The sequence below is a fragment of the uncultured Hymenobacter sp. genome (assembly GCF_964242765.1).
Classification (GTDB): Bacteria; Bacteroidota; Bacteroidia; order Cytophagales; family Hymenobacteraceae; genus Hymenobacter.
In genome coordinates, this window is the sequence record NZ_CAXTBM010000004.1 from 1 (window position 1) to 55786 (window position 55786).

Sequence of the window (55786 nt, forward strand, 5' to 3'; positions counted from 1 at the left end):
TGCTCAACAGCAGCGAAAAAGAACAGCCGTTCCAGCTCTGGATCAAAGGCCAAGCTACCCAAGCCACCAGCCGTCCTCATTCCATCATGACTATGGTTGTAAATTAAGCCACCAAAGGAAGTAGAGGCGTTCTAATTATTTCCGTTCCCTCAGAAGCCAATCTGCGTCAACTGCGCAGGTTGGCTTGTGCGCTTATAGCCCATTTGCGCTTGTCTTACCCACACTGGTTTCCGAAATACCACCCCTGGCACTACTCCTGACGCTCTTTCTTCGAGCCCAGAATAAACAGAATCAGCAGCAGAAACGCGGCTACGCCTAGGCTATACCACGTCACGACGGGCAAGCCCCGATAGTAGGGCATCTGGCCACTTGGGTACGTACCCAGTAAGCTCAAGCCCGCAAACAAAATTGCAGCCACAGCTATTGCGGCCAGAATGGCGCGGCTTACCAGTTGATCGGCTTTGCGCAGCAACAGCATATAGCCGCTTAGCTCGACGCGCACCCGCAAGTCGCCGCGCGAAATTTTGCGCACAATCTGGCGTATATCGGAGGGCAGCGTTTGAATAAGCGCCAATAGCTGCGTGCCCGTATACTCGGCTTCGCTGAGGATGTTTTCGGCCGAATATTGCTCGGCCACGATGCGTGCACCGTAGGGCCGCACAAACTCGAACGTGTTGAAGCGCGGGTGCAACACCTTCCCGATACCTTCCAGAATTACCAAGGCCCTAAGGATCAAGAACACCGCGCCGGGCACTTGCAGCTTGTAGGTATAAATAACGCCTTGCAGTGCCTCCGCCAAGTCCGACATGCTCATGTCTTTGACATCGAGGCTGGCAAAATCCTCAATCAGTTCGCCCAACGAAGCCTCGAAGGCACGCATGTCTTGGATGTCGGAGGTGATGGCCAGCCGGCGGAAGCTCAGGGCCATGCCGCGGGGGTCCTGCCGGGCCATGCCGATAAATACGCCCGCAAAAGCGTACTTCTGCTGCTTGCTCATTTTGCCTACCATCCCGAAATCGATGAGCACCAGCGTACCATCGGGGCGGACCAGCACGTTGCCGGGGTGCGGGTCGGCGTGGAACATACCGAACTCGAATATCTGGGTCAGGTAGATGTCCATGCCGGTTTCGGCCACTTTCTCCGGACTTAGGCCCCATTCCAGCAGTTGCGCCTTGTCGGTGATTTTGCAGCCACTGACAAACTCAATCACCAGAATCCGGGACGTGCTGATGTCGCGGTATGGTTTGGGAATATAGAAGGTCTCGTAGGTTTCATAGAGCGAGCGGAACTGTTCCATGCTCCGGGCTTCGGACGTGTAATCCAACTCTTTGGTCATGCTGCGCTCGAAGGCGTCTACCACATCCTGCGGATTGCTTAAGCCCTGTTTGCGCAAGAAGTTGCCCGTGAGCCGAACCAGTTCGTGCAGCAAGGCCAGGTCGGAGCGCACTTTTTCCTGTACGCCCGGCCGCTGCACTTTCACTACCACTTCCTCGCCCGAAAGCAGCCGTGCCCGGTGCACCTGCCCGATACTGGCCGACCCCAAGGGTACGTCGTCGAACTCGGAAAATACTTCATCGAGCGGACGACCCATTTCCCGCTCAATGATGCCTTTGGCCACTGGCACATCGAAAGGTGGCACGTTGCTTTGCAGCTTTTCGAACTCGTCGATCAGCGGCTGGGGCAGCAAGTCGGCGCGGTTGCTCATGGCCTGCGCCAGCTTGATGAACGTAGGGCCCAGTTCCTCGATAATCATCCGAATCCGCTGCCAACGCGTGGTTTCAAACACGGCCTGCTCGCCCTCCTGCCACGAAACACGCCGGCTTTTGGACACCAGCCGCCGCAGGGGCGTGCTGGTCACAGCATCCTCGAAGCCGTAGCGAATCAGCACCTCCGCTACCTGCCGGATGCGGGTCAGGTTGGAAATCGTGTTTTTAAACATCAAGCATCAGATAAACGGGCTATTGAGGACGTCAACCATTCCGGCCAGATTCAATTTGCCATTCATTAATAAGCAATGGAAGCTGCTCGGTTCATGCCCTTCGCTGCAAGCTAGCAGCAACATGGCAAAACGCGCTGGCATTTTGTAAGATTCCTTTAAGGCTTAGCATTGCTTTAGAGACAACCAAATGCCTCGTTCTACAAACACTCAGAATAGGGCGCGGACGCAAACGGCCTGTATCACACTCAACTCCACATCAGGCAGCATAGCTTCGGCTTATCGTGGCAAGATCAGCAAATGCCTATTTCAATAACCGCGTAAGAATACAGAAAACCCCGTACGGGCAATCCGAACGGGGTTTCTTGGCTTCAACAGCGCTACGTTACGACAAGGTGCTGCCGGTGCTAGAGGTGTTGTCGTTAGGCGAAATAGCTTTTTTGGCGGCTTGGATGTTCGCCTTTTCCTCTTTGCTATTCGGGTTGCTCTTGCTGCCGGCGCTTTTCACTTTGCTGCCCTTGCTGCTGGTAGCGGGGTTGGTCACGGTCTTTTGAGCTGCTGCGGCAGCACCCTCGGCGCTGCTCACATTTGTGTACCCAACGGTGGAATTAACCGTGGGCTTACCAGCTTTTGGGGCGGCTTTCGGAGCGGCAGCCTTGGGGGCGGCGGGGGCGGGCTTACTGCCGCCTTTTACGGTGCGCTTCAGCTCTTCTACCTCGGAATTGGGGGCTACGCCAACCGTTTTCATTACGCGCGAAGCAATGCTCTGCACTTGCTTTTCCAACTCCTTGCGCTTGGTTTCGCCATTTTGCTTCAGCTCATCCATGATTTTAGCTCCCTCCTGCTCTGAGAGCTTGCTTTCTTGCACCAGCGTATCAATGGTTTTTTGCACCCGGTCAGTAGTGAGGGAAACGAAGCCAATGCCCGCGTTGATGAACTTCTTAAACAAATCTTCCATAAAGCTGAGTGATTAAAAAGAGAGTGAGAGAAGTAAAACCGGCCCTGCGGACTCGCTGACCGGGAAAATTAGTATGCAAGCCGACTATTCTACGTAAACCTACAAAATGGTGACTATATAGATGGCCCTGAAAACAAATTAATCATGGGCGAACAGCTTTTCGTAACGAGTTTGTTGTCTACTGGCTTTTGTCAACCTTCTTATAGCAAGGCCTTAAGCAGTTGACTACTATTTTATAAACGAGCTATTTTACTGCTTGTCTGACCCTGGAGTTGCCCAAATGCTTCGGGTGAATTCGCCTACTTGACTGATTGCCTGCCGGGCTTCAGGCACGAAACGCCAAAACAAGTGCCACCAGTGCACCAACCCATCAAACACTTGCAGCGTGATAGGCACGCCCATTAACCGAGCTTTGCGGCAGAACCGCACCACGTCGTCGTGCAGCACTTCGGCATTGGAAATCTGAACCAGCAGCGGTGGCAAACCGTGCAACTTGCCTCTGACGGGCGAAAGCAACGGATGCGTATGCGGTGTATCGGCGGCGTAGAAGCCACCCCAATTTTGCATTTCGAGGGCTTCAAGCACCCGGGCTTCCTCGTGGCAGGCTTGGCGCTGCATCCCGCTAGGCATGGCTAAGTCGATCCAGGGGGAAAGCCCTATGGCCGCGGCCGGCAGCGGCACCCCTGCGTCGCGCAGGTGCAGCAGCAGCGCCAGCCCAAGGCCTCCGCCCGCCGAATCGCCGGCTACCATAATATTCTGGGCTTGGTAGCCGTGGTGTAGTAGCCAGTCGTAGGCCAGCCGGGCGTCTTCGAGCGCGGCGGGGAATGGGTACTCTGGGGCTTTGCGGTAGTTGATGGCCAGCGTGTTTAGCTGGCAGCTTTCCGCCAGCGCGCCTACCAGGGCGCGGTGGGTGTTCAAGGAGCCTATCACGTAGCCCCCGCCGTGCAAGTACAGCAGCACCCGCTGGGGGTGCGCGCCAACGGGCCGGAGCCATTCAGCGGCCATGCCTTCTACGTCGGCGTCTTCCAGAAAAACGTTCCAGGGCACAAATTGGAAGAGCGCAGCCGCTTCTACGGCCAGCCGAATAGCGGGTAGTTGGGGTCGGCGGCGGGCCAACGGGCCCGTGGCAGCAGTCAGAAACTGCTTGAGCCGCAAATGCTGAGAAGACGGCATTGGAAAAGCAAAGGTGGGAACTTAGGCGGGGAGCAAGGCAGCAACAACGGCACAAGGCCGCGAACAAAATCCGCTGCTTGTTGAATACGCAGAGCAGCAAGGGTAAGATACTGATTTCACTGAAGTTTGCTTGAAAAACACCAGGCTGAGCCTACTCTCCGGCAATCCAGCTGCTCGGTAGTACAGCAACTCTGCTTGTGATAACAACAAGTTGGATAATAGCCTCAGCCATCTGGTATAATGAACTGAATAGTACCATTAAATTAAAATCACTTTATGAGCTTGATTAGGTGATGTCTGAAAACTTGCTGCGCAGTTTACCTTTGCCGTTCTGCTACTCCTAACTTGCTTGCTATCCAATTAGTAGTTGGGTCAAATACTCACCTTCCATATGAATAATAGATCTGTTTTTTATATCCTACTTATATTTTTCGTTGCCTTCTCTATTCTAGTAGGATTGAGCTATTATAAATCATCTTCCGTAATGAATTTATCTGATACTATAATTAGCAACGAATTCGCAGAACCCCTACTAGGTTTATTCGACCGTAAACATACGTTTGCTGATACAGCAGTAGTAGATTTTCATCACACAAAAATCAACCTATCTGAATACACTAGCAAAGAATCGATTCAGCATGTACTTACCAGTTTATCACCTGCCAAGATAAACTTAATAACCATCAATACAGTAGGCGCTAACAAAGAAAATATCTTACAAAGATTTATTAATGGTTATTTCGATAACAGAGTCGAACTTATTTGCAATTCGATACCAAAAACAAAACGACCGGTGTATCTACGCTGGAATCCAGAGATGGAAGTTCCAGTGGTTTTATATCCTTGGCAATATCAGTCTTCAACGGTTTATATCGAGGCTTTTCGTCGTTTTGCGAGGCTAAGTAAAGATTTTGCACCCCACGTTAAAATTGTTTGGGGCCCGGCAGGTTATCCGGGTACCGAGGAATACTGGCCTGGCGGTGACGTTGTTGATTTAATAAGCGTAACAATAAATAGCAAATCTGAGCTTCAGGCAACTGGCTATCCGCGCACCAAGGATATGACGACCCTGCTCAAGCGAAAAATCCATCGGACAAGATTTATGGATAAGCCGGTCTTGCTTCTAGGCTCTGAAAATAAGAATATAAATACTCTTGCTAAAGAATTTCTACCAGTTGCCACCAATAAAATTGAAAAAGAAACACAGACCATCTATACAACATTGGGCGCTGCGCCTCAAGCTTCTACACTTGTCCCGAATCGGGCTGGGACACCAATTGTTGGTGTTTTCGATCCAAAACAGCTACTCCTCGCCTCTAAGCCAGTGCGTGTAGAACATTTATTTGTCAGCTTGGGAGATATACAGGATGGCACCTTTTCCGAAAGCTTCCGTGCTGTTACGGCGCGCAATCATGATGTCATCTTAACTGTAGAGCTTTGGAAAGATAAAAAGGTTAGGAAAGATTCCAGCGTATTATCGAATACACTTAACGGAATCTATGACGAGGAATTTAGAGCTATTTATAAAGAAATAATTACTACAGACCAGACAATTTATGTGAGATTCGGCCACGAAATGGAAATTCCTATTCATCGTTATCCATGGCAAAGCCAGGACCCAGTATTATATATAAAAGCGTTTCGATATTTTATGAATTTCTATCCGAAAAGTCTTAAAAACATTAAAAGAATATGGGGACCAGCTGGCGACCGGGGCGCAGTGGAATGGTGGCCAGGCAGTGATGTTGTGGATATCGTAAGTGTAGCAATTTATGGCTTACCCGACAAGAATATAACAGACCCGGCAAAGCAAGAATCATTTGCTACCATCTATACCCGAAAACACCACCGAATGCAATTTGCAGCTAAACCTATTTTTATAACTGAAGTTGGTGTAAAAGGGCCAGCTGATTTTCAAAAGAAATGGCTAGAGAATGCTGCTAACGTCATCAACAACCATAAAGAAATAATAGGCGTTTGTTACTTCAATCTTATGGATAATCCGAAAGCTTGGGGAAACATACCTGCCCCAGATTGGAGCATAAATAAGGACACGTTTATTTCTTTCACCGATAAATTAGCTTCTTCGCAATAATTACCTCAACTTCTACACTTGCTTTAAAAACAAGGTCGTATTTATAATTACAGACATCGGTTTAGAAGCCAGTTCTTGGAATAACTTAAATGCTTGCTATAAACAGCAGCGCCCAAGCAACTAGATGACGCGGCCACTTCGGTTTACTGCAATTCCTCTTGGTCTGATTGATAATAAATAACACCTAAGCGAAGTAGAGTTGTCTTCACTTCTTTCCCCCGATGTTATGGCCCTTATAGCCTCGGATGGCAATTGGAATCCAGCCTAGAATAGGAATGAAAAATGTGATAGTGAACGGGTTGCGCCACACCATGCGCAGCCACGCGCCGGGCTTATCGAGCTTCATTTTGAAGTCGCGACGGCCTTCGTGCACGTAGAGGCGCTCGAACTCCCGAAACAAGGCTGGCCAGGCAACGGGCAAGAAAAAGGGGAAGTAGCGCCAGTTTTCTTTCATGCGCTGCCACAACTCACGCCACCGGTAGGGCTGCTGACCATATTTGGCGACGGCGCCTTCCATTTCAGCTTGCATCAGCAACCGTACCTTTTCGGAAAGGGCCGTGTAATCCTCGCGGGTAAGGTCGGCGGGGTCCTTGTCGATCATCTCGTAGGGCCGAATGCGCGAGCCCAGCACGTACGAGAGCTGGGCCGGATAGGCCATGTAGAACGACCAGGGCTGCAACAGCACCAGCAACACAATGGGCCCCAACGGAATGAACGGGATGCCGATTTTCTTGCTCAAATTGTTGAGCCACTCCCAGCTATACGCGTACGGATTGAGATATTCGCCGTTGATGGTGTAGAACGGCATGATGTCGGTGCGGTGGGCAATGCTGTGGCGCACCATGCTGCTGGCCAGTCGCTGCAACTTGTACTTTTTGTTGAACCCCTTGCCGATGCCGGGTACGCCCTCCGGGTAAAGCATCAGGTTATGGTCCTGATAGTACATCATCGTCTCGAAGTTGAGCGTAGTGGCATCTACGCAGCCGCACTTCTTCCAGAAGTCCTTGACCTGAAAGGGGTTCATGAGCGTGGACTGCGAGAGCAGTGGTGCCGACAACGGCCGGGGCAAGCCGCGCTGACCGGGCAGCGTGCGCCACATATGGGCCAGCGCCACAATGGCATCCCAGGGGAAAGCCATGCCGGAATGGTTGGAAGCGAAGATGAGGGGCCGCTCGGGGTTGTTCCGCTCCGGAAAGTTCTCGAACCCAATCAGGCGCGAGCGAAACCACACCCTATCGAGCAACTGCAAAATATTGCGGTCGAGGGTCTCGACAAAATCTGCCCGAAAATAATCGGAGTAGATGTGCTGGTTGGCCTGGATGGGAGGGGGCGACGGCAGCACGGGGGGCGTGGGCATTGGGTGGAGTTGGCAGAGTAAAGGGGAGGAAATGCGCCGTTAGGACCAGCTTCTAATGTAAGAATTTTAGTGGCCGGTTCAATAGTACCACTTTTCACAAGTGCTGCATCCTCTCCCTAGCCACACGATTAGGGCTTTATGCTTTAAATCTGACGCTTCAACCGAATAAGGGCTGAAACGAGCTGACCGTTGCGCTCCAACAGCAAGAAAAGCGTTTTGCCGTCGCCGGAATGAAAAATGCGGCTGATTTGCGTGAGGCTCATGCCCCGGACGGGAATCAGGTTGATGGACATCAGTTCGTCGTCGGGCTGCACGCCCGATGCTGCCGCCGGCGAGTTGGGCTCTAGGCGGAGCACGAAATAGCGGCGGTAATCGGGCCCGGATGCCAGCAGTTCTAGGCCGCACATATCGTGTTCGAATGGGTCCCGAAATAAGGCATTGGGGCGCAGCCAAAGCGTGTTGTGCGTGTAGTCGATTATCACTTCAAACCGTTTCAGCAATTCGAAACCGATATTGCCGTTGCGCGGCACCTCGGCGCGCAACGCCCCGTTGTCGGCATCGGGGAAGGACGTAAGCGGGGAGTTGAGCCGGTACCGGCCCAGCTGCATGCTTCGCACCCGGCCCAGATATCCGTTGATGGCCCCACTCAGGCCGCGCCCCAGCTGGGCGCGCAGCCGCTGGGCGGGCACCCGCATGCGCGAATCAGAGGAAGTTTCCAACGACAAAGCGTGCCCGGCCCCCGTATCGAGCACAAGTTTGAGGGGCAAAGAAAGCGAATCGGTGATGCTGACGGACACGTTGAGGTAGGACTTGCGGCCCTCAATGTCGAGGGGCATCTGGGTCCAGCGGCGGCCCCGCGGCGGCTCAAACGTGCCCGGCGCGTGAAACCAAAGCTGCGCGGCGGTAGGCTCTACCTGAACCACGAAGCTGTTGAAAACATCGTAGCCTAATATGCCGTGCACCGGTATGCCTACGTAGCCCGAGAGGTTGAGCACATCGGAAGAGAGCACCAAAAAAGACAAGGTGGGGGCTACTATGCCGGGCATTGTAACGTTGACACTATCGGAAAAGAAAGCTTCCAGCGGCTTTTCCTGGCCGGCCCCCATCACGTTGTAGTTGACGCCCCGCCGCAGCTTCAAGGGTTCAATCAGCGCGGGGTCGGTGATGAGGGAAATGCCCACGCCCGAATCGAGCAGGAAGTTATAAGGCCCTTGGCCGTTGAGGTGGGCCTGCACGATGATGAGGTTGCGCTGAAACTCGAAGGGCATCCGAATTTTGCGCTGTCCAGGCTTTATGAAGCGAAAAGCCAGCTGTTCTTTAGTTGCTTGAGCTTGTGATTGCGCTTGCACAACTGCCGGTAGCAGCCCCAGTACCAATACCGACAGCCGGCACCATGGCCAGCCCGGCCAGCAGCGGCAGAGCAACAGAGCAAGCGCAGAGAACCAGAGGGCGGGCATAGGAGAGCGGGGCGGGATGGGAAATATAGCCAAAAGCCGCCTGTTTCGCCATTCTTGTAAGAGCAGTATCAACCTCACGACCAAACCTCAGCTTTCACTAGGCTATTCTACGCTGCCCCCGCTTTCGTCGTTAAGTGTCGGCAGTTCCCACTCGCCGTTTGGGGTGTACTGCAACTGGCCGTCTTCAATGTGCAACGGCGCCTGCAAGTTGTTGTGGTAGAGTTGGCCGGTGCCCAAACCTTGTGGGAAATTTGGAAGGGCGTATTCGCCGGCTAATTGGCTGATGGCATTTAGGGCTATGTTTGATTCCAACGCCGACGTCAGCCACCAACTGATGCTCCAGTCCTCGGCCAGTTGCCACCACGAAGCCGCCGCGGCCAGGCCCCCGATCAGCGTGGGCTTGAGAACAAGGTAAGCGGGCTGTACTTCCTCGAGCAAAGCTACTTGCAAAGCGGGATTGGTGAGGCCAATCAACTCTTCATCGAGGGCTACCGGCACCGGCGAATGGCGGCACACTTCGGCCATAGCCGCCCACTGACCGGCCGCCAGGGGCTGCTCGATGGAGTGCAACTGAAACCGCGCCAACTGTTCCAGCTTGGCCAGGGCCTCGGTGGGGGCAAAGGCCCCATTGGCATCAACCCGCAACGTCAATTCGGCCGGGCCGGCTTCCGCCCTGATTTCGGCCAGCAGTTGCAGTTCCGTGGCAAAATCAAGGCTGCCGATTTTCAGCTTCAAGCAAGAATAGCCTTCGGTTAGTTTCTTGCGAATTTGCTCCCGCATGAAAGCGGCATCACCCATCCAAACCAGGCCGTTGATGGGCACGCCGGCCTCACCGCGGCTGAATGGGTTATTGAAGAGTTGACGTCGGCCCCCGTGGTGCAAGTCGAGCAAGGCTGTTTCGAGGCCGAAGCGTAAGGCTGGCCACTCCAACCCGATAAGAGCCAGTACTTCTTCCGGTGCCGCATCGGCGCTGAACTTCGCGTTGTTGAAATCGGTGCACAGTTGAACCAACCGGGCTTTAAAATCAGGACGGTGGTCGGGGCTAAGGCCGGCCAGGGGAGCCGCTTCGCCTAAGCCCGTAATTCCCGGCTGTTGGGTATCGGTGAGGTGCAGATACCAGGCTACGTGCTCGGTGAGGGCCCCACGGGAAGTCCGGGCCGGAAAGTTGAAGCGCAAAACGCGCTGCGAATAGCGAAGCTGAAGCATGAGGCGGTAGTACGGCAGTTCCAGGTAAACCGTTCGTAATTCTGAAAGGCGTAGACGGTGTGGCCGCCCTACAGCTCATACCATCTGCTTGCTCAACGTGGGCAAAGGCTGTAGCGCGAAGCCTCTTTGAAGTCCAGCGAAATAAAACAAAAAGACCGCTTCCGGAGTGCTTCCGGGAGCGGCCTTTTTGCAAGAGCCTGATTGGCAGCAGACTTCGGCAACTTCAGCTTATGCTTTAGCTACTGAACTTTTGCGCGTTGCTTGGCCGCCTTTACGGCCGGCAGCCCGCGCTTCTTCGGCCGTAAAACGGTGGCCACGCCCGCTCTCGTGTGAGGCCCGTCCGCCTTCACTGGCAATCCGGCGCTGCTGCTCCGGGTCCATGGCCGCAAAGCCCCGCGGACGCTTTGGCTTGGAATCGGTGGTAGCAGCTTTGGCTGCCGGACGTGCTACTGGCGTGGGTTGAAGATTGTTTTGCATAGATTAGTATGTATGGGTTGTGGAAAAGGAAAGGGCGACTGGTTTATGTAAGCAAGAAACGCAGACCCTTGATTTAGGGCTAATTAAATCCAATAAGAAATAGGCAAAGGGATATAAAATACCGCTTTTTACGGAAGAGCTTGCGCGATATACACGACCTTGCTTGCGGCAAATACGGAAGAGCTTGCGGCTTTAACTTCGGCTAGCACGCAGCGCCGACAAAACCTGAACGGGAGAAATGCAGTTATCTGCCAAGCCTCTTCTTTCTTTTCGTGCTATGTCGTCGTCCCTCTCTATTGCCTCTGCCCCGTTGGTGGCCGCCGGACTATCTTTAGCGCAACGCTTTCGGGAAGTGCGGGAGCGCACCGAATTGCTTTGTGCCCCGCTGCTACCCGAGGATACCGTGGTGCAGCCCATGCTCGACGTAAGCCCGCCGAAGTGGCACCTGGCCCACGTTACTTGGTTTTGGGAAACATTTCTGCTGAAAGAACACCTGCCCGGCTACACGGTATACCATCCCGACTACGCATTTCTGTTCAACTCTTACTATAACTCGCTGGGCTCCCGCGTGAACCGTGCCGACCGAGGCACCATTTCGCGCCCCGCTTTGGGCGATGTGTACGCCTACCGCGCCCACGTAGACCAACACATGCCGCACCTGCTGGCCCTGGCCGATACGCTGCCGCCCGCTTTCCACGAAGTATTTGAGCTTGGTTTGCAGCACGAGCAGCAACACCAGGAGTTGCTAGCCACCGACATCAAGTACATTCTCAGCACGAGTCCTTTGGCCCCGGCTTACTTCCAGAACGCTGAAGCCAGGCAGAGCACTGAGGCAACGCCGGATGATTCAGAACCACCTAAAGCTTCTTGGCTGCCCGTGCCGGGCGGTATTTCGCACATTGGCTACGAAGGCTCCGGGTTTTGCTTCGACAACGAGTTGAACGCGCATGAAGTGCTTACCGCTGATTTTGAAATCCAAAACCGCCTCGTAACCAACGGCGAATACCTGGAATTTGTGGCGGCGGGCGGCTACCACGACTTTCGGTTTTGGCTAGGCGAAGGCTGGGACTTGGTGCAAAGCATGAACTGGGAAGCGCCGCTGTATTGGGTGCAGAAAGACGGCCAGTGGCACCGCTTCACGCACCGCGGCTTGCAGCCCGTAAATCTGGCGGCCCCGGTTACCCACGTGAGTTTCTATGAGGCGCAGGCGTATGCCACTTGGGTTGGCGCGCGCTTGCTTTCCGAGCAGGAATGGGAAGTGGCGGCCCGCTACTTCCAAGCTACCCCCGCGGGCGGCACCTTCCTCGAAAGCAACCTCCTCGACCCCCAGCCCCTCCCCCCCGACGCCGACCCGAACCGCTGCCACCAATTGCTCGGCGACGCTTGGGAGTGGACCTACTCGGCCTATCACCCGTATCCTGGCTACAACCGGGCACCGGGCGCGCTGGGCGAGTATAATGGTAAGTTCATGATCAACCAATTGGTGCTGCGCGGCGGCTCCTGCGCCACTCCTGCTAGCCATATCCGCCTCACGTACCGTAATTTCTTTCACGCCGACAAACGCTGGCAGTTCACCGGCATCCGCCTGGCCCGATAAGTTTTCAGGTAGGAAGTGGCCGCTGCCCCATGCGAGCCTGCCGTTGTTGTTTTGATTTACTTATCGTTTGCGTGCTGTCTATGTCTTCTTCTGCCTCGGTGTCTGCTGCTTCCACTCTCGACTCCTTATCCCAGCCTTCTGAACTGCCATCGGAAACGCAAAACCAGGAACTAGAAAACCTGAAGCGCCACGTAGCCGAAGGGTTGCGCCGCCCGCAAAAAACGTTGTCGTCGATGTATTTCTACGACGATGAGGGGAGCCGGCTGTTTCAGCAGATTATGGCGCTGCCCGAGTACTACCCCACGCGCACCGAGTTTCAGCTTTTCACCCGGCACCAGTCTGCCCTGGCTACGGCACTGCGCCCGACCGCAACTCAGGAGCCGTTTTTTCTGCTAGAGCTAGGGGCCGGCGACGGTCTGAAAACCAAAATTCTGCTTCGCCACCTCCTCGAAACTAACGCAACTTTCACCTACGTGCCGGTGGATATTTCCGAGGCCGCTCTCGAAGGCTTGGCGGCCAGCCTAGGGGAAGAATTACCCGAGTTGCGAGTCGAGCCCATCGTGGCCGATTACTCGGAAGCGTTGCGCCTGATGGCGGCCCGGCCCGGCCGGAAAGTAGTGCTGTTTCTGGGCTCCAACATCGGCAACTTCCTGCCCCCCGACCGTCTCACGTTCCTGCGCAACCTAGCGGCTCCCCTCAGCCCCAACGACCGGCTCCTGATCGGCTTCGACTTGCAGAAAAACCCGCGCACCATCCGGGCCGCCTACGACGACGCGCAGGGCGTCACTGCCGCCTTCAACCTGAACCTGCTCGCACGCCTCAACCGGGAGCTAGGCGCCGATTTCGACCTCGCGCACTGGCAGCACTACACCGACTACGATCCGCTGGCCGGCGCCGTCCGCTCGTATTTGGTTAGCACCCGCACCCAAGCCGTTCATATCTCCGCTCTCAACCAAAGCTTCCAGTTCGCCGCCTGGGAAACCATTCACACCGAGAATTCCTACAAGTTCACTGCTCCGCAAATCAAGGCACTAGCTGCTGAAGCGGGGCTTTCCGTCACGGAGTTCTTCACTGATGAGCAAAACTATTTCGCCGATGTGGTGCTCCGCCCTGCATAACAGTTAGACTAGGTTATCAGGGACGAGTATCTTAGCCGTTCTTCCCGGCTTACTTTATGTCACCTATTAGCCTCGCCTCAGGTTACGGCAATTTTCTGCCTACATCCGAAGTCACTTCCCGCGTAGTTAACCTGCTGCATCTGGGTCGCTTACCAGTTAGTCCAGTGGAAGGGCTATTAGTGCTGCGAGAGGCATTGGCCACCACGTATCACCAGCACGAGGGCGTGCCCATAACAACAGCCAGCATTGTTGTTACGCCGGGCACCAAGGCGGCGCTGTTTGCTTTGCTACGCGCGGTGCTACGCCCCGGCGACGAAGTCGTGCTGCCCACGCCCAATTGGTTTGGCTTTTGGGAACTGGTTGAACGCGCTGGCGGTGTAGTGCGTGAACTGCCGCTTGATAGCGCCGACAACTACGAGTTGTCGGCGGAGGCTTTGCAGGCAGCCATCAGCCCCAATACGCGGCTGATAATTTTCACGAATCCCAACAACCCAACGGGCCGCATCTACCGGCGTGCCGAGGTCGACGCCCTGCTAACCGTTACGCGCCAGCACCCGCGGCTTTTTGTGCTGTCCGATGAGATTTATGACGGCATTTGCTTTGAGTTGGAGCCGGTGCCTTCCCTGCTTTCTTTCCCCGATCCGCACGGCCAGCATTTGGTGGTAAACGGCTTTTCCAAGTCGCTGACGCTGATAGGCTGGAACATCGGGTACTTGGTGGCGCCGCCCGCGGTGGCGCAGGCCTGTGCTCTACAGCAATTCGCTACCGGCGGGGCGGTGGCCGTGGCTAGCCAAATGGCGGCCCTGGCCGCTACCGAGGCCAAGTCAACCATCACGGCCGCGCTCTGCCAGCAGCTCCTCCCGAACCGCCAGCGCCTGCTCGACTTTCTGGCTACGCTACCCGGCGCCTTGCCGCACGCTCCGGGCGGCACCTACTACGCCTTCCCTGACCTCCGCGCCTTTCTGACGCCCGATATAGCGCCCGCCGAGGCTTCAACGCAATTGGTGGCGAAACTACAAGCCGCTGGCGTCATCGTAGTGGATGGCCAAACCTGCGGGGCCCCCGGCTTCGCGCGGCTATCGTATGCTGTGCCGGCAGCGGAATTGGCGGAGGCTATAAGTCGGCTCGCGGCCGTCCTTCGATAGCGCCGAACCCGAGTAAATAAGCGGCAGCCTCTCGACGAGAAAACCCAGTTGCTGGCTGCAACTGGGCTACCTTTGCGGAGTTCTTTCGTTTTGTTGTCATGCCGCTCACTGCCCTCCGCCCCCACCTCAAACCCACCCTTTTACTGGCTTATCCGGTCGTGCTCAGCCAACTAGGGCACGTACTCGTCAACGTCTGCGACTCGGTGGTGGTGGGGCAGACGGGCAAGGTGCCGCTGGCCGCCGTTGGCGTGGGGGTGAGCGTGAGCACCGTGGTCATGATTTTCGGGCTCGGGCTTTCAATGGGCATCACGCCCCTGGTAGCGGCCGCCAACGGGCAACGCGACGTGCAACAGCTCGGCCGTTTGCTGGTAGCCGGGGTGTGGTTGAGTTCCCTGGCCGGGCTGGTACTCGCCGTTGCTGGCGTGGGCGTTGCGCCTCTTTTAAAGCACTTGGGCCAAACAGCCGAAGTAGTGGCATTGGCCGCTCCTTGGGTACGCATTATGTTTCTGTCCTTTTTGCCACTCATGATATTTCAGGGCTTCAAGCAGTTCGCTGAAGGCTTGGGGCTCACGCGGCAAGCTATGTACCTCTCAGTTCTGGCCAACGTCGTCAATGCCGGACTCTGCGTTGTTTTGGTGTTCGGCAAATTTGGGGTTCCAAGTTTTGGCATGATAGGTTCGGCCTGGGCCACGCTCCTTGCCCGCATCCTCATGGCGGTGCTCATGGGCGCGTACGTGCTGCGGGCGGCCCGCCTGCGCCCTTATCGGGAGGCCATACAGTCTTGGCTGCGCCCCAACGGCGCCACCCTGAAACGCTTAGTGGGCATTGGCTCGCCTATTGGCTTGCAAATGATGTTTGAAATGGGTGCTTTTAGCTTCTCGCACATTATGATTGGCTGGTTGGGCGTCACGCCGCAAGCGGCCCACCAAATTGCCATCAACGTGGCGTCGGTCACCTACATGGCGGCCAGCGGAATTGCGGCGGCCGCCACCATTCGGGTAGGCAATTTGCGGGGGCTAGGCGATGCGTACGGCGCCCGACAAGCGGGCCTGGCAGCCTATCTGCTGGCCTTTCTGTTTATGGCTTCCATGGGCTTGCTACTGGTTGCGGCCCGCCACTCTGTGCCGCACTTCTACAACCACGACCCCGCCGTGGTGGCGCAGGCAGCTACCCTACTGCTCATAGCCGCCGCCTTCCAGGTATCCGACGGCTTGCAGGTAGTAGGGCTAGGCGCTTTGCGGGGCCTCGAAGACGTGAAAATACCATCTTTGGTAGCCCTGCTATCCTATTGGGTTGTTGCCCTGCCACTCGGCTACGGGCTGGGTTTCGGGCTGCAAATGGGCAGTATCGGCGTGTGGTTGGGCTTGCTCACGGGGCTGACCTTGGTAGCCGGCGTATTACTCTGGCGTTTCCGGCAGCATAGCGCCGTGCCTGCGCCACCATCCGCCGTACTGGCTAGCCGTTGAGGCAGGTTATAGGGCCGACCTTTATTTTCGCTGCATCGTGAGGTAGTATGTCGAGCTTCGGGAACGAGACGTTGTTGGTTTGGTGTAGCAGAAAAGCAGCCCAACTCTCTGCGCAGCTCTTCACATTTATCTTTGAAAATGACTTTTTTCTCGTTTCTCCTGCTTCTACTCGCTTGGAGTCGGCCGGCTCCAACGCACGCGCCCACGCAAGCACCGCCAACCAAAGAAACCATTGCCTGGTCAGCGCAGCGGCCTCTCGCCTGGACCGATTTTAAAAGCAAACCCATGCCCGCCGACCGACTGGCGGCCCTTACCTCTGGCAACATCGACGTACAGGTAGGCTGCACCGATTTTGTGTTCAATTCCAGCGTCAAGGCGGTATTCCTGCCCCAGGAATCGTGGGTGCGCGACGCCGCCAAAGCCACGCCGGCCCTGCTGCGCCACGAGCAGCTCCATTTCGACATCACAGAACTCCATGCTCGTATGTTGCGGCAAAAATTGAGCTTGGTAAAGTTGAATTGCCAACACCTCAACCCGGCTTTCAACAACCTCACCAAAGCTGCCTTTTCCGCTTGGCAGCGCGAAGAAGCCCGCTACGACCAGGAAACCAACCACGGCCTCAACGCGGACAAGCAAAAGTTCTGGGAAGCGCAGGTGCAAGTGCGCCTCACCCAACTGGTTGCCTTCGCCCGGTAACTGCGCCGTAAGACAACCGATGAAACCTTATGGATACCGAGCCGCACTACAACATTGTCGTTTATGTCTTCTACTATCACCTGGGCTGATTTCGAGCGAGTTGACGTACGAGTAGGCACCATTCTCGAGGCCCGTGAATTTCCGGAGGCGCGCCGCCCCGCCTATCAGTTGCTGGTTGATTTAGGCCCCGAAATAGGATACAAACGGTCTAGCGCCCAGATTACGCGCCACTACCAGCCCGCCGACTTAATCGGGCGGCAAGTGTTGTGCGTAGTTAATTTCCCGCCCAAACAGATTGGCAAGTTTATGTCGGAAGTGCTTGTAACTGGTGTGGCCGACGCACAAGGGGATATTGTGCTGACCACTTTAGTTGCCCCAGTTCCCAACGGCAGCCGACTTGTATAACACGAAAAAAGCGGATTTACTGCGCATACCACGCCGCAAACCCGCTTTCTTACGAAGTCACTGAATTACTTTGGGTTGCCTAGTTTCGCCTGACGGGCTGCCAGCGTATCGAGGACGATGCCGTAGATATCGTCGAGGTCTTTGCCGTGGCTGGCGTAGTAGCGGTAGCTTTGCTGAAACAGGGAATCGGTTACTTCCCGGCGCCAGAAGACGTCTTTCTGCTGTTGCAGATAAAGAGCCCGGGCCGAATCAGGCGAAAGGCGGGAGTTTTCCACCCGCGCTTCCAGCATATGTAAATCGGCCAGCACGCTTACGAGTTGCTCGCGCGACATCAGAGGCTGGGGCGGCGGCGCATCATCAAGGCGTTGGCAGCCGAACAGCATCCCGGCAAGCAGTAGGCTGAGCCTGAACGAGTAAGCACGAAATAGCAAGTTTTTCACGGTGCAAAAATACAATTTCCTGGGGGCTTCCTCTGGTATTCCTGCGGTTTTCCTTTCATACGAGTGCCAACCCTAACACGATTCACGTAGTTTAGCTGCTATGAACTCCCCTACTCCCACTCCTTTTCAGTTGCTCGTGCGCAAGCTGCGGCAGGTGGAAATCCGGATGCTGAAAGCAGTGGACGCGCAGTTGCAAGGCAATTTTCATTCCGTCTTCAAAGGCACGGGCCTTGAATTCGATGATGTTCGCCTCTACCAATACGGCGACGAAGTGCGGGCTATTGATTGGGCCGTGTCCAGCAAAGGCCACGGTACGTTCATCAAAACGTATAAGGAAGAGCGGGAGCAGCAAGTATTGCTGCTTTTTGACGTGAGTGGCTCCCAGCAGGTGGGGGCGGCCAACCGCCGCAAATTGGATGTGGGCCGCGAAATCTGCGGAATTTTGGCCTTGGCCGCCGCCCGGCAAGACGCGCAACTTGGTATTCTGGCTTTCTCCGACCAGAAAGAGCTGTACATGCCTCCTGGCAAGGGCGTGCGCCATGCCTACGCCCTTATCAAGCAGCTCTTCAACCTAGAGCCAAAGTCCAGGCAAACGGCCGTTGGAGCGGGCATCAAGCAAGCCCTGGGGCTGCTGAAACGGCGTAGCATCATCCTCTTGATTTCCGACTTCATTGATACCGCTTACGAGCGGGAACTCACCATGCTGGCCCGCAAGCACGATTTGGTGGTGGTACAGCTACTCGACCAGCGCGAACGAGAATTTCCGCCCCTCGGCATTGTGCCCCTCTACGACCAGGAATCGGGCCGCACGGTCTGGACCAACACGTCGTCGGCTAGTTTCCGGGCCCGCTACCGCGCTACCTACGAGCAAAACCGCTCGCAAATCGGTCAGATCTGCCGCCGGCACCGCACCGAATATCTCTCCATTGCCACCGATGCCGATTATGTACCCCAGCTTATCCGGCTGTTTCGGCGGCGCAACTTGCGGGCAGGTCGTGGGTAAGAGCATGCAAGTTGTGGTAGCAGACGCGGCGCGTTGCCGTACAGGGGCAGGCGCGTGGTTGGGGCAAAGAAAGCGCCTTGCCTCACTGCAAAACGGCGTGTTCCGCCGCGTGGTGAGTTTGTGCCTGCTTTTTCTGCCCTTTGTGGTTGCCGCGCAGGCGCCGACGGGCCCTCCGCGGGGTCGGTTTTTGCAGCCCTCCGTGCGGGTCGGCGAAATCGTTGACTACGAGCTGAGCTACAGCCACGCGCCGGGGTTGAACGTTATTTTTCCGGATTCTACGGCCACTTATGCCCCTTTCGAGTTTGTGGGCAAAACGTACCGCCCCACTCGTACCCGCCGGGGCCGCAGCCTCGACGAAACAGTGTACCACCTGCGTACCTTCGCCCTAGACTCGGTGCAACGGTTGGTTCTGCCCGTTACCATTCTGCGCGGCCGCGATACGCTGACCATCCCAACCACTACGGCGGCTGTGCAGCTGGAGCGGGTAGTTCCCCCGCTTGCAACGGGTGCGGTACCCGTGTTGCGGCAAAATACCAACTTGCTGCCCGTTGAACCTGCCTTCAACTATCCTTACTGGCTAGCTGGCTCGGCAATGCTGGTGTTGGTGCTGGGTGGCGTGGCGCTCGGCTTCGGGCGCCGTTGGCGGCGACGGTATCAACTGTACAAACTGCGCAAAAACCACGTTTATTTCTTGGCACAGTATGCCCGCCACGTCGAGCGGTTCACGCTTAGCCGCTCGCTCACCAACATGGAACGGGCCATCACGCTCTGGAAAAACTATCTCACCACTCTCGAAAACAACGTTATCAATAGCCTTACCACCCGTGAAATTGTGGCCTACTACGACAACGATACTGACGTGAGCCTGGCCCTGCGCCTCGCCGACCGAGTTATCTACGGCAATCAGTTCACGGAAGACGAAGTTGAAACTGACCTTGCTTTCGGCCTCCTGCGCGACTTCGCCCAACGACGATTCGAGCTAGAACAAACCCGCGTGAGTGCCTGAGTGAAGCAGCCTACGCCGGCTAAGGTCTGCGCCCGAGACTACTTCACCTATTCGCCCCCTTACTCATTTATTCAAGTACTCGCTCATGCAGCTTTGGCAACAGATTATTGGCCCGATGGTAGATAGCTTGCGCTACGCTACGGTGGCTAGTTATGCCTGGGAGATGCCGCGGTTGCTGTTTCTGATTGCGGGTATTCCGCTGCTATTTGTGGCGCGCTGGCTGCTGGCGTACCGGCGGCGCAGCAAGCTGGGCGTAGCTTTCGTGCAGGGCCAGGTGCGCCGCGACTGGAGTGCCGTGCTGCGCTTTATTCCCGACGTTGTGCTGGCTTTGAGTATGGCGTTTGGTGTTGTGGCGCTGGCCCGGCCCCAGCGCACCGACGAGCGGGTGGTGCAGTCGGGTGAAGGCATCGACATCGTATTGGTGCTTGATGTGTCGGGCTCCATGGAGCTAGGCGACCTGCGCCCAAACCGCCTGGAAGCCGCCAAACGCATGGCCCACGAATTTGTGGACGGCCGCTCCGGCGACCGGCTTGGGCTGGTGGTTTTCGCGGGTGAGGCTTATTCCCTAGCCCCACTCACCACCGATTATGAGTTGCTGCGCGAAAGTATCGACGGCTTGAAGCTGGGCATGATTGCCAACGACGGTACGGCCATTGGCACGGCGCTCGGCGTGGCCACCAACCGCCTGCGCGACTCGCGTAGTCGCACGCGCCTGTGCATTCTCCTCTCCGACGGAGAAAACACGGCTGGCAGCCTTGATCCGCTCACGGCCGCCCAACTGGCTCATGCCTACGGCATGAAAATTTACACCATCGGGCTGGGCCAGGATGGCGTGGTGCCCTTCGGTACCGACGGTTTGGGCCGTACCAACTACGTCAACACCCGCCTCGACGAAACTACGATGCGCCAAATTGCCCAAGCCGCCGAAGGCCAGTTTTTCCGCGCCAGCGACAACGCTGCCCTCCGCCAAGTGTTTCAGCGCATTAACCGCTACGAGAAATCAGAAATCAAGCAGACCCGCTTCCGCAACACCCGGGACTATTACCGCATCTACTTGTTTTGGTGTGTAGGCCTGTGGCTGCTCTGGCTCGGGCTAAAAAACACGTTTCTTACCAACGCTTTAGAGGATTAGCAGAACTCTTGTGTTTCCTGCTTCGGCAGCGGTACAAGGTTGACTTCACTACCTAATGTCTATATCCGACAAAATTCATTTCTTCGAAAGCCAGCTAGCAGGTACCACCTGCCGCTTGGTCACCGTCACGAAAACGCACCCGGTGGAGCGCCTGCAAGAAGCCTACAACGCGGGCGCGCGGCTTTTCGGCGAAAACAAAGTGCAGGAAATGGCCGCCAAGCAGCCCGAATTGCCAGCTGATATCGAGTGGCATCTTATTGGGCATCTGCAAACCAACAAGGTCAAGTACGTTGCCCCGTTCGTGCATACTATCCAGAGCGTGGACAGCCTGAAGCTGCTGCAAGAAATGGAAAAGCAAGCCGCCAAACACAACCGCGTCATCAATGGGTTGCTGCAGTTCCATATTGCCGCCGAAGAAACCAAAACCGGCCTTACACTTCCAGAAGCAGAAGAAATTCTGCAATCCGATGCTTACCAAGGCTTGCAACACGTCCGGCTGACTGGCGTTATGGCCATTGCCACCAACACCACTGATGAGACTCAATTGCGCCATGAATTCCGAGAGTTGCGCGGTTACTTTGAGCTACTGAAGTCTCGCTACTTCGCTGGCAGTGAGACCTTCCAGGAAATATCGATAGGCATGAGTTCCGACTACCAACTGGCTATTGCTGAAGGCAGCACGCTCATCCGCGTGGGCAGCGCTATTTTTGGCAGCAGAAACTAACTGCTTCGCGGTTGAATGGCACACTAGTTGGCCTTTCAATTTCTCGTTGGGAGCATCGTCAACCACCATTTACCGGTTCAACCTTTTACCTCATGACCGCACGAATCATTCTGCAGCTTGCTGCCGTGCTAGGCGCGTTTGGCGTTGGCATTGGCGCTTTCGGTGCGCATGGCTTACGCCCGATGCTGGAGGCTTCCGGCCGCTTCGATACGTTTGAAACCGCCGTACGCTACCAATTCTACCATGCTCTGGGGCTGCTGGCCGTGGGTATTTTGCTTCACCTACGGCCCGAGTTGCGGCTACTAAGCACCACGGCTTGGCTGTGGTTGGGTGGCGTGCTGCTGTTTAGCGGCTCGCTTTACTTATTGTGCTTCACGGGCCTCACCAAGCTAGGTGCCGTAGCGCCTATTGGGGGCCTGTTGCTCATCGCCGGCTGGATTACGCTACTGCTAGCGTCCCGGCAGGTGTAGCCGTTGTCCTTCCGAGGCAGGAGGAATCTGGGTAAACCATTCTATAAAATAACCCAGACTCCTCCTGCCTCGGAAGGACAACGACGGCATATCCTAAAAAAAAGAGCGGCCCGCATGTAGTGGGCCGCTCTTTTTGGTCATAACAGGAAGAGAAGCTTACGACTTCTTCTTTGCTTTCATTTTGCTGTCGTCAGCTTTTAGCTTGGTCTTTTCGCCAGCAGCAGCAGATTCAGTTTTTTCCGCAGACATAGCAGAAGCTTCTTTCACTTCACCTACTACCGATACCATGGCGTTGCCGGCTGCCGAGTTCGACTCCACCGTTAGCACCTTGTTCTGCATACCCATTTTGCCGGCCGTATTGAAATTAGCCGTGATAGTACCAGTTTTGCCGGGCATTACGGGGTCTTTCGTCCACTCGGGCGTGGTGCAGCCGCAGCTTACCTGAATGTTGGAAATCACGAGGGGCTGAGTGCCTGTGTTCTTGAATTTGAAGACGTGGGTTACCACTTCACCCTGCTTGGCGGAACCGAAGTCGTACTTCATTTCATCGAACTGGATCTGCGGACCAGCGGGCTTCACCTGGGCATTGGCAGGCTTTACGGCGGCCGTCTGGGCCTGGGCGCCGAAGCCAGCGCAAGCCAGCGACAGAGCAAGTACGAGTGCTTTTTTCATGAGGTGGTACTGCGTTATGAGTTGAGATAAACAAAAATACGTGTTTCAACGGGCGTGGCAAGTTGAGTGCCAGCTTTCCTTATCAAGCAGGTGCAAGTAATACAAAGATAGACATATAAGCCCGGCAGGATCGTTCCTAGTAGACACCTAAAATGGAACGGAACACGTAAATATCTACCCCGGAGTTACACGAACTGATACCACCAAACCCTAGTTCTAGCTCTTGAATTCTTTGGAATAAGGAAATTGGCGAGAAGCCTTCCGCATAATAGTCGTCACAATGGTGTTGGTGTCGCTCCCAAAGCCACGGGAAAGACTTTTATCGTACTTCCAAAGCAATTCACCCGATTTGCCATCGTGAATGTTAATCAGGAGCTTACCGGTATTGGTGGGGCCGGCTACGTCAACCATTAAGCTTAACGCTACGGCCGCCCCGTTAGACATAGGCTGCGTGCTAGAGAAATCACCCGATATAATACCATCGACACCAAGCAGTTGCGCTAATTGCTCGGGCGTTTGGAGGGCAACCTGAGTTGGTGTAAGCCCGCTTTGGGCCAGCAGGGCATTGGTGCGAACGGGGTCCTGCACATCAACCGTTAAGTCGTTGGCGGCTTTTTGCTTCAGGAAGTAAGAATGCAGTGCTTGTTGCACAGCGAGGCCTTCGCGCTGCTCCAGCTTGGCCACTCCTTCGGGGCCGCCGTTTTTCGTTACCTCTCGGGGTCGCAGCTGCAAATGTGCTGAAAACGGCATGATGGCCAAGATCTTATGATTCTGAGCCAACGTTCGAAAGTTGTTGTTTGTGTAAATCTCGCGCGTTTGTGCCAGAGTAGCGAACGGCAAAAGCGCAACTAGCAGCAGGGCGAATACTAGTTTTTTCATCATGACGCAGGTTGGAGGATGAAAAGATTCATTTAGCTTCTACAAAGAAACTAAATGCCGTCAAACTAACATCGCAACACCCGAATATTCAGCTAGTTCCCCTTCCTTCGCTTCCAAGAAAGTTGAGTCACTAGTAGGCTACGCCTCTGGCTTTTCCGCTAAAAGCTTCTGATTGAAATTCAGCAAAAACAGCTTTTCTGATGCCCGCGTGACGGCGGTATACAGCCAGCGGGCAAACTCGGAGTTCACCATATCTTCTTTCAAGAAGCCGTGGTCGACAAATACCGCTTGCCACTGCCCGCCCTGCGCCTTGTGGCAGGTGAGGGCATAGGCAAACTTCACTTGCAGTGCATTGAGGAACGGGTCTTTGCGCAGCGCTGCGCTTTTGTCGCGCTTGGTTGTGAGGTGGTCATAGTCTTGGCCTACGGCCTCGTAGAGCTCTTTGCTGCGGTCGGCGGGCAGGGCGGGGCTTTCGGTGTGCAGCGTGTCGAGCAGGAGCTTGATTTCCATGTCCGGCTCGTCGGGATAGTCCACCAGCCGGACGCGGGCATCGGCAAATCGGAACCCAAACTCCTCGGTGCGCCGGATAATTTTGACTACCTGCACAAAGTCGCCGTTGGCCAGAAAGCCCATTTCCGAATCTTTGGGCAACCAGAAGTAGTTGTTGCGCACCACCATCAGATAATCACCCGACTCGATTTCGTCTTCCGCCTCGAACAGCACCCGCCGAATCATTTGGTTGTACTGATTGGCGTTCTTGTTGGAGCGGCAGATAATGGTGGTATTCTCGTGCCCGAAGTTCTTGTAGGCCCACCGCAGCCCATCCTCCAGCTTGTCGCCACCCATCTGAAACAGGTCGGGGTAGCCGCGCGTCACAAACTGAATATTGGGTTGTTCCTGCCGCAACTCCTCGCGCAAGACCGTGGCGTTCATCAGAATCCCCGACTCCTCGGCTTGGCGCATTACCTGGCGTAGCTCTACCCCATCCACGGTAGCCCGGAAGCGGTGCCGCAGCAGTTCAGGGTCGAGGGCCGGGCTCAGCAACTGGCCCACGGGCGGCAACTGCGCCGTATCGCCAATGAGCAGCAGCCGGTTCGAAGGCTTTTCGAACACATAGTTCATCAGGTCGTCGAGCAGGCCGTTTTCGCCGAAGGCTTTTTCATCGGAAATCATCGAGGCCTCGTCCACGATGAAGAGCGTGTCCTGGACCCGGTTGGGCTGGCGCTGAAACGAGAGACCCTGGGAAGGCGTGCCGCTGGTTTGACGGTAAATTTTCTTGTGAATCGTGCTGGCGGGCACGCCGGCGTAGGCACTCATCACCTTGGCAGCGCGGCCGGTGGGTGCCATCAGTACGTATTTGCGCCCGAGCTTATGCAGCCACTGCACCAAGGCACTCACCACGGTGGTTTTACCGGTGCCAGCATAACCGCGCAGCACAAACGCTTTACGGCCCGGCAAGTCGTCCTTCAGAAACACATCCAGCTTCTGGAAAAGCGTGGATTGATCCTGGGTTGGTTCGTAGGGAAAATGGTCGCGAACGGAGGGAGTACGAAGAGAAAGCATGAAGCAGTTAACAACTAATCGATGGAAGACTTAGCATATTCCGAAAAAATAAAAGAGCACTTGTACTCTTTACATATCATCTCTAAGCACTCATTAAACACCTCACTTCGATCTACAGTTTCCAAAAGAAGTCCTGGCAGATATTCTATATGATCGAAAAATTCGAACACTATTTTCCCTGGGAATTTCTTACCATTCAAGCCCTCATACGACGTGATACGCCCTTGAATTAAGAGCCGTTGAAGAGCTTTTATAGCTGATATTACTTTTCAAGACCATCTGTTCAGCCTTGCGGCTCTACTACGGCCATAGTAGCCGTAGCCTTGGCTATCAACAGTTCGTCGCACCAGACTTCTGCCTCGCAGAAGTGCAGGCGCCGACCAGCTTTCAGCACCCACCCGACGGCACGTAGTTTCTTACCTATGCCAGGGTGCAAATAGCTGGTTTTCAATTCCACTGTGACTACGCCCGTGTTATCGGGCACGAGGGTAACGGCGGCAAAACCAGCGACTAAGTCGGCCATGGTGGCGGTGAGGCCGCCGTGCACGAAACCGCGCTGCTGCTGATGTTGCTCTTGGAGCACTAATTCGGCCTCTACGCGGCCGGGCTCAATGCGGGTAAGGTCGGCGCCGATAAGGTGCATGAAGTGCTGGCGCGTGAGTTTGCGGCGGATGCGGGCTTCGAGCGAGTCGTCGGCGGGTAAGGGCGTGGCGAGGGATTCGGGTGTAGTCATTGGGGCCAAAGATACGGCCACGAATTGCTGCTTGTTGGTTGCTACTTGCTGGCTGTTTCTAGTTAAATTCACTTGTATCGAATAAGCAGCAACCAACAAGCAGCCCCCTACATCATGGAATATCTTTTGAGTGGCGCGCTAGGACTAGCACTGGCGGCGTGTTGTGGCTTTCGGGTGTTCGTGCCGCTGCTGGCCGCTAGTATCGCCTACCATACCGGCGTGTTGCACCCCTCGCCGGGCTTTGCGTGGCTGGGGAGCTGGGTAGCCGTGGGGGCACTGGGTACGGCCACCGTTATGGAAATTTTGGGCTACTACTTCCCGGTAGTGGACAATTTGCTGGATACGATAACGACGCCCGCTTCGTTTATAGCCGGTACTGTGCTCATGACAGCCGCTCTGCCCGACCTCGACCCGGTGGTGCGTTGGGGCTTGGGCGTGCTGGTAGGTGGTGGCACGGCGGGCATCATCCAAACGGGTACCACGCTGCTACGCGCCGGGTCAACGGTAGGTACGGCCGGCTTGGGCAATCCGGTGCTGGCTACCGCCGAAAATACGCTGGCTGTGCTTGGCACTGTGCTGGCGCTGCTGTTGCCCCTGCTGGCGGCCGGCTTGGTGCTGGTACTCGTGCTGTATATTGCCACCCGGTTGCGGCGCTGGCGGCAGCGCCGCAAGGACCGCAAACCAGTTTCGGTGGTTCCTTTAGCTCAGTCCTGAGGCTTCTCATTGAATTATATTACACTAAATGTCCGCTCCTGATTCACTTTCCGCCCGCCAGCCCCTCGACTCCTACACTGGCCTTGTGCGCGTACGAGTGTGCGGCCTGCTTGTGCAGAAAGGCGCGTTGCTACTGACTAGCCATCGTGGCCTGCTCCCCGCTGATGCCCCGTTCTGGTCGCCGCCCGGTGGCGGCTGGCAGTTTGGCGAAACCATTCAAGACTGTCTGCGGCGCGAGTTTCGGGAAGAAACTGGTCTAGATGTAATCGTCGGTCGATTTTTGCATCTGCACGAGTATGGTAGTGCCGATTTGCAAGCCTTAGAGCTATTCTTTGAAGTGACGCCCGAAGATGCCCGTGCGGTACCACAACTGGGCCACGACCCAGAACACGCCACCGAGGATCAACTCCTTACCAACCTAGCGTTCGTAGAACCGCGCCAGCTTATCCGGTTGCCAGCTAGCCAGGTACACCCGGTACTGCGCCAACTCATCAGCACCGATGACGTGTTTATCCCGCAAATTCGGTTTCAAAGGTGACTTTTCTGAAATTCTACGCTGGTTTTAGCGGTGGTTTCTGCACTGCTCGTGTCATGCAATGACCCTTGGATAAACGGTCCGTTCCACAAGTATATTTCGGTTTGTCACACCAAGGCCCTGTACTAACGGCTGCCCTTCCGGCGCAGGAGGAATCTGAGTGAAGTCGTGCAATGATCTTACCTAGATTCCTCCTGCGCTGGAAGGGCAGCCGCTTGATTAGGGGGACACTAAGTATTCTAGCAACCTCTTCTAGAGGCTTCACTGAAGTCAGCCGACGGCAATTAAATTGGCCTCAGTACCTTTGGCCTCCTTCCTTACCCGTATTTGCCTGTGGCCTCCGATTCACCTGTTTCCACTGCTATGTCCATCTCCTCGTCGCAACTGCCGGCCCCCACGGCCCTGCACCGCCTGCGCGACGAAACCCTGGACCCGACTACCCTAGCCGCTTATAATCTGTATTTAACCGTTAGCCCAGCCGGATTGCGGGTGGGAGTGGCCGATGTGCGCCGCAACAAATTTGTGGTGCTGGAAGATTATGCCGCGCTGGTCGCCACCTCCTACGGCGGGCAACTGCAAGCCTTAGCGGCGCACCACGATTTGGTAGGGCAAACCGGCTGGAACCAGGTACGGCTGTCCATCCAGAACCGCCACTTCACGCTGCTGCCCGCGCCGCTGCTGCGTCCCGGCGACGAAGCCACGTATCTACGCCTGCATCATACCGTTGATATCCAGCACGAAACCGTGTTTTCTTACACCCATGCCAGCCAAGAGCTGGCCAGCGTATTCGCGGCCGAAAATGTGATGGCCAATTGGTTCCGGACCACCTACCCGGCCGGTTCGCTGTTGCACCAAACCAGTGCCCTGCTCGAAGGCCTCATCCATCAAAGCGAGGCAACTACTGCCCGTCGTTTGTACCTGAGCATTGGCCACCACGAGCTGACTATTGCTGTAATTCGCGACAAGCGCCCGGAGTTCTGCAACGTATTCGCTTTCAGCTCGCCCGAAGACCTTATTTATTACACCATCCTCGTGATGCAGGAGTTGCAGCTCAACCCCGACCAGGACCCGGTAGTGGTATGGGGCGACTTGATGCACGACTCCGAGCTTTTCACTATTCTGCGCAAATACATTCGCCACATCAAATTCGGCAACCGTCCGTTCGATCTGAGCTACAGCTACCGCCTCAACGAGCTTTTTGAATACCGTTTCTTCGAGCTTTACAGCCTTCATCTGTGTGAATAAGCAGGTGACGAAGTAGCCAAGTGATTGGCGGCTCCGTCACTTGGCAACTCATGGTCACTCTGTTACGCCGTTATTCTTCTATGCGCATCGCCCTGTTTCCTGGTTCTTTCGATCCTTTTACCAATGGCCACTTGGATGTGGTGCGGCGGGGCACAATCTTGTTCGATGAAATCATAATCGCCATTGGCAATAACAGCAGCAAAACCCGCTATTTGCCCGTTGAGCAGATGATAGCCATGATCGAAGAAGTGTTTCGCGACCAACCGCGCGTATCGGTGCGAGCCTACAAAGGCCTGACGGCCGACTTTGCCCGGGAAGTGGGTGCCCGCTACCTGCTACGTGGCCTGCGCAACACTACCGACTTCGAGTACGAGAATACAATTGCGCAAGCCAACCGCCACGTCAACCCCGAACTAGAAACTGTTTTCTTGATTACTTCGCCCACGTTAGCGGCCATCAGCAGCACCATCATCCGCGAAATTCACCGCTTTGGTGGCAACGTGGATAGCTTCGTGCCTTTTCAATTGCCGCCGTTTGCAAGCTAGCAATGCCGCCAGAGCCATAAGAAGGGGCAGCGCAACAACACCAAATTTCGATTGTTGCGCTGCCTCTTCTTATGGCTCCTTGCTGTATCCCTAATTCTTAACTGAAGAAGGGCCGGCCATTTCACTTAAGTAATGGCGCATTACCAGCGCTATACTGGCATACGACGATTCGAGAACAGCCAGCGCCTCTTGCGGCGTCATCCAGCGCACCTCCTCGATATATTCTTCGGCTTGAGGCTTCATCAGCGTATCGTCGAGGCAGCGCATGACGTACCAGTTGGTTTTCTTGAGAATTTTGTTGCCATTATAGGCGTAGGAGTGCCAAGTACTGGGCAGTTCGTCGCCTAGCTCCACTTTGATGTTGCACTCCTCCTCTACCTCGCGCAAGGCTCCAAGTCCAGGGTCCTCTTCTTTTTTGAGCTTACCTTTCGGCAAATCCCATTTACCTAATCTGTAGATCATCAGAACTTTACCTTGTTTCACTACGAGGCCACCGGCGGCCTTCACAATGCGAAACTGGTCTTTCAGGTGCAGGATGAGGCGGCTCTTTTTGCGCGCCAGCATGGTCAGAGAAGTTAGCTTCTTGAGCTTTTTCACTTCCATCAGCCGCAACAGCCGGTCCACGAATACGTCTGTGACGTCGCGCACCAGAACGTCGCCCACCAAGTCCTTGGACGTGAACTCATCTTCCGGATTCAGAATCAAGTCGTACTTGTGCTTGTATACTTTCTCGCTGTTCTTTTTGATAATCAGCGGAATATCGTTGATGAAGACGTTCATCGCGGGGTAAACTGGAGGGCTACAAACAATGAGAAATGCAGGCCGCGGCCCGCTGCAAAGCACAACAGAAATCTTGGCAAACGAAAGCGCAAAGCGGACGGGCAAGATACGGGATGCCGCCGGTTGAGTTGTTAGATAAAGGTAAGAAGCAATACGGCGGGCAAGTGAAACGGCGAAATAGCGCGGGGCCTAAGTAAGAAGTTTGACGCTCTAACGACACCAAATACGCTACCAGACCGTCAAACTCCTTACTTCGGCCCGCACTATTTCGCCACCCCTCCTACCTTCGCCCGATGAAGAAAATTGGTCTGCTCTCCGACACTCATAGCTACCTCGACGAGCGAATTCTGCACCACTTGAGTGGCTGCGACGAAATCTGGCACGCCGGCGACTTTGGTACCGCGGCCGTCATCGAGCAACTCGTGGCGGTGGCTCCACTGCGCGGCGTCTACGGTAACATCGACGGCCGCGACGTGCGCGACACCCAACCGTTGGTGCAAGCCTTTGCTATTGAGGGCCTGCGGGTGTTGATGACGCATATTGGCGGCTACCCCGGCCACTACAGCCCAGCGGCGCGGCTCTTGTTGCAGCAGGAGCGCCCTGGCCTCTTCATCAGTGGCCACTCGCACATTCTCAAAGTTATGCCCGACGCCAAACTAGGGTTGCTGCACCTAAATCCAGGCGCGGCGGGTCGCCATGGCTTCCATAAGGTGCGCACGCTCCTGCGGTTCGAGGTGAGTGCTGGCAAGATCCAGCAGTTGCAGGTTATCGAGTTGGGGCCGAAGTAGCTGGCGCGAACGAGAGGAGAAAATGGCCGCCTGGTACGATACCGCAGCAGTTCGATCTTGGAGAGGCCACCCGGTGGCCCGCACAACTAAGTTGAACTCATCTTAGTGGTTCTTTAGAGCCCCGCCAACTTCAAACAAATAAAAAAGCGTTTTCCCAGGGCAGGAAAAACGCTTTTATCTATATCAGCCGACCGACGCCGGTGGCGACTGAGTTTTAGAGGGCAATTTCAGGCTTGGGGTGCTCACCTTCTTGGCCGTCTTCATTTACGGGCTTGGTTACAGCTTCAGCATCATCAAAGGCTTCGGCGTTTTCCTTTTCGGTGTCGTCGCCAGCTACTGCGTCCTGCACTTTCTCTACAATGCCGCTCACGGCTTCTTTGGCTTGCTCTACCACTTCGCTGTGGCTAACGGTATCTACAACCTCTGCCGCTACCTCTTTCACTTTGTCGAGAACCGATGTAGTGGCCTCTTTAGCGGAGTCAACAACTGAAGTAGCCGTTTCTTTAGCAGAGTCAACAACCGACGTAGCTGTTTCCTTAGCGGAGTCAACAACCGAGTTGGCCGCTTTCTTGGCGGAATCAACAGCCGAGCTAGCTTCGTTTGCAACCGTAGTAGGGAATTTAGCTTTCAATTCCTCGATGTCCACGTTCTTGAGAACAGGAGTAAGTAGCAATTGCTTGATGACGGTCTGCTTGTTATTAGCGCGGGCAATGTTCTTGCGGTGCTTGCGCTTCAGTCGGGTGATGCTCATTTTTTCCGGGTCGGTTAATGTCTTTCTGTAAAGGAGGGGCAAAAGTAAGTTATAAATTTGAAACCGGAAAACCTTCCCCTTTTTTACCTTCCTCACTGATGATGAATTCGTTGATTGATTTACGCTCGGATACGGTCACGCGTCCTACCTCTGCTATGCTGGAGGCCATGTTCAAAGCGCCCGTCGGCGACGATGTATACGAGGAAGACCCCACCGTGCGGGCATTGGAACAGGAAGCTGCCGCCCGGTTTGGGCTGGAAGCGGGCTTGTTCTGCCCTTCCGGCACCATGACCAATCAAATTGCCATTAAAGCGCACACCGAACCGCTATCGGAAGTGGTGTGCGAACAAAATTCGCACATCTACTTGTGGGAAGTGGGCGGAATTGCCTTCAACTCGGGCGCCTCGGTGGCCCTGCTGCCAGGTGAGCGGGGCCGCCTCACGGCGGCGCAGGTGGAAGCTGCCATCCGCCCCGTCAATGTGCACTACCCTACTACCAGCCTTATTTCGCTGGAAAACACCCACAACCGCGGCGGGGGCAGCTGCTACGCCTTGCGCGAGCTAGAAGCCATTGCCGAAGTAGCACAGCGGCACCGCATTCCGCTGCACCTCGATGGAGCCCGCATTTTCAATGCCCTGGTAGCTACCGGCCAACAAGCCACCGACTACGGGCGCATTTTCGATACCATCTCCGTCTGCTTATCGAAAGGTTTGGGCGCGCCGGTAGGGTCGGTACTGCTGGGGAGCAAGGCGTTTATTCAGAAAACCAAGCGCATCCGGAAAGTACTGGGTGGAGGTATGCGCCAAGCCGGCTACCTAGCTGCCGCAGGTTTGTATGCGCTGGAAAACAACGTAAACCGCCTAGCCGACGACCACCGCCGCGCCCAGCAACTCGGTGCCACCCTGGCCCTCCAGCCTTACGTGGCCGAGGTGCTGCCCGTGGAAACCAACCTCGTAATCTTTCGCCTTCGACCAGAAATGCCGGCCGAGCAGTTTCTAGCGCGGCTGGATGAGCAGGGCATCAAAGCGGCTTCGTTTGGCCCGCAAATGATTCGCTTCGTGACGCACCTGGATATTGATGATGCCATGATTGCGCGCCTGGAACACGCGCTGGTTATGGAATAAAGGGCGGCAATGCGTGCTTTTATTACGCCACCCTTCGCGCCGGTGAGCTAGGCGCGCGGCTCGGTATTCTGTGGCTGCTGGCCAGCGCTGTGGCCAGTGTACAAGTGCTGGCTTTTCCGCTGGCATTGTTGCCGTCCTCTTATCTTTTCACTCAACCCACGCTACGGGAGCTTACCTGGCATAGCCGACCGGTCAGCTGTTCGGCAACTCTTGCTCTAGTGCTTCAACAGCATATCCCGTGGCTTGGCACAAGACATTCTTTACGTAGTAGTGGTTTTCAGTATCATCGTGCCTGGCCTACGCAACGGCGTGCTGGTAAAAAGCTCAGGCTAGATACAGGCGCGGCGCTTACGGGCGGCGGTCGTCAGGGGCTGTTGGCAATTTCACTTTCCGCCCCGCTGTTTTTTCTCGTATTTCTGTTTATGAACCTCTTTGTGATAGGTGACGTGCATGGTTGCTTTCATACGTTTGATAGGCTGTTGCAACACTGGCAGCCCAACCAAGAATTGCTAGTTCAGACCGGTGACTTAGTGGATCGAGGTAATTTTGCGCCGGAGTGCGTGGCCTTATGCCTGGAGCTAGAAGCCCGTTTTCCTGGCCGCACGGTGTTTCTGAAAGGCAATCATGAAGCGGGTATGCTCACTCATTATGGCCCGCGGGGCCCGTATCCTCCCTGGCTGGAGTGGGGGGGCCGCTCCACGGCGCAGCAGTATACCACCCGTCGCTCGTTGCTTACTTCGCACTTAAGCTGGCTAGCTCGCCGGCCGCTGCTGTGGGAGAATGCTCACCTGCTTATCAGTCACGCCGGCATTGCTGATACTCCCGACCCGCTCGACGAAGACCATCCCGATGGTATTCTGTGGCGCCGTGGGCCCCTGCTCAACATCGGGAAGCGCCAGGTCATCGGGCACACGCCCACCGCGTATGGCGAGCCTACTTATGACGTTCAAACCGATGTCCTGAACATTGATACCGGCGCTTATCTAGGGCAAAATCTTGCGGGGGTGCTGCTGTCGAGTACCGGTGAGTTTCTCGACGAGTTCCTCGTTCCGGTTTCGCCTATTGATATCAATTGAGTTTTGGAAGCTGTTCACTTTGCCCTTTTACCGTTCCCATTAGTCTATGTCAACTGCTCCCCGCAAACCCGCCTTTCCCCCTACCCTTCCTGCCACCGATGCCACTGCCGCCCTCACGCACTTGCGCCTAGCCGATCCGGTGCTGGCGGCTATCATCGACCGGGGGCAGTTGATTCGGCCCTCCGCACACGAAGACTTGTACTTGGCTTTGCTGCGCGCCATCGTTAGTCAGCAAATTTCCACCAAAGCCGCCGCTGCTATCTGGCGCAAAGTGCAAGCCCTGTTTCCGCCCGATGGCTACCCGGAACCCGCAGCCCTGCTCGCCCTCACCGACGAGGACTTGCGCACCGCCGGCTTATCACGCCAAAAAGCAGGCTACTTACGAGCCATTGCCGATTTCACTCAGCGTGACCAACTCGACCACGCGCACTTGAGTCAGCTTTCCGAAGACGATTTCACTCGCCACCTCACTCAGATAAAGGGCGTTGGGCGTTGGACCGCCCAAATGCTCCAGATGTTTGCGCTCGACCAGCCCGACGTATTCGCCGAAGGCGACCTGGGCGTTCAGAATGCGATGCGCAAGCATTATGGGCTGCAAGAAACCGGCAAAGCTTTGCTCCGCCGCATGATTGAAATTGCGGAACCCTGGCGCCCCTACCGTTCCCTGGCGTGCAAGTATCTGTGGCAATCCTTGGATAACCAGCCCGCAGCGCAGTAGGCGAACAAGCCGTTAACAGCGCGAAATAAGTGGTGCTACTCGTCTAGGTCTCCCGATTTTTTTTGGTCGAAGTACGTCACGACCATGGCCACTACGGCGGCCATGTACGGCACACAGAAGCCAAATACCATCCACCGCCACAACGACCGGTCGTTCATGTGGGCAATGTAGGCGGTGATAAGCGCCGAGGGAATGCACAGAAACAGCAGGGCGCAGATAATATCGACAAGCATGAGTAAAGGGTAGCTGAAGGGAGTGGCTAGAGGTAAGAGTCGGGGACTTGACGTAACTGCTCTTTTAAGAGCCAGCCCTCAGGTCTCACTTTAGGGTAGAACCAAGAAGCCCCGCTAGCTAGCCAAGTGACCCGGTATCGCCGAGCGCTGTCCGGGGTGTAATCTTCATAACCGAATTCCACTCCGCAACAGTCGCAGATGCTATAATCCGGCGACTGGTCATCCGGCCCCCAGGGTGACTCGTCGTAGTCGAGTCCGCAGACTCGGCAATGCCAGGTAGCCATTGGTTTTGTTATGAAAGATCCTATTGTAGCACAAACGTTGTCTTGTGCTGCCATCTTGGTTCTAGCGTACTTTGCCCCGCTTTACTAAGTAAGCGTACAGAACTTTATCGAAAGGCTCCTGGATGTCTACCGGCACGAAATCGATTTTGTACTGCCCGCACCGGAGAACCAGCTCGTGCTCGTACTTCTGCATGGCGGCACGGTACTGCTCGCGCACCTGCGAGGGCTGTAGCTTCACTGTTTCGCCGGTTTCCAGATCCTCGAACACATAAGGCCGATCCTGAAACGAGAAATCCGCTTCGGTAGCGCGGTCTATGATATGGAAAAGCAGCACTTCATGGTTTTGGTGGCGCAGGTGTTGCAGGGCCGCCAGGGTGGCCGTCTGTTCCTCGGGGGCCCGGCCAAGCATATCTGAAAACAGCACCACCAACGAGCGTTTCGGGATTTGCTGCGCAATAGTGTGAATGACGCTCGACACATCGGTGGTGGCGCGGCGCGGCGTGGGCGGCCGCTCTAGTAGCTGTTGGAGCGTGAGTAGCAGCGTGTGGCGGTGGGTGCTGGTACTGCGCACCGGCGTTTGCAATTCCACCTGATCGGCAAAGGTCACGAGGCCTACTGCGTCACGCTGCTTCTGGAGCATAGTGGTGATGGCAGCTGCACACAACACCGCAAAGCGCAGTTTATCGTGGCCTGGCGCCGGATAATACATGCTCGGGCTCACGTCGAGCAGCAAGTGGCAGCGCAGGTTAGTTTCCTCTTCGTAGCGCTTTACAAACAGTTTATCGGTTCGGGCAAACACCTTCCAGTCAAGGTGGCGCGTGCTTTCCCCCGGGTTGTAGAGGCGATGTTCGGAAAACTCAACCGAAAACCCGTGGTACGGCGACTGGTGCAGGCCCGTAATAAACCCCTCAACAAGCTGGCGGGCTAGGAATTCTAAATTTTCGAAGGAACGAACGGCGGCCAGGTCGAGCGGCTGAGACATAGGCGGAAGATTCAAAAATCAAGCGAGCAATAAAGCCCCCGAGGCAGGGAATATTTAAAGCTACGGCTTTGCTAGGGCAAATCTATTAAACGCAGTTTCAAGTTCAGAATTGCCCTTTTTCAAGGCAACAAATTAGGTTAGTAAACAACCATAGCCAGTGCTAGTTCAAAAAAGCTTGCCTTTAAATTTTTATATCTGAATACAAGCCCGTATTTTTCGGAAACACTTCAATCATCTTAGAATAACATAACTTTATAGAAGGCCCTGTGGAAGACCGTCACGACCAAGAAGAAATTTATTCACAACGTATTAAGGCTGGCAAACGCACGTATTTCTTCGACGTGAAAGCCACTCGTGGACAGGATTACTATCTGACCATCACGGAAAGCAAGCGCAAGCTCCGCGAAGACGACACCTTCTCTTACGAGAAGCATAAAATTTTCCTGTACAAGGAAGACTTTTTGAAATTCGTTGACGCTTTGCAAGATGCTGTGGAATATGTACGGGAAGAGCTACTAACCCCCGAGGAAGTAGCTGAGCTAGACCGTCCGCGTCCCACCTATGACCACCATGATGGCAACAATGACTTTAACCCTAACCGCACCGACGACCACTTTTAACCCCTAAACCCTACCGAAACATCCATTACTCAGTACTTCTATCTTTACATTATGCGGCGCGCACTATCCCTAGGGTTGGTGCGCGCTTTTTTTGATTGAATTGATGACTCTCTGCACTAGCTAGGTTTAAAGAGTAACCTATACTTTAACGGCTAGTGTTTGTGCAATAGCGGTAAAGCCTCCGTTACTGAGCTTACTAAGTCAACTCCTAATACTCTGCGGCCTCACTACCTATCGTGCTATTAGCTGCTGCGTTAAAACCCGTCTGTTATTTACAGCCCACGAAATAGCTTAGTGAAGTGAGGATGTAAGGTGCCTTAGTGAGCACTAGGTCAGGGAAGCTGCTAGCTACCGCTGAGTCAGTATGCCGTTGCAGGCAAGAGGTGCGCGCCATTTCCTACTACAACATGCCGCAGCAAAGCCGCTTAAAACGCCCTACCTTTGCACCCGAATTGCGCGGTTAAAACGTCAACTCACTGTTTCACCACTTCATCATTTCACCTTATGGGTCTCCGCTGCGGTATCGTCGGCCTGCCAAACGTCGGCAAATCCACGCTTTTCAACGCTCTTTCCAACGCCAAAGCCGAATCGGCCAACTATCCTTTCTGCACCATCGAGCCAAACGTGGGCGTGATTACCGTGCCCGACGAGCGACTTCAGATTCTGGAGGCGCTGGTCAATCCGAAGCGCGTGCTGCCGACCATCATCGAGTTCGTGGACATTGCGGGCCTTGTGAAAGGTGCTTCCAAGGGCGAGGGCCTAGGCAATAAGTTCCTGGCCAATATCCGTGAAGTAGACGCCATTATCCACGTTATCCGCTGCTTCGACGACCCCAACATTGTGCACGTAGCGGGTGGTGTTGACCCCGTCTTCGATAAAGATGTTATCGACACCGAGCTACAAATCAAAGACTTAGAGAGCATCGACAAGAAGCTAGCGAAGTCGGAGCGCAGTGCTAAGGGCGGCGACGCGCAGGCGAAAAAGGAAGTGGCCGCGTTGCAGCGCTTCAAGGCAGCGCTTGAAGGTGGCCAGAATGCCCGCGCCCTGACGGTCACGCCCGAAGAATTGGAGGCCGTAGCCGATTTGCAACTGCTTACTATCAAGCCCGTTATCTACGTAGCCAACGTAGACGAGGCCAGCATCACGAACGGCAATGCGCACGTAGCGGCCCTACAGGAGCATGTCAAGCCCGAAGGCGCCGAGGTGGTACTGGTATCCGCGGCTATTGAGTCGCAGATTGCGGAGATGGAAGATCCGGAGGAAAAAGAGCTTTTCTTGGCTGAATACGGCCTCACCGAATCGGGTTTGAATCGTTTGATTCGCGCTTCTTATTCGCTGCTGAACCTGATTACCTACTTCACAGCGGGCGTGCAGGAAGTACGCGCCTGGACCATTCATCGTGGCGACAAAGCGCCTGCCGCCGCTGGCGTCATTCACTCCGACTTCGAGAAAGGCTTTATCCGCGCCGAGGTAATTAAGCTGGCCGATTACCAGGAATACAAAACGGAAGTGAAAATCAAAGAAGCCGGCAAAATGGCCGTGGAAGGCAAAGAATACGTGGTGCAGGACGGCGACATTATGCACTTCCGCTTCAACGTGTAAGCAGGCACCCTACTTTGCCATTAGTCAAGAGTTCAACTTGAGAGTCTCGTGAAAGTAAAAGACAGCAACGGCAACTTACTCGCGGAAGCTGACTCAGTGACGCTCATTAAGGACTTGAAAGTGAAGGGCTCCTCGTCTACGTACTGAAATAGAAGGTCGCGCTGTTGGCAACACAGTGGTGCCGAAGACCGAGTTTCTCAAGAAGGTATAGCACAACTGTTTCTTCGGCGGCAGCTAGTAACTTAAACGCCCCGGCCAGTAGTTGGTCGGGGCGTTTTTTATGTTTGCTATTCAATGCTTTATGAAAAATTTATTTCACTTATAAACGCAGTGCATAATCATAGCTAGCCGAATTTAGGAGCAGTTTGTGCCACTAGAATAAACACACCATGAAGAAGGCGCTTTTGCTACAGCAAAAGCGCCTTCTTCGCTTCAATACTAAATTGAAATCTTACTTTCCAACCACCTTATACAGCATTCCAGCGCTGAGCTTATCCGTGGTTTTCATGCCGTTGAGAATGGCCAGTTCTTCGTGGCGCTTGGCAGGGATGCCGTTGGCGGACAGGGCCTGCGCTAATGTCTGGCCGGCCTTAGCGGTTTTGATGCGCACTTTCTCGGATTGGCGGTTGAGCTTGCTGGCATCAGTGAGGCGGGCGAAACCATTCGCTACCTGTTGGAATGTGGAGCCGTAGGTGTTCAGCGTCTGCGGGCCGCAGAGGCCAACGAGAGCGTAAAGCGTTTTGCCGTCTTGAATAACGTAAGACAAGGTGCTGGCCGTGATGCCCTGCTGGCCGGATTGATCTTGACCTACTTGGTCGCCCTGGATGGAGATGGCCGGGAAGCCGTTGATGGTGGTACGGCTGGCTTGGGGCGACTGAAGTTTGAGTTGCTGAGCCAGGCTCTGAGCGGCGGCGTCTAGCGTGCCGGTACCGGCCGGAATCAGGATTATCACGGCCTTGCCGTTGGGCTCGGCCATTTGAAACTGCGAGGGCGAATTTTGCGATTTCCAACCACTAGGCACCGGAAATTGGAACTTCAAATCGGGGTGGTAGAATGCGTTGCCTTCCACGAAGCCCTGGCGCGGGTCTTCGCCGTAGGGCAAGCCCTCGATCAGGCGTAAGTACTGGTCATGGTTGACGAGAAGTTGGCGGCCGGCTTGCTTCTCGGCTTGTGCAGCCAACCCTTTCACACGCTCGTAACGGTCGGCGGAGTTGGGGTGGGACGAAAGAAACGTGGGCACGGTAGCGGCACCACTGCTTTGCTCGGTGCGTTGCAGGGTAAGAAAAAAGTCGGCCATAGAAGCTGGGTCGTAGCCGATTTTAGATGAATACTTCACGCCCAGGCCATCGGACTCGGTTTCGTCGTCGCGGCCGTACTTGAGCAGGCCGATACCCACTACCTGGGCCGCTGGCTGCGCAATGGACGCCACCCGCTTAGACAGAAGTGAGCCTAGCAGCAAGGCGCCGTTGGCAATAGTGGAGCGGGTTTGCTGCTTCTGCCCGTGGCGGGCCGTGATATGGCCGATTTCGTGGCCGAGTACACCAGCAAACTGCGCTTCGTTGTTGAAATGCGCCATGATGCCCCGCGTGAAGTACACATGCCCATCGGGCGTGGCAAAGGCATTGATAATAGGCGAATCGACAACGGTGAAGCCCTTTACATCGGCCGGTCGGTCGGAAACGCGGCCCATCTGCATGCCTTTTTCGTCGATGTAGCGTTGCAGCGTGGTGCTTTCAAGCAGTCCGAACTGGGCTATGACTTGCGGATCAGGGTTGGCACCTTGCACCGGGGCACTAGTGGCGCGGCGGGAATCGAGACTGGTAGCACCGGCCAGAGGCAATAGCAAGGCCAGCAGAGCACTAGCTCGGAAAGAACGGGAGGTGGGAGTATGCATGGTAGAGAGGCTATGGAACAAGGGAAAGAGAGCGTATGCCTGCAACGAACTCGGCATGGAGAAAGGTTACGTAGTCAGGCCGCAGGAACAGCTTCCTTTACTCCTTACCTATTCTCGTGCCATTTTAGTTGAAGCCTCGTTGCTACACCGTTGGCTTTAGGAGAACCTGGCCCAGATAGAGCTTCTGCCGTTGCACCACACAAGCAAATTTTTGCTCGCAGCATCGGTGTGGACGCTGCCCAGGGGCATGCAGCTTGTTTGCTACAACCAGGCGGTTGGTGTCAGAATAAACGCAAAGCAGCTATTGAGCGGCCTATATACGCCGCTTGCAACACCCAACACCGAAGCACCACATAAGAAACGGCCGTTCTACGGCCGGCGGTTCACGTCCAGGGCCTGGTAGCCAATCAGCAGATCGGCGCGGGTGCCGGGCGGACGGTAATACACCAGCAGGTCGTACTGATTTTCCGTTTCCTGGTGGCTGCCTTCCCACACAACGCTGTTGGGTCCCTGCGGCGTTTGGGTGGCGTAGATGTAGTTGTAGTAACCTTGTTTAAGCAAGGCTTGCCCCGTATAGAGCTGCGTTTCAGAATTGTAGGTGAGTTTGAACTCGTCTTTGAACTGCCAGTCGGTAAGGGCCCCGAGCACATACACGGGGCCAGCAGCCGGCTGCTCGGCTTTCACCTGAAACGTAACGCTGAGATAGTCGGCGTTGGTGGCACCGTTGCCGTACTCGCGGCTCTCAATCACGCGTTGGCCGTTGATGTCCTCGAACTGGGAGTAAGCCTGGCCGGCGCGGGACGCGTCGAGTTGGAGCAGGGCGGTGCGGGGCGAGGCCGTGGCGTCGAGTTGGGCCACCCCGATGCCGAGGGAGCGGAAGGTGCGCAAATCGAAAAAGCGAAACTCACTTAACGCTGCGAAGGCGTTTTCGAAGTTGAAATACTGGTAGTCGAGTTGGCGGTCGGCGTCGCGCACGAAGGTGGGGCGCAGGCCGTACTTGGCATTGTCCCAGCGGAAATTCTGCCGCAGCACCACCTTTACTTCCTGCGCCGGATTTACCAGCTGCGTAGTGTAGCGAATGCCGAAGTCGAGTTGCTGCAAGGTATAACGCTCGGTGCCGGCCACCGGAATGCCTTGCTTGAGAGATATCTGCACGCTGTTTTCGTACACCAGCAGCCGCCGGCTCAGCAGCGGCGTGTTTCCCGCGCCTTGTACCACCAGCAAGTAATTGCCGGACAGCTTTACCCGCGGCACCTGCAAGCGGTAGTGGAAGTACGGCACTTTGGTGTTGACGGAGGTGCGGTAATTGGTGAAAAGGAACTCGTTGATTTCACTTAAAAATTGCATATCCGTCAGGTTCGACGGTTTCCAGTCCACGTCGCAGTGCAGAAGTTTGGCCGTGAGGCGCTGGCTTTGCTCGCCCACCAGATCAAACTCCAGCGTGATGGGCTGCTCTTGCGTGATGGGCACCACGGGCGGCGTAAAGATTTCGTTGGTGCTGCCTGACGCCACGTAGCACTGCACGGTCCGCACGTTGGGGTCGTAGGTGTAGTCCTGGTAGCGCAGGGTGCGGTCGGCGTAGTACTCTGGGGCAGCCTGGGCGGAACCGGCGGGCCGACGGGCAGCATTAGGATCGGTGATGGGGGTGCCGAGCGGGACGCAGGCAGCGGCAAAAAACAGCAGGAAGACGAAATAAGAGTAACGGAGCATAGAGGCGAATGTAGGGCGAACTTTCAGTTTATAACCGATTGCATGAACGGGGCAGACAACAAAGCGACTGTCCGCGAAAGGATGACGGCTATTGGGTACGAGTTCATCTAGCCTTAATCTAGACGTAAACCAGACGAAATAGTATGTTTCGAAATTGCGGCCTAAATTAACAGTTCAAAAATCCTATGAAGCAGACTCCTACCCTCCTTTTAGCTGCCCTGTTTGGCGGCGGACAAGCACTAGCGCAGGGCACCTGCCCTACTCTGCCCAACGACTACATCAGCCAGTTCACATCGGTGATGCCTTCCACGCAGCCGCAGGATCTGCGAATTCCCTCGACCCATACCTTCCAGATGCTGGTGCAAGGGGGCAACCCGTATTCTACGGCAACTGATGGCAACGTGAAGGAAGCTTTCGACTTTACGGGCTATGTGCCCATTGATGCGAGCAGCGCCAATGGCTACTTGTCTATCAACCACGAAGGTTCCTCGGCGGCTACTTCGGGCGTGAGCATGCTGAATCTGAACTTCAATTCCGCCAGCAGAATATGGAACGTCACGGCCAAAAATCCGGTGAACTTTGGCCCCGTGGTGGGCACTTACAACAACTGCTCGGGCGGTGTTACGCCTTGGAATACCACTATCACTTGCGAGGAGAACACGCCAACGGCCGCAGGCCAGGTCACTGACAGCAATGGGGACGGCTACTTCGATTTCGGTTGGAATGTGGAAATCAACCCAGCTACCTACTCCGTACGCGACCAGAACGGCGACGGCACGCCCGATAAGCTCTGGCGCATGGGTCGGATGAGACACGAAAACGTGGTAGTAGCCGCCGACCGCCGCACGGTGTACGAAGGCGCCGACGATGGGGCCCTCAACAGCTTCGTGTACAAGTACGTGGCTGAAACGCCCGGCCAGCTTGCCAACGGCACGCTGTACGTGCTGCAACTCGACGGCCCCATTGCCACGGCTACTAGCGGCACCTGGATTCCGGTTCCGAATACCACGCCCGCCGAGTGCAACAACACTACGGTTGCCGCGCTGGCCTTGGGTGCCACCAGCTTCAACGGGGTAGAAGACATCGAAATCAGCCCCCTGACCGGCCAAATCTACTTCACGGCCAAAGGCCCCGGCACCACGTACCGCTTCACCGACTCGGGTACTACCGGCACCACGGTTGGCAACTTCGAGGTGTTTGTCGGTAACTCGGCGGGCGTCACCAACCGGGCCTACCCCATCAACTACGGCACTGGCACCATGATGGAAGCTTGGGGTACGGGCAACGACAACTTAACCTTCGACTCGCAGGGCAACTTGTATGTATTGCAGGATGGCGGCCGCAACCACGTATGGCTGGTACGCCCTTGCCACACGCAGGCAAACCCAGCCGTGGAGCTGTTCGCCGTGACGCCCGCTGGCTGCGAGCCCACGGGCATGACGTTCTCGCCCGACGAGAAGTTTATGTTCATCTCCATTCAGGCACCCGATCCGGCCAACACTCTCGCCACAATTGACGCCGCCGGCCAAGCGGTGGTATTCAACAAGTCTACGACCCTCGTCATTGCCCGTAGAGGCACGCTAGGAGCTCCTTTGGCCACTGCTAACGGCAAGAAAGAGCTAGGCAAAACAGATGTGTATCCGAACCCGGTGGGTGCTGAGCTGAGCGTCCAACTGACTCACAGCCAAAAAGAAACGGGCACGTTGCAGGTATTCAACACGGTAGGGGCCCGCGTATGGGAGCAGTCGGTAGTACTGAACCAAGGCGAGAACAGTCTCAAAGTACCAGTTAGCAAGCTGCGCAGCGGCCACTACAACTTGGTTATCAAAACCGCTACCACGTCTACCACACGTCCGTTCATCAAACAGTGAGGCCCGGCCGAATTATCTTGCTGCTTATCCTCGGTGTTGCCCTGCAGATTTTGCAGGGCAACACTTGTTTGGCCCAATCCGGGCCGTGTGCTACCTCAGCTTCCTTCACCTTGCCTGATGCGCTAAGCCGACCAAGTTGCATTCGGGAGTTGAACCTGCGGGGCCAGAACCTGGAATTGCTGCCGCCTACCCTAGCGCAGTTGCCGCGGCTACGACGCCTTTACGCCCACGAAAACCACCTGCGCCATCTACCCGAGGCCATCACGAAGCTCGATAGTCTGCGGGTGCTGTTCCTGAACAAAAACAGCCTGCTCGATCTGCCAGCTAGCATCGGCAATCTGCACCGGCTGGGGCAGCTCCAAATCGACCAGAATTCCCTGACCGAACTCCCGCCCAGCATCGGTGGCCTGGACAGCATGCGGTACTTGGTTTGTGCCTGGAACAACTTTGCCTCGTTGCCGGAGCAACTCGGGAAACTAACGCAGCTGCAATACTTCGATACCTCACACAACCAACTGCTTTTCTTGCCCGCTTCCATGAGCAACCTGCGCGAACTGCGCTACGTGTACCTCAACGACAACAAGCTGCAAAATTTACCTTCTCAACTTGGCGCGCTCCACAAACTACAGGAGCTCAACGTCAGCAACAATCAGTTAGAGCAGTTGCCGGCCAGTATCGGCGACTGCCAGGATTTGAAGATTCTTATTTTGTCGGGCAACCAGCTCAAGAGTCTGCCCAAAAGCATTGGCAAGCTCAGCAGTCTGGAAATGTTGATTGCCAACGACAATCAGCTAACGGCGCTGCCCCGCTCCATCGCCCAGCTTAAGAAACTGAAAACGATTATCGTGAAGCAGAATGCCTTCACGCCGGAAGCCCGTCGCCAAGCAGAAGCTGCGCTGCCGAACGCGAAATTCTATTTCCAATGAAGATTCCCAGTTCTCGTTTTCAAGTGGTCGGCCGGCCGCTGCTGCTCGGATTGGCGGTGCTGCTGTTCTCGTTTGCTGTGCTGCGCAAAACGCCAACCGAGCAAGTGAAGGAGTATTACAGCAGCCACCTCCGCCAGCTTCACTCTGCCCTGGCCCACTTCCAGGAAGTTACTTATCAAGTTGATGCTACCGCTCTAAAGACGCAGTTTGCTGCCTGCCGAGCGGAATACAAGCACCTGGAGTTTGCGGTAGAGTACTACTATCCGCACGCCGCCTCGCGCATCAACGGTGCGGCCTTGCCCGAAACCGAGCCGGGCGAGCCAGGCGAAGTTATTCCGCCCACCGGCTTTCAGGTGCTGGAAGAATACGTGTACGCCGCCCCCGATACCCGCGCCAATCGGGACCTGATTCATCAGGAGCTAGACAACCTGCTGTATCAGGTGCGCCACTTAGAGCAGCAAGTTCCCTACTTAGCCTTCTCCGACGCCGAGGTATTCGACGCCGTGCGACTCAATTTGTACCGCTTGGCGGCCAAAGGCGTATCGGGCTTTGATTCGCCGGCGGCTCATGCATCGTTGCCAGAAGCGGCCGTCACGCTGAAGTCGAGCCGAGAAGTAGTGGCTCCGTTTGATGTGCCCCAGGCCTTGATTACGCAACTGGAACGCAGCACGGCCGCCGTGGCGGCGCCCAATCAAGACTTCAATAGCTTCGACCGGGCCCGGTTCTTTGTGCGCAATTTCAACCCGGCGCTGGCGGCGCTCCGGCAGGCGCAGGTGCAGCTACACATTCCGTTTGTGGCCGCCCGCCGCGCCGTGCGCGCCGATGCAGCTGGCTATTTTGTGGCCGATGCCTTCGACGCTTCCTTTTTCGCGCCCGCCGATGCCGCCGCGCCCACACCGGCGATACTAGCCTTGGGGGAGGCATTATTTAAAGAGCCGGTGCTGTCGGGCAAGGCGGGCCGTTCGTGCGCTAGCTGCCACGTACCCGGCCGCGCCTACACCGATGGCCTCAAGGTGAACAGTTCCTTGCTGGCCGATGCTGGACTGGAACGCAACACGCCCACCCTGCTCAACGCCGCCCTGCAACCCGACCAGTTCTACGACGGCCGGGTGCATTACTTGGAAGACCAAGTCCACGCCGTGGTGTCCAACAAAGCCGAAATGGGCGGCCAGCTACAGGAGGCGCCCGCGCTGCTGCGCAAAAAAGGTTCTTATACCAAGCTGTTCGCCAAGGCCTTCACCGCCGAGAAACAACCCCTCACGGAGCGTAACATTCGGCGCGCGGTAGCCGCTTATGTCCGCTCCCTGGTCCGTCTCAACAGCCGCTTCGACCAGTACCTCCGTGGCGACACCGCCGTGCTCAGCTCGCAGGAAGTTTTCGGCTTCAACCTGTTCATGGGCAAAGCGCAGTGCGGCACCTGCCACTACATGCCCCTGTTCAACGGCACCGTGCCGCCCCTCTACGACAAAACCGAAAGCGAAGTGCTGGGCGTCCCGGCCACCGCCGATACGCTGCACCCCAAGCTAGACGCCGACCAAGGCAAATTCCTGCTCTATGGCATTGCCCATCAGAAGCATGCCTTCAAAACCCCCACCGTCCGCAACGCCGCCTTTACCGCGCCCTACATGCACAACGGCGTGTACCAAACGCTGGAGCAGGTAATGGACTTCTACAACAAAGGCGGCGGGGCCGGCATGGGCTTAGCCGTACCAACCCAAACCCTGGCCGAAGACCAGCTGAATCTGACTAAGACCGAGCAGCAGGCCATTATTGCCTTCATCAAGTCCTTATCAGACGCGCGGGAGGTGGCGTATTGAAGTGAAGCGAGTTTTACACTAAAAGCCTGTCGTACCGAGACAATCTCGGTACGACAGGCTTTTCTGCGCCTCCAGCCAAGTGCTCTGCCGTTTTCTTATGCGGGTAGGTGCAGTCCCAGCGAGGTAGAGTGGCTTAAAATTGAACGTTGTTGAAGCTTGTAGCTGGTGTACTTAGTGGTATGCAAGCTTTCGTTAAGCTCTCACTATGGGTGTACAGGTTTGAAATTATATCAGGAAACTTTGACATTTTACTACTATTTTATATATTCATATAAATAAATATTATATTAAATAGCATATCCTATTAAGCCACGTCAGCATCAGACCCACCAAAATTTACACCTAAAACGTGCCTGTTCATTCATCAGTTGAAAGCGACAAGATGTTCAGCTATTAAATTGTTTTTCCAATAAACCAACCATTTACAAACTATGAAAATATTGCATTGCCGAGACGTCGGCTTCAACTGTGAAGGTATTATTCGTGCCAACAGCGAAGAAGAAGTATTAAATCTAGCAGCCCAACATGCACAGGAAGCGCACGGCGTATCGGTAACACCGAAAATGGCGGAGCAGTTAAAAACGTTAATTAGAACTGAACAAGAAGAATAAAAGGCCTGCTGAAGGGAACTTCAGCCAACAAAAGTATTGCCAATAGTTGGGTGGGACGCTGGACTAATCGGCTGCATATTACTATCAGCTTTTGTCCGGTCTAACAAAACTCTTGCACATCAGTAAACCTCTTGAAATTTAGTGCTGAAATTGCACTTCAGTAACCGGGCTAGACGTACAATAAATACCCAACCATCGGCAATACCTGTCCGTCGTCGGCTGTAGCAGACGCAAAAGCCCCGCCCGAAGCTTTTCGGGCGGGGCTTTTGCGTCGCGATGATTCTCTACATCTCCGCCAGCGTTTCCCAACGGTCGTTGAGTTGGACTAATTCTTTTTTCACTTGCTCGAATTTGAGCGTGGCGTCCTTCAGTTGGGAGGCGTTTTGGTAGATCTGCGGGTCGGCCAACTGCTTTTCATAGACAGCCAGCTCTTTTTCCCGCTCGTCGATTTGCTTTTCCACCTCGGCCAACTCCTTCAGAGCCTTTTTCTGGTCCGGCGACGGGGTTTTGGCGGGCGCGGCTTCTACTTTCTTTTCCTCCTTCGGCAGCGGCTTAGGGGTAGAAGGCGAAGGCAGGCCCGCTTTCTTGGCGGCTTTTTCCCGGTCTTCCTGCCACAACTCGTACTCGGCATAGGTGCCGGGGTACTCCTTGAGTTGATAGTCTTCGATGTACCAGATCTTGTTGGCCACGTTCTCCACGAAAAACCGGTCGTGGCTGATGACGATGTAGGTGCCTTCGTATTGGTCCAGAGCCTGAATCAGGATGTTCACCGACTGCATGTCCAAGTGGTTGGTCGGTTCGTCGAGGAGCAGAAAGTTGGCTTCTGAAATCAGGGTTTTGGCCAGCGCCACACGGCTTTTCTCGCCGCCGCTGAGCACCTTGATTTTCTTGTACACTTCCTCGCCGGTGAACAAAAACGAGCCGAGCACCGAGCGCAGCTCCATTTCGGTGCGCTTCGAGCCGGCTTCATTCATTTCCTGCAAAATCTCGTTTTCGATGCGCAAGCTTTCCAACTGGTGCTGCGCATAAAACGACATGATGACGTTGTGGCCCAACTGGTGGTTGCCATTGGTGGGCGCTTCCTGACCGGCTACGAGCCGCATCAACGTGGATTTGCCTTTGCCGTTGGCCCCAATCAGGGCAATTTTGTCGCCCCGCTCGATGTGCACGTGGGTGTCGCGGAAGATAATCTTGTCACCGTATTTCTTGCCTACGTGCTCCATGCGCAAGATGTGACGGCCAGGCGTCACGGTGAAGTTGAACTTGATGTTCACCTTGGCATCGTCGCCGGCCACATCGTCGATGCGCTCCAGTTTGTCGAGCATCTTCACGCGGCTTTGCGCCTGCTTGGCCTTGCTGGCCTTGGCTTTGAACCGCTCAATAAAGCGCTCGGCCTGCTTGATTTGAGCTTGCTGGTTTTCGAAAGCCCCTTTCTGAATGGCGTTACGCTCTTCCTTCTCTTCGAGGTAGAACGAGTAGTTGCCGGCGTACGGCACCAGCTTGCCGCCCGTCACTTCCACGGTGGTGTTGGTCGTGCGGTCCAGGAATTCCCGGTCGTGCGACACGATGATAACGGCGCCTTCGTAACCGGCCAAATAGTTTTCAATCCACTTGATACTCGGCAAGTCCAAGTGGTTGGTTGGTTCGTCGAGCAACAGCAGCGAGGGTTGCTGAAGCAGAATTTTGGCTAGCATCACGCGCATCCGCCAGCCACCCGAAAACAGCTTCAGCGGCTTTTGTAATTCCTCGGTGGTGAAGCCAAGGCCTTCCAAAATCTCTTCGGCGCGGGCCTGCATGGTATAGCCGCCCAGCGACTCGAAGCGCTCCTGCAAATCGGCCAGTTTCTCTACCAGGTCGTCGGTGTAATTGGCTTCGAACTCTTGCAGCACCGCGTCAATCTTCTTCTGCACTTCCAGCGCCTCGGCAAAAGCCTGCATGGCTACTATCAGAATTGGCTCGTGCGAATCGTAGCTCAGCAAGTCTTGGTTGAGGAAACCCAGGCTCACGTCCTTGCTCATCGAAATGCTGCCACCGTCGGGCTTGTACTCGCCCACCAGGATGCGCAACAGCGTGGATTTGCCCCGACCATTCAAGCCAATCAGGCCGATTTTGTCTTTGGGCTTTATATGAAGGTTGGCTTTGTCGTAGAGCGTACGGGAGCCGAAATGGAAATCTAGGTCGCTAATCGAAATCATCCTACTTTGCTTTGAAGCAGCAAAGGTACGACCTATCTAGCTGAAGCGGAACGAGAAATTAACAAACCTACCATGAACTTGATGTGAATACGCAAGACAAAATACTACTCATCTTAGACTTAGATGAAACACTAATCTACGCTTCAATAAAGGAATTAGACCGGCCAGCTGACTTTTACTTATTTGATTATCATATCTATCAACGGCCTTATCTAACAGAATTTTTGATCGGTTGCAGCCAGCATTTTAGACTAGCCATTTGGTCGTCGGCTTCCGACGATTACGTGGCAGAAGTAGCCAAACGCATCATCCCAGCTTCTATGTCTCTGGATTTTATTTGGGGTCGTAGCCGCTGCACGTATTGTTTCAATAACGCAGCTTTCGAAGAAGCCGGGCACGCCGACTATCATAGCCACTATGACTATGTGAAAATACTTAAGAAACTACGGCGCCGGGGCTACGACTTGAACAGAGTGCTGATAGTTGATGACACTCCTGCCAAGGCCAAAAGAAACTACGGCAATGCCATTTATCCTAATGAGTACCACGGGCAGCCAGACGATGAGCTATTACTGCTCTTGTCTTATCTGCTCCAACTCAAGGATGAGTGCAACGTCCGATTGATAGAGAAGAGAGGCTGGCGAAACCGCACAAATCGCATTAACCAATCTCTATAACCTACATAGTTCTCTGCCTTACACCCCCTCAAATACCTCCGCCCACTCCATCTGCATCTTCGGCAGCGTAGTCTCCGGAATCAGACCGGCGTATAGAGAATTCGCCGCGTAGGACGTAGCGGCCATCCTCGCCTAGCGGATACAGCAACCTCGTACATTTCGGCATGAAGCCTTTCCTCCCGTTTATCTTTCTTGCAGTACTCGGCGCCTGCACTTCCACCGAGCGCGAATCGTTGGGCCGAGGGCTAGTGGAAACCATTCCGGCTGACATTAAAGGTGAATCTTCGACCACCGAAACCGTGGGTGAAACGGGCCGCAACCATGGCTACATCCGCCGCTTTTACCAAGAAGGCGGGCGCTACTACGTGACCGTTGATTACATCCAGTTCCTAAGCGGCGAAGCAGCCGTAGCAGCGGCCCGGCGCAAGGGCGACGCGCAAAAGGAAGTGGTGAATGGTGATACCATCTATTCGGTATTCGACGAACATTATATCATCAACGACAACCCGCAGCTGCGGACGCTGCGGCTGGCTGAAGAGGCCACGTTCACGTTCTGGCGCAGTAGAGAAAACGGGCTAGAACGGTTTCCGGCTTCTCCAGCCAAGGTGCAGGCCAACGTTCCGAAAGTGCTGTTCCTGTCCCCGTTCGTTGTGGAAACCCAGCAGGGCATCGTCACCAGCCTGGCCGAGCAATACGTGCCGTAGGTGGCTACTCGCAGCAAAGGCGCCGTATAAGGGAGCGTTCATCATTCTTACTTTTTCTGCTATGGCAATCGACCCAAACCAAACCACCGCTCCCGACGACCCAGAAGGCACCCGTGAGGCCGATGCCGCGCAAGGCAAGCAGGATGCCGGCGTAGTTGGCCAATCAAGCGGGCGCCCCACCTACGGAACCGGCGGCTACGAGCTAAACCTGGACGACGAAGATGCGGGCGGCTCCGGCAGTGCATCTTCCAGCACCAGCAAAGCCCCCCACGAATCCACAGAAGAGGATAAGTAGCATTAAAAAAGCGGTTATTCCGAGTGGAGCGAGGAATCTGAGAATACTGCTAAGCAGCATATTCCGATTTCTCGCTCCACTCGGAATAACCGCTTTTATCCGACAAATGGTGGCTGGAATTGCGGCGCTATGCGCTTCTTAGACGCTTGCTCGTAGGCATAGGCCACCGTCAGCAAGGGACCTTCCGTGTACGCGCCTCCTACAAACGACAAGCCAACGGGCAGGCCGTTGACGGTGCCCATCGGGACGGTGATGTGCGGGTAGCCAGCCATGGCGGCCGGTGACGAAGAACCGGGTCCGCCACCCGCGTCGCCATTAATCAGGTCGATGACGCGGGCAGGGCCGGTGGTGATGCCCACGATGGCGTCGAGTTTGTTCTTGCTAAGGACAGCATCCAGAATCTGCCGGGCGCCTAGGTGCGACTTGCGTAGGGCCGCTTGGTACTTAGGACTGCTCAGGTCTTCCAGCTTCTGCGAGGCTTCCAGAATTTCTTGCTGAAAGAACGGCATGGCCTTGGGCTTGTTCTGGGTGTTGAAGGCAATAACGTCGGCCAGGGTTTTGACGGGCGTGTTGGCGGTGGCCAGGTACTTGTTCACGCCGTCTTTGAACTCGTAGAGCAGCACGTCATATTCAGCTTCGCCGAGGGCGTCGCAGGGCTTGTCTACCTCCACTTCTACCACCGTGGCGCCTTGGGCCTTGAGCAGCTCCACGGCTTGCTTGAACAGCGGAATGGCTCCGGAAGCGCCTTCGAGGTGCCGTTTTTCAATCCCAATCCGCTTGCCTTTGAGGCCGTCAGCTTTCAGAAACGTGGTGTAGTCGGCCTGAATCTTACCGGTGTTTTCCTTGGTTATGGCATCAGCAGGGTCCTGGCCGGCCAGGGCGCCGAGCAAGATGGCCGCGTCGCGGACGTTGCGGGTCATGGGGCCGGCCGTGTCCTGGGTAGCGGAAATAGGGATGATGCCGCTGCGGCTCAGTAACCCTACCGTGGGCTTGATGCCTACCAGCCCGCAGCACGACGACGGCGACACGATAGAACCGTCGGTTTCGGTGCCGATGGCCACGGCGCACAGGTTGGCCGACACGGCTGAACCCGACCCGGCGCTGGAGCCGCTCGGCGTGCGGTCCAGGATGTAGGGATTCTTGGTTTGGCCGCCGCGGCTGCTCCAGCCGCTTGTGGAGCGCGTCGAGCGGAAGTTGGCCCACTCACTCAGGTTGGTTTTACCGAGGAGCACCGCACCCGCTTCGCGTAGCTTCTTGATAATGAAAGCGTCCTGCGCAGCCTTGTGGCCAGCCAAAGCCAAGGAACCCGCCGTGGTTTGTTGCTGGTCGCCGGTGTCGATGTTGTCTTTGACTAGCACCGGAATGCCGTGCAGCGGGCCGCGCACTTTGCCGGCTTTGCGCTCCTTATCGAGGGCATCGGCAATGGTTAGCGCGTCAGGGTTGACCTCGATTACCGAGTTGAGTTTGGGGCCGGCTTTGTCGAGGGCGTCGATGCGCTTCAGGTATAACTCGGTGAGGGAGCGGGCCGTGTGTTGGCCGTTGGCCATCTTTTCTTGCAGCCCAGTAACGGTGGCTTCGTTTAGCTCGAAGGAATCGGGAGTGGGGGCTGCCTCGTCGGTGGTGCCGGTGAGCGGCTTGGTAGTGGCCTCGGTGGTGCAGGCCGTGGTGCCCAAAGTGGTAAGCGCAAAGCCGGCCAAGGAACCGTTCCGCAAGAAAAGCCTTCTGTTCATTAGAGAGTCGTTTTTGTTGTAAGATAAACCCCCAACCGTATTTCTCTTACTTCACCCGCAAACTATCCTCCGGATGAGTAGGCACTGAAATAACCTTGAGAATTTTGCCCGTCGCCGAAATGCGGGCGCCGGTCAGGGAATGGCCGTAGACAGCGCCCGTATCCAGGTTCAGCGAATTCGCCACGGCATCAACCACGAAGGCGCTGTAGGGGACGGGCGTGTGCCCAATGAGTTGGAGCTTGCCGATGTTGCGCAGCTGCCCCCGATACCACAACACGCCGTCCGAATTATTTTCGTCGAACGGGTCGAGGGTATCGGCAATGCCGGCGTGACTTGCAAATACATAATCGTTTTCCCAAAACAAGGGCCGCTGTTTGATCCAGGCTAAGTGCGGGGCCAGCAACTCGGGTTGGGCTTCGTACTGAGCCACCGTCAGACGGCCGCCCCACTCCAGCCAGGAAGTTGGAACGTGGTCGGGACTGTAGTAATCCAGCATACCGGCTTCGTGGTTGCCCTTCAGAAAAACGGTTTGCTCGGGATGCTTTTCGCTTAGCTCCATTGCCAGCCCCACGCACTCAGGCGCGAAGTTGCCGCGGTCCATCAGGTCGCCGAGTTGAATCAGGATTTCTTTTTCGGGCCGCCATTTCTGCAACAACTCCAGAAAGGTGTGGTAGCACCCGTGCACATCACCAACAACAAACAAATTCATAACACTAGCAGAGCAGCAGGGCGCGTGTATTCTAGAAGCACTCTGGCAGCAAAATAGGCAATGCTTGCTTGCGGAAGCTAGTGCGCCTCCATAATAAGTTGGTAGCAGACCTCGGAAATCGTTTCGAGCGATGCTACTGCGGCGCCGTTTCGTCTTTGGTTTTCACCTTGTTGCGCTGGCACTTCTCGCCGCAATACTTCACCTCGCCCCAAGAGTTGCGCCACTTCTTGCGGTATTCGAAAGGCCGACCACACGTAAGGCAGATTTTGGTGGGCAGGTTGCCCTTGGTGAGCTTGGCAGGAACAGGCATAGCAGAAGAACAGAAAGCTACAGCCAAAACGGTAGACACGGCTAGATGTTTGCGGCCTCTCTAGCCTGGCGCAACTTATTTGCCTGCTTAGCCCGCTTCCCACAATTGTGTACACCTGAACAGTAACCAACTTCGTATTCGAGTAGGTACATACTTCACCTAATCCACTCTTTTTATGCTTGTTTCGACTGTCTTTTTATTTCCGTTCCGGCGAGTTGCCACGGCCACTGCCTTGCTACTAAGCGGCGTACTGGCCGTTTCCTGCGCCGACGATGACGACCAGGGTAGTACCCCGGCCGTCCCAGAACTCGTTACCTTCACGCAGGCCGGCTTATTTCCGGAGGGCGTGCAGTACGACGCCAAAAACAAGTGCTTTCTGGTGAGTTCCCTTAGCACGGGCAACATTGGGCGGGTAACGGATGCCGGCGCTTACACCGTGCTGGCCAACAGCACCACTGCCAGCGGCACCCGTATCATCACGTCGGCCGTGGGTATCAACCTCGATGAGAGCCGCAACCGCGTACTGGTGGCTTCCTCGAACGCTATGGCTGGCAACGTGGCCCGGCTGGTTAGCTACAACCGCGACAACGGCCAGCTTAATTTCAATGTCGATCTAACTCCCGGCACCAATACCCCTCGGCACTTTGCCAACGACATAGCCGTCGACAACGCGGGCAACGCCTACGTCACCGACAGCTTCGCGCCCTACATCTATAAAGTAGACCCGCAAGGCAACGCCTCCGTTTTCCTGACCGACCAGCAGTTCGCGGCGCCCGCCGGAGCCTTTGGGCTCAACGGCATCGTGTTTCACCCCGACGGCTATTTGCTGGTAGCCCGGGGCGACAACGGGAGCCTCTTTAAAGTGCCGGTTGCCGCCCCGGCCACCTTCACCCGCGTAAATACCACGGGCATCAACTTCACGGGCGCTGATGGGCTGCTGCTGCAAAACAACAACACGCTGCAAGCCGTAGTGAGTGGCAACCGGGTTATTCGCATCGGCACCACCAACAACTGGGCGGGCGCCACCTTGTCGGGCACGTTTGCGGCCACCCAATCGGTGTCGCCGACCACGCTGGCCCGCCGCGTCGGGGCCGACAGCTACGTGCTCTACGCCCGGCTGAGCCAAATGACCGCTACGCCGCCCCCCGCAGAATTTGTTATTGGCAGAGTGCGGTTTTAGAGTTTCTACCACCACAAAAAAGGGCGGCTCCAAATCGGAGCCGCCCTTTTTTGGTGGCAACAAAATTAGTCACTGGCCTAGCTGCTGGCGCAGAGCTTGCACCTCTCGCTCTAGCTCTAGGTTGCGGAAGGTGACTTTCACTTCCAAGTCAGCATAGGCGCGTTCCAGGTCTTGCTCGCGCTTACGCAAGGCAAATTCAATTTCCTTTTGCTCGTGAATGTCGGTGCAGGTGCCAAACCATTGCTTAATGGTGCCGTCCGCGTTGAACTGAGGCTGGGCCTGCCCCAAAAACCAGCGGTAGCTGCCGTCTTTGCTTTTGAAGCGATACTCTATTTCGTAGAACTCGCCGGTAGCCAGGGAGTGGCCCCACACCTGACGGGCACGCTGCTGATCGTCGGGGTGAAGTAGGTTGTTCCACATGTCGGGCCCGACGCTGTCGGCGAGCGTGTAGCCCGTGAAGTCGGTCCAGCGCTGGTTGAAGTAGGTGTGATAGCCAGTAGGATCGGTGAACCAAACCAGTTGCGGAATGAATTCAGCAAGAAAGTAAAATTGTTCTTCAGCCTGCTGGCGCAAACTTTGATCAGAGGAAACGGGAGTGCTCATTTACAACGACAATTAGCAAGGACGGGCAAGCTGAATTTCCATGCCCGACTGAAAGTACAAGATGAGTTGACTTTGCAGGCCATCGGTGGAGCGGCGCAGACGCGTGATCAGCGCCCGAGTTTCTTCTTGGAGCAGTTGCAGTTCTAAATAGGGTCGATTAAGCAAACTATCGCGCTCCATGCTCCATTGACCCGAATCCTGAGCATCGGGGGCATGCAATTGCAACTTACCAGGCTGCAAAGAAAACTTGGTGGCACGGGCCAACGGGCTGTCTGGATCATTCCGGTTCAGTATCCGATCTTCCACACACCATTCCCCATTCAAATAATCATCGGGCATCTCTTGCAGGTTGATGTCAAATAGAAGTTCAGACATACAGGAAATTAGTGCAAAGAGGGGGAAAGTGAAGACCAGTACGATTTCGGACGTCGAAAAGGTTACGTCCAAACTACGTTTGCTAATGAATGGGCACAATAAATAAGCCAATTATTTCCTGCTCCTATACTATCACTCGCTGCTTGCTATTCGGTAGCAGCTAGTTGAGCTTGAAAATAGACGCAGAAGGTTACAAATAGCAAAGTGTAGCCAACTGGCTCCCGAAAAGCACCGCCAAAGCGGCCTCTTCCTAGCAAAAGCAAAAGTACACTTATTGCCTTTTGGCGCTATCAAAAATCTGCCACTTTTAGCGCTCTAGGGTGGCTGAACCCCGGTTTGGTGCCTGCTTCTACTCTACCAGCCTACGCTCTGCCTGGCCTAAGCCTTGGCGGTTGCAACGACCCGGCGTTTCAGGCGGATGATGCCCACTTTGTCTAACGTCCAGATAACGGGATAGGTAGGGTCTAGCTCCCA

Annotated in this window: 55 protein-coding genes and 1 pseudogene (1 of these 56 cut by a window edge); 31 read left to right on the plus strand and 25 right to left on the minus strand. The window is 55.4% G+C overall.

Going from position 1 to position 55786, the window contains the following annotated elements; all coding sequences use genetic code 11:
* Positions 1 to 250: 250 nt before the first annotated feature.
* From ACFE7X_RS02385 to ACFE7X_RS02395, 3 genes are all read right to left on the minus strand, one after another.
* Complete coding sequence (locus ACFE7X_RS02385; protein WP_375434058.1) at positions 251 to 1939, minus strand: ABC1 kinase family protein; 1689 nt, start codon at positions 1937 to 1939, stop codon at positions 251 to 253.
* A gap of 382 nt (positions 1940 to 2321) precedes the next feature.
* Positions 2322 to 2894, minus strand: coding sequence for a phasin family protein (locus tag ACFE7X_RS02390; RefSeq protein WP_375434059.1), 573 nt, complete (start codon positions 2892 to 2894; stop codon positions 2322 to 2324).
* Between the two features lie 249 nt (positions 2895 to 3143).
* Positions 3144 to 4067, minus strand: a complete 924-nt coding sequence (locus ACFE7X_RS02395) for an alpha/beta hydrolase (protein WP_375434060.1) — start codon at positions 4065 to 4067, stop codon at positions 3144 to 3146.
* Between the two features lie 484 nt (positions 4068 to 4551).
* On the opposite strand from ACFE7X_RS02395, the gene ACFE7X_RS02400 reads away from it, so the two are divergent.
* On the plus strand, positions 4552 to 6162 hold the full coding sequence (locus tag ACFE7X_RS02400; protein ID WP_375434061.1) for a hypothetical protein: 1611 nt from the start codon (positions 4552 to 4554) through the stop codon (positions 6160 to 6162).
* Positions 6163 to 6367: 205 nt separating this feature from the next.
* Here the strand turns inward: ACFE7X_RS02400 and ACFE7X_RS02405 are convergent, their stop codons facing one another.
* The 4 genes from ACFE7X_RS02405 to ACFE7X_RS02420 form a co-directional block, all read right to left on the minus strand.
* Positions 6368 to 7519, minus strand: a complete 1152-nt coding sequence (locus ACFE7X_RS02405; protein WP_375434062.1) for a hypothetical protein — start codon at positions 7517 to 7519, stop codon at positions 6368 to 6370.
* Between the two features lie 143 nt (positions 7520 to 7662).
* Positions 7663 to 8976 carry an aspartyl protease family protein gene (locus tag ACFE7X_RS02410; protein WP_375434063.1) on the minus strand — a complete coding sequence of 438 codons (1314 nt, stop codon included), beginning with the start codon at positions 8974 to 8976 and terminating at the stop codon, positions 7663 to 7665.
* Positions 8977 to 9078: 102 nt separating this feature from the next.
* Entirely contained in the window at positions 9079 to 10182 is a 1104-nt protein-coding gene (locus ACFE7X_RS02415; protein WP_375434064.1) for an o-succinylbenzoate synthase, read from the minus strand.
* A gap of 228 nt (positions 10183 to 10410) precedes the next feature.
* On the minus strand, positions 10411 to 10659 hold the full coding sequence (locus tag ACFE7X_RS02420) for a KGG domain-containing protein (RefSeq protein ID WP_375434065.1): 249 nt from the start codon (positions 10657 to 10659) through the stop codon (positions 10411 to 10413).
* 277 nt (positions 10660 to 10936) lie between these two features.
* Between ACFE7X_RS02420 and egtB the strand changes: the two genes are divergently transcribed.
* The 6 genes from egtB (at position 10937) to ACFE7X_RS02450 (ending at position 17086) form a co-directional block, all read left to right on the plus strand.
* On the plus strand, positions 10937 to 12256 hold the full coding sequence (gene egtB / locus ACFE7X_RS02425; RefSeq protein WP_375434066.1) for an ergothioneine biosynthesis protein EgtB: 1320 nt from the start codon (positions 10937 to 10939) through the stop codon (positions 12254 to 12256).
* An 80-nt stretch (positions 12257 to 12336) separates the two neighbouring features.
* Positions 12337 to 13374 carry an L-histidine N(alpha)-methyltransferase gene (gene egtD, locus ACFE7X_RS02430; protein ID WP_375434067.1) on the plus strand — a complete coding sequence of 346 codons (1038 nt, stop codon included), beginning with the start codon at positions 12337 to 12339 and terminating at the stop codon, positions 13372 to 13374.
* Between the two features lie 56 nt (positions 13375 to 13430).
* Positions 13431 to 14519 carry a pyridoxal phosphate-dependent aminotransferase gene (locus tag ACFE7X_RS02435; RefSeq protein WP_375434068.1) on the plus strand — a complete coding sequence of 363 codons (1089 nt, stop codon included), beginning with the start codon at positions 13431 to 13433 and terminating at the stop codon, positions 14517 to 14519.
* A 98-nt stretch (positions 14520 to 14617) separates the two neighbouring features.
* Positions 14618 to 15985, plus strand: a complete 1368-nt coding sequence (locus ACFE7X_RS02440) for an MATE family efflux transporter (protein ID WP_375434069.1) — start codon at positions 14618 to 14620, stop codon at positions 15983 to 15985.
* A 138-nt stretch (positions 15986 to 16123) separates the two neighbouring features.
* Positions 16124 to 16681: a DUF922 domain-containing protein gene (locus ACFE7X_RS02445; RefSeq protein WP_375434070.1), complete on the plus strand. Its 558-nt coding sequence runs from the start codon at positions 16124 to 16126 to the stop codon at positions 16679 to 16681.
* A 63-nt stretch (positions 16682 to 16744) separates the two neighbouring features.
* Positions 16745 to 17086: a tRNA-binding protein gene (locus ACFE7X_RS02450; RefSeq protein WP_375434071.1), complete on the plus strand. Its 342-nt coding sequence runs from the start codon at positions 16745 to 16747 to the stop codon at positions 17084 to 17086.
* A 65-nt stretch (positions 17087 to 17151) separates the two neighbouring features.
* Here the strand turns inward: ACFE7X_RS02450 and ACFE7X_RS02455 are convergent, their stop codons facing one another.
* On the minus strand, positions 17152 to 17526 hold the full coding sequence (locus ACFE7X_RS02455) for a DUF4296 domain-containing protein (protein ID WP_375434072.1): 375 nt from the start codon (positions 17524 to 17526) through the stop codon (positions 17152 to 17154).
* Between the two features lie 100 nt (positions 17527 to 17626).
* Between ACFE7X_RS02455 and ACFE7X_RS02460 the strand changes: the two genes are divergently transcribed.
* The 5 genes from ACFE7X_RS02460 to ACFE7X_RS02480 all read left to right on the plus strand — a co-directional run bounded on the left by ACFE7X_RS02460 (position 17627) and on the right by ACFE7X_RS02480 (position 21861).
* On the plus strand, positions 17627 to 18529 hold the full coding sequence (locus tag ACFE7X_RS02460) for a DUF58 domain-containing protein (protein ID WP_375434073.1): 903 nt from the start codon (positions 17627 to 17629) through the stop codon (positions 18527 to 18529).
* Positions 18471 to 19535, plus strand: a complete 1065-nt coding sequence (locus ACFE7X_RS02465) for a hypothetical protein (protein WP_375434074.1) — start codon at positions 18471 to 18473, stop codon at positions 19533 to 19535. The genes ACFE7X_RS02460 and ACFE7X_RS02465 overlap by 59 nt, the downstream gene beginning before the upstream one ends.
* 85 nt (positions 19536 to 19620) lie before the next feature.
* Positions 19621 to 20667 carry a VWA domain-containing protein gene (locus ACFE7X_RS02470; RefSeq protein WP_375434075.1) on the plus strand — a complete coding sequence of 349 codons (1047 nt, stop codon included), beginning with the start codon at positions 19621 to 19623 and terminating at the stop codon, positions 20665 to 20667.
* A gap of 55 nt (positions 20668 to 20722) precedes the next feature.
* On the plus strand, positions 20723 to 21391 hold the full coding sequence (locus ACFE7X_RS02475) for a YggS family pyridoxal phosphate-dependent enzyme (protein ID WP_375434076.1): 669 nt from the start codon (positions 20723 to 20725) through the stop codon (positions 21389 to 21391).
* 92 nt (positions 21392 to 21483) lie between these two features.
* Positions 21484 to 21861, plus strand: coding sequence for a DUF423 domain-containing protein (locus ACFE7X_RS02480; RefSeq protein ID WP_375434077.1), 378 nt, complete (start codon positions 21484 to 21486; stop codon positions 21859 to 21861).
* A 156-nt stretch (positions 21862 to 22017) separates the two neighbouring features.
* Here the strand turns inward: ACFE7X_RS02480 and ACFE7X_RS02485 are convergent, their stop codons facing one another.
* The 4 genes from ACFE7X_RS02485 to ACFE7X_RS02500 all read right to left on the minus strand — a co-directional run bounded on the left by ACFE7X_RS02485 (position 22018) and on the right by ACFE7X_RS02500 (position 25708).
* Positions 22018 to 22533, minus strand: coding sequence for a DUF1573 domain-containing protein (locus ACFE7X_RS02485; protein WP_375434078.1), 516 nt, complete (start codon positions 22531 to 22533; stop codon positions 22018 to 22020).
* Positions 22534 to 22749: 216 nt separating this feature from the next.
* Entirely contained in the window at positions 22750 to 23415 is a 666-nt protein-coding gene (locus tag ACFE7X_RS02490) for a hypothetical protein (protein WP_375434079.1), read from the minus strand.
* Positions 23416 to 23550: 135 nt separating this feature from the next.
* Positions 23551 to 24975 (minus strand): ATP-dependent RecD-like DNA helicase, encoded by a 1425-nt coding sequence (locus ACFE7X_RS02495; protein WP_375434080.1) that lies wholly within the window; start codon positions 24973 to 24975, stop codon positions 23551 to 23553.
* Positions 24976 to 25258: 283 nt separating this feature from the next.
* The gene (locus tag ACFE7X_RS02500; RefSeq protein ID WP_375434081.1) at positions 25259 to 25708 is read right to left on the minus strand and encodes a PaaI family thioesterase; all 450 of its coding nucleotides are present in this window, start codon (positions 25706 to 25708) and stop codon (positions 25259 to 25261) included.
* Between the two features lie 114 nt (positions 25709 to 25822).
* On the opposite strand from ACFE7X_RS02500, the gene ACFE7X_RS02505 reads away from it, so the two are divergent.
* The 4 genes from ACFE7X_RS02505 to coaD all read left to right on the plus strand — a co-directional run bounded on the left by ACFE7X_RS02505 (position 25823) and on the right by coaD (position 28747).
* Positions 25823 to 26422 (plus strand): DUF4126 domain-containing protein, encoded by a 600-nt coding sequence (locus ACFE7X_RS02505; protein WP_375434082.1) that lies wholly within the window; start codon positions 25823 to 25825, stop codon positions 26420 to 26422.
* A gap of 28 nt (positions 26423 to 26450) precedes the next feature.
* Positions 26451 to 26960 (plus strand): NUDIX domain-containing protein, encoded by a 510-nt coding sequence (locus ACFE7X_RS02510; RefSeq protein WP_375434083.1) that lies wholly within the window; start codon positions 26451 to 26453, stop codon positions 26958 to 26960.
* Between the two features lie 360 nt (positions 26961 to 27320).
* Entirely contained in the window at positions 27321 to 28202 is an 882-nt protein-coding gene (locus ACFE7X_RS02515; RefSeq protein WP_375434084.1) for a DUF3822 family protein, read from the plus strand.
* Positions 28203 to 28282: 80 nt separating this feature from the next.
* A complete protein-coding gene (coaD, locus tag ACFE7X_RS02520; RefSeq protein WP_375434085.1) occupies positions 28283 to 28747 on the plus strand; it encodes a pantetheine-phosphate adenylyltransferase in 465 nt (154 codons plus the stop codon).
* Positions 28748 to 28837: 90 nt separating this feature from the next.
* Here coaD and ACFE7X_RS02525 read toward each other — a convergent pair whose 3' ends face one another.
* Positions 28838 to 29527 carry an NUDIX hydrolase gene (locus ACFE7X_RS02525; RefSeq protein WP_375434086.1) on the minus strand — a complete coding sequence of 230 codons (690 nt, stop codon included), beginning with the start codon at positions 29525 to 29527 and terminating at the stop codon, positions 28838 to 28840.
* Between the two features lie 293 nt (positions 29528 to 29820).
* Here ACFE7X_RS02525 and ACFE7X_RS02530 point away from each other — a divergent pair, with 293 nt between their 5' ends.
* Positions 29821 to 30315 (plus strand): metallophosphoesterase family protein, encoded by a 495-nt coding sequence (locus tag ACFE7X_RS02530; protein ID WP_375434087.1) that lies wholly within the window; start codon positions 29821 to 29823, stop codon positions 30313 to 30315.
* Between the two features lie 214 nt (positions 30316 to 30529).
* Here the strand turns inward: ACFE7X_RS02530 and ACFE7X_RS02535 are convergent, their stop codons facing one another.
* Entirely contained in the window at positions 30530 to 31066 is a 537-nt protein-coding gene (locus ACFE7X_RS02535; protein WP_375434088.1) for a hypothetical protein, read from the minus strand.
* Positions 31067 to 31164: 98 nt separating this feature from the next.
* Here ACFE7X_RS02535 and ACFE7X_RS02540 point away from each other — a divergent pair, with 98 nt between their 5' ends.
* From ACFE7X_RS02540 to ACFE7X_RS02550, 3 genes are all read left to right on the plus strand, one after another.
* Positions 31165 to 32190: a threonine aldolase family protein gene (locus ACFE7X_RS02540; protein ID WP_375434089.1), complete on the plus strand. Its 1026-nt coding sequence runs from the start codon at positions 31165 to 31167 to the stop codon at positions 32188 to 32190.
* A 422-nt stretch (positions 32191 to 32612) separates the two neighbouring features.
* Positions 32613 to 33266 (plus strand): metallophosphoesterase, encoded by a 654-nt coding sequence (locus tag ACFE7X_RS02545; protein ID WP_375434090.1) that lies wholly within the window; start codon positions 32613 to 32615, stop codon positions 33264 to 33266.
* A 46-nt stretch (positions 33267 to 33312) separates the two neighbouring features.
* Positions 33313 to 33984 (plus strand): DNA-3-methyladenine glycosylase family protein, encoded by a 672-nt coding sequence (locus ACFE7X_RS02550; protein ID WP_375434091.1) that lies wholly within the window; start codon positions 33313 to 33315, stop codon positions 33982 to 33984.
* A 35-nt stretch (positions 33985 to 34019) separates the two neighbouring features.
* Here ACFE7X_RS02550 and ACFE7X_RS02555 read toward each other — a convergent pair whose 3' ends face one another.
* Positions 34020 to 34217: a hypothetical protein gene (locus ACFE7X_RS02555; RefSeq protein ID WP_375434092.1), complete on the minus strand. Its 198-nt coding sequence runs from the start codon at positions 34215 to 34217 to the stop codon at positions 34020 to 34022.
* 345 nt (positions 34218 to 34562) lie between these two features.
* Positions 34563 to 35483, minus strand: a complete 921-nt coding sequence (locus ACFE7X_RS02560; protein WP_375434093.1) for a DUF58 domain-containing protein — start codon at positions 35481 to 35483, stop codon at positions 34563 to 34565.
* 266 nt (positions 35484 to 35749) lie between these two features.
* Here ACFE7X_RS02560 and ACFE7X_RS02565 point away from each other — a divergent pair, with 266 nt between their 5' ends.
* The 3 genes and pseudogenes from ACFE7X_RS02565 to ACFE7X_RS02575 all read left to right on the plus strand — a co-directional run.
* Positions 35750 to 36103: a DUF3276 family protein gene (locus tag ACFE7X_RS02565; protein WP_375434094.1), complete on the plus strand. Its 354-nt coding sequence runs from the start codon at positions 35750 to 35752 to the stop codon at positions 36101 to 36103.
* Between the two features lie 504 nt (positions 36104 to 36607).
* The gene (gene ychF, locus ACFE7X_RS02570; RefSeq protein ID WP_375434095.1) at positions 36608 to 37705 is read left to right on the plus strand and encodes a redox-regulated ATPase YchF; all 1098 of its coding nucleotides are present in this window, start codon (positions 36608 to 36610) and stop codon (positions 37703 to 37705) included.
* 42 nt (positions 37706 to 37747) lie between these two features.
* A pseudogene (locus ACFE7X_RS02575) lies at positions 37748 to 37840 on the plus strand (PhnA domain-containing protein); the annotation flags it as partial.
* A 316-nt stretch (positions 37841 to 38156) separates the two neighbouring features.
* Here the strand turns inward: ACFE7X_RS02575 and ACFE7X_RS02580 are convergent.
* Positions 38157 to 39599 (minus strand): M48 family metalloprotease, encoded by a 1443-nt coding sequence (locus ACFE7X_RS02580; protein ID WP_375434096.1) that lies wholly within the window; start codon positions 39597 to 39599, stop codon positions 38157 to 38159.
* A 369-nt stretch (positions 39600 to 39968) separates the two neighbouring features.
* On the minus strand, positions 39969 to 41309 hold the full coding sequence (locus ACFE7X_RS02585; protein ID WP_375434097.1) for a DUF5103 domain-containing protein: 1341 nt from the start codon (positions 41307 to 41309) through the stop codon (positions 39969 to 39971).
* Positions 41310 to 41494: 185 nt separating this feature from the next.
* Between ACFE7X_RS02585 and ACFE7X_RS02590 the strand changes: the two genes are divergently transcribed.
* From ACFE7X_RS02590 to ACFE7X_RS02605, 4 genes are all read left to right on the plus strand, one after another.
* Positions 41495 to 43180 (plus strand): alkaline phosphatase PhoX, encoded by a 1686-nt coding sequence (locus ACFE7X_RS02590; RefSeq protein WP_375434098.1) that lies wholly within the window; start codon positions 41495 to 41497, stop codon positions 43178 to 43180.
* A 110-nt stretch (positions 43181 to 43290) separates the two neighbouring features.
* Positions 43291 to 44106: a leucine-rich repeat domain-containing protein gene (locus tag ACFE7X_RS02595; protein WP_375434099.1), complete on the plus strand. Its 816-nt coding sequence runs from the start codon at positions 43291 to 43293 to the stop codon at positions 44104 to 44106.
* Positions 44103 to 45923, plus strand: a complete 1821-nt coding sequence (locus tag ACFE7X_RS02600; RefSeq protein ID WP_375434100.1) for a cytochrome-c peroxidase — start codon at positions 44103 to 44105, stop codon at positions 45921 to 45923. The genes ACFE7X_RS02595 and ACFE7X_RS02600 overlap by 4 nt, the downstream gene beginning before the upstream one ends.
* A gap of 431 nt (positions 45924 to 46354) precedes the next feature.
* The gene (locus tag ACFE7X_RS02605; RefSeq protein WP_375434101.1) at positions 46355 to 46534 is read left to right on the plus strand and encodes a DUF1059 domain-containing protein; all 180 of its coding nucleotides are present in this window, start codon (positions 46355 to 46357) and stop codon (positions 46532 to 46534) included.
* A gap of 284 nt (positions 46535 to 46818) precedes the next feature.
* Here the strand turns inward: ACFE7X_RS02605 and ACFE7X_RS02610 are convergent, their stop codons facing one another.
* Positions 46819 to 48729 (minus strand): ABC-F family ATP-binding cassette domain-containing protein, encoded by a 1911-nt coding sequence (locus tag ACFE7X_RS02610; protein ID WP_375434102.1) that lies wholly within the window; start codon positions 48727 to 48729, stop codon positions 46819 to 46821.
* 83 nt (positions 48730 to 48812) lie between these two features.
* Between ACFE7X_RS02610 and ACFE7X_RS02615 the strand changes: the two genes are divergently transcribed.
* From ACFE7X_RS02615 to ACFE7X_RS02625, 3 genes are all read left to right on the plus strand, one after another.
* The gene (locus ACFE7X_RS02615; RefSeq protein WP_375434103.1) at positions 48813 to 49406 is read left to right on the plus strand and encodes an NIF family HAD-type phosphatase; all 594 of its coding nucleotides are present in this window, start codon (positions 48813 to 48815) and stop codon (positions 49404 to 49406) included.
* Between the two features lie 164 nt (positions 49407 to 49570).
* Positions 49571 to 50110, plus strand: a complete 540-nt coding sequence (locus ACFE7X_RS02620; protein ID WP_375434104.1) for a hypothetical protein — start codon at positions 49571 to 49573, stop codon at positions 50108 to 50110.
* Positions 50111 to 50171: 61 nt separating this feature from the next.
* Positions 50172 to 50405 (plus strand): hypothetical protein, encoded by a 234-nt coding sequence (locus tag ACFE7X_RS02625; protein WP_375434105.1) that lies wholly within the window; start codon positions 50172 to 50174, stop codon positions 50403 to 50405.
* Between the two features lie 95 nt (positions 50406 to 50500).
* Here ACFE7X_RS02625 and ACFE7X_RS02630 read toward each other — a convergent pair whose 3' ends face one another.
* From ACFE7X_RS02630 to ACFE7X_RS02640, 3 genes are all read right to left on the minus strand, one after another.
* Positions 50501 to 52135 carry an amidase gene (locus ACFE7X_RS02630; RefSeq protein WP_375434106.1) on the minus strand — a complete coding sequence of 545 codons (1635 nt, stop codon included), beginning with the start codon at positions 52133 to 52135 and terminating at the stop codon, positions 50501 to 50503.
* Between the two features lie 46 nt (positions 52136 to 52181).
* Complete coding sequence (locus ACFE7X_RS02635; RefSeq protein WP_375434107.1) at positions 52182 to 52844, minus strand: metallophosphoesterase family protein; 663 nt, start codon at positions 52842 to 52844, stop codon at positions 52182 to 52184.
* Between the two features lie 133 nt (positions 52845 to 52977).
* Positions 52978 to 53154, minus strand: coding sequence for a DUF2256 domain-containing protein (locus tag ACFE7X_RS02640; protein ID WP_375434108.1), 177 nt, complete (start codon positions 53152 to 53154; stop codon positions 52978 to 52980).
* Positions 53155 to 53329: 175 nt separating this feature from the next.
* On the opposite strand from ACFE7X_RS02640, the gene ACFE7X_RS02645 reads away from it, so the two are divergent.
* Positions 53330 to 54334, plus strand: a complete 1005-nt coding sequence (locus ACFE7X_RS02645) for an SMP-30/gluconolactonase/LRE family protein (RefSeq protein WP_375434109.1) — start codon at positions 53330 to 53332, stop codon at positions 54332 to 54334.
* 69 nt (positions 54335 to 54403) lie between these two features.
* On the opposite strand, the gene ACFE7X_RS02650 is transcribed toward ACFE7X_RS02645, so the two are convergent.
* The 3 genes from ACFE7X_RS02650 to ACFE7X_RS02660 all read right to left on the minus strand — a co-directional run.
* On the minus strand, positions 54404 to 54937 hold the full coding sequence (locus tag ACFE7X_RS02650; RefSeq protein ID WP_375434110.1) for a PAS domain-containing protein: 534 nt from the start codon (positions 54935 to 54937) through the stop codon (positions 54404 to 54406).
* Between the two features lie 12 nt (positions 54938 to 54949).
* Positions 54950 to 55312 carry a hypothetical protein gene (locus ACFE7X_RS02655; protein WP_375434111.1) on the minus strand — a complete coding sequence of 121 codons (363 nt, stop codon included), beginning with the start codon at positions 55310 to 55312 and terminating at the stop codon, positions 54950 to 54952.
* Positions 55313 to 55690: 378 nt separating this feature from the next.
* Positions 55691 to 55786 carry the 3' end of an acyl-CoA desaturase gene (locus tag ACFE7X_RS02660; RefSeq protein WP_375434112.1) on the minus strand. It continues 657 nt past the right edge of the window, so the window shows 96 of its 753 coding nt (coding positions 658-753); its start codon lies off the right edge, out of view — the gene reads right to left on this strand; the stop codon is at positions 55691 to 55693.

Bases quoted from the DNA above. Each gene is read 5' to 3' on its own strand.
- ACFE7X_RS02590 (WP_375434098.1), top strand. From the start codon at position 41,495: ATGAAGCAGACTCCTACCCTCCTTTTAGCTGCCCTGTTTGGCGGCGGA.
- ACFE7X_RS02460 (WP_375434073.1), top strand. From the start codon at position 17,627: ATGAACTCCCCTACTCCCACTCCTTTTCAGTTGCTCGTGCGCAAGCTG.
- ACFE7X_RS02655 (WP_375434111.1), bottom strand. From the start codon at position 55,312: ATGTCTGAACTTCTATTTGACATCAACCTGCAAGAGATGCCCGATGAT.
- ACFE7X_RS02500 (WP_375434081.1), bottom strand. From the start codon at position 25,708: ATGACTACACCCGAATCCCTCGCCACGCCCTTACCCGCCGACGACTCG.
- ACFE7X_RS02490 (WP_375434079.1), bottom strand. From the start codon at position 23,415: ATGATGAAAAAACTAGTATTCGCCCTGCTGCTAGTTGCGCTTTTGCCG.
- ACFE7X_RS02585 (WP_375434097.1), bottom strand. From the start codon at position 41,309: ATGCTCCGTTACTCTTATTTCGTCTTCCTGCTGTTTTTTGCCGCTGCC.
- ACFE7X_RS02600 (WP_375434100.1), top strand. From the start codon at position 44,103: ATGAAGATTCCCAGTTCTCGTTTTCAAGTGGTCGGCCGGCCGCTGCTG.
- ACFE7X_RS02525 (WP_375434086.1), bottom strand. From the start codon at position 29,527: ATGAACGTCTTCATCAACGATATTCCGCTGATTATCAAAAAGAACAGC.
- ACFE7X_RS02385 (WP_375434058.1), bottom strand. From the start codon at position 1,939: ATGTTTAAAAACACGATTTCCAACCTGACCCGCATCCGGCAGGTAGCG.
- egtB (WP_375434066.1), top strand. From the start codon at position 10,937: ATGTCGTCGTCCCTCTCTATTGCCTCTGCCCCGTTGGTGGCCGCCGGA.
- ACFE7X_RS02545 (WP_375434090.1), top strand. From the start codon at position 32,613: ATGAACCTCTTTGTGATAGGTGACGTGCATGGTTGCTTTCATACGTTT.
- ACFE7X_RS02515 (WP_375434084.1), top strand. From the start codon at position 27,321: ATGTCCATCTCCTCGTCGCAACTGCCGGCCCCCACGGCCCTGCACCGC.
- ACFE7X_RS02510 (WP_375434083.1), top strand. From the start codon at position 26,451: ATGTCCGCTCCTGATTCACTTTCCGCCCGCCAGCCCCTCGACTCCTAC.
- egtD (WP_375434067.1), top strand. From the start codon at position 12,337: ATGTCTTCTTCTGCCTCGGTGTCTGCTGCTTCCACTCTCGACTCCTTA.
- ACFE7X_RS02475 (WP_375434076.1), top strand. From the start codon at position 20,723: ATGTCTATATCCGACAAAATTCATTTCTTCGAAAGCCAGCTAGCAGGT.
- ACFE7X_RS02620 (WP_375434104.1), top strand. From the start codon at position 49,571: ATGAAGCCTTTCCTCCCGTTTATCTTTCTTGCAGTACTCGGCGCCTGC.
- ACFE7X_RS02535 (WP_375434088.1), bottom strand. From the start codon at position 31,066: ATGAGCATCACCCGACTGAAGCGCAAGCACCGCAAGAACATTGCCCGC.
- ACFE7X_RS02635 (WP_375434107.1), bottom strand. From the start codon at position 52,844: ATGAATTTGTTTGTTGTTGGTGATGTGCACGGGTGCTACCACACCTTT.
- ACFE7X_RS02420 (WP_375434065.1), bottom strand. From the start codon at position 10,659: ATGCAAAACAATCTTCAACCCACGCCAGTAGCACGTCCGGCAGCCAAA.
- ACFE7X_RS02580 (WP_375434096.1), bottom strand. From the start codon at position 39,599: ATGCATACTCCCACCTCCCGTTCTTTCCGAGCTAGTGCTCTGCTGGCC.
- ychF (WP_375434095.1), top strand. From the start codon at position 36,608: ATGGGTCTCCGCTGCGGTATCGTCGGCCTGCCAAACGTCGGCAAATCC.
- ACFE7X_RS02450 (WP_375434071.1), top strand. From the start codon at position 16,745: ATGTCTTCTACTATCACCTGGGCTGATTTCGAGCGAGTTGACGTACGA.
- ACFE7X_RS02645 (WP_375434109.1), top strand. From the start codon at position 53,330: ATGCTTGTTTCGACTGTCTTTTTATTTCCGTTCCGGCGAGTTGCCACG.
- ACFE7X_RS02410 (WP_375434063.1), bottom strand. From the start codon at position 8,976: ATGCCCGCCCTCTGGTTCTCTGCGCTTGCTCTGTTGCTCTGCCGCTGC.
- ACFE7X_RS02445 (WP_375434070.1), top strand. From the start codon at position 16,124: ATGACTTTTTTCTCGTTTCTCCTGCTTCTACTCGCTTGGAGTCGGCCG.
- ACFE7X_RS02605 (WP_375434101.1), top strand. From the start codon at position 46,355: ATGAAAATATTGCATTGCCGAGACGTCGGCTTCAACTGTGAAGGTATT.
- ACFE7X_RS02625 (WP_375434105.1), top strand. From the start codon at position 50,172: ATGGCAATCGACCCAAACCAAACCACCGCTCCCGACGACCCAGAAGGC.
- ACFE7X_RS02400 (WP_375434061.1), top strand. From the start codon at position 4,552: ATGAATTTATCTGATACTATAATTAGCAACGAATTCGCAGAACCCCTA.
- ACFE7X_RS02530 (WP_375434087.1), top strand. From the start codon at position 29,821: ATGAAGAAAATTGGTCTGCTCTCCGACACTCATAGCTACCTCGACGAG.
- ACFE7X_RS02435 (WP_375434068.1), top strand. From the start codon at position 13,431: ATGTCACCTATTAGCCTCGCCTCAGGTTACGGCAATTTTCTGCCTACA.
- ACFE7X_RS02630 (WP_375434106.1), bottom strand. From the start codon at position 52,135: ATGAACAGAAGGCTTTTCTTGCGGAACGGTTCCTTGGCCGGCTTTGCG.
- ACFE7X_RS02405 (WP_375434062.1), bottom strand. From the start codon at position 7,519: ATGCCCACGCCCCCCGTGCTGCCGTCGCCCCCTCCCATCCAGGCCAAC.
- ACFE7X_RS02610 (WP_375434102.1), bottom strand. From the start codon at position 48,729: ATGATTTCGATTAGCGACCTAGATTTCCATTTCGGCTCCCGTACGCTC.
- ACFE7X_RS02550 (WP_375434091.1), top strand. From the start codon at position 33,313: ATGTCAACTGCTCCCCGCAAACCCGCCTTTCCCCCTACCCTTCCTGCC.
- ACFE7X_RS02555 (WP_375434092.1), bottom strand. From the start codon at position 34,217: ATGCTTGTCGATATTATCTGCGCCCTGCTGTTTCTGTGCATTCCCTCG.
- ACFE7X_RS02470 (WP_375434075.1), top strand. From the start codon at position 19,621: ATGCAGCTTTGGCAACAGATTATTGGCCCGATGGTAGATAGCTTGCGC.
- ACFE7X_RS02465 (WP_375434074.1), top strand. From the start codon at position 18,471: ATGTACCCCAGCTTATCCGGCTGTTTCGGCGGCGCAACTTGCGGGCAG.
- coaD (WP_375434085.1), top strand. From the start codon at position 28,283: ATGCGCATCGCCCTGTTTCCTGGTTCTTTCGATCCTTTTACCAATGGC.
- ACFE7X_RS02415 (WP_375434064.1), bottom strand. From the start codon at position 10,182: ATGCTTCAGCTTCGCTATTCGCAGCGCGTTTTGCGCTTCAACTTTCCG.
- ACFE7X_RS02495 (WP_375434080.1), bottom strand. From the start codon at position 24,975: ATGCTTTCTCTTCGTACTCCCTCCGTTCGCGACCATTTTCCCTACGAA.
- ACFE7X_RS02505 (WP_375434082.1), top strand. From the start codon at position 25,823: ATGGAATATCTTTTGAGTGGCGCGCTAGGACTAGCACTGGCGGCGTGT.
- ACFE7X_RS02440 (WP_375434069.1), top strand. From the start codon at position 14,618: ATGCCGCTCACTGCCCTCCGCCCCCACCTCAAACCCACCCTTTTACTG.
- ACFE7X_RS02560 (WP_375434093.1), bottom strand. From the start codon at position 35,483: ATGTCTCAGCCGCTCGACCTGGCCGCCGTTCGTTCCTTCGAAAATTTA.
- ACFE7X_RS02480 (WP_375434077.1), top strand. From the start codon at position 21,484: ATGACCGCACGAATCATTCTGCAGCTTGCTGCCGTGCTAGGCGCGTTT.
- ACFE7X_RS02640 (WP_375434108.1), bottom strand. From the start codon at position 53,154: ATGCCTGTTCCTGCCAAGCTCACCAAGGGCAACCTGCCCACCAAAATC.
- ACFE7X_RS02650 (WP_375434110.1), bottom strand. From the start codon at position 54,937: ATGAGCACTCCCGTTTCCTCTGATCAAAGTTTGCGCCAGCAGGCTGAA.
- ACFE7X_RS02540 (WP_375434089.1), top strand. From the start codon at position 31,165: ATGATGAATTCGTTGATTGATTTACGCTCGGATACGGTCACGCGTCCT.
- ACFE7X_RS02395 (WP_375434060.1), bottom strand. From the start codon at position 4,067: ATGCCGTCTTCTCAGCATTTGCGGCTCAAGCAGTTTCTGACTGCTGCC.
- ACFE7X_RS02485 (WP_375434078.1), bottom strand. From the start codon at position 22,533: ATGAAAAAAGCACTCGTACTTGCTCTGTCGCTGGCTTGCGCTGGCTTC.
- ACFE7X_RS02390 (WP_375434059.1), bottom strand. From the start codon at position 2,894: ATGGAAGATTTGTTTAAGAAGTTCATCAACGCGGGCATTGGCTTCGTT.